Annotated in this window: 45 protein-coding genes (2 of these 45 cut by a window edge); 12 read left to right on the top strand and 33 right to left on the bottom strand. The window is 53.3% G+C overall.

What is annotated here, in order from left to right; all coding sequences use genetic code 11:
* The 21 genes from RG807_RS06700 to RG807_RS06600 form a co-directional block, all read right to left on the bottom strand.
* On the bottom strand, positions 1–6,045 hold the 5' portion of the coding sequence (locus tag RG807_RS06700; protein WP_309044195.1) for a putative Ig domain-containing protein. It extends 1,698 nt beyond the left edge of the window; the window shows 6,045 of its 7,743 coding nt (coding positions 1–6,045); it begins with the start codon at positions 6,043–6,045; its stop codon lies beyond the left edge, outside the window.
* An 83-nt stretch (positions 6,046–6,128) separates the two neighbouring features.
* Positions 6,129–6,839: a PEP-CTERM sorting domain-containing protein gene (locus tag RG807_RS06695; protein WP_309044194.1), complete on the bottom strand. Its 711-nt coding sequence runs from the start codon at positions 6,837–6,839 to the stop codon at positions 6,129–6,131.
* Positions 6,840–7,010: 171 nt separating this feature from the next.
* The gene (glmS, locus tag RG807_RS06690; protein WP_309044193.1) at positions 7,011–8,843 is read right to left on the bottom strand and encodes a glutamine--fructose-6-phosphate transaminase (isomerizing); all 1,833 of its coding nucleotides are present in this window, start codon (positions 8,841–8,843) and stop codon (positions 7,011–7,013) included.
* Positions 8,844–8,899: 56 nt separating this feature from the next.
* Complete coding sequence (glmU, locus tag RG807_RS06685) at positions 8,900–10,264, bottom strand: bifunctional UDP-N-acetylglucosamine diphosphorylase/glucosamine-1-phosphate N-acetyltransferase GlmU (RefSeq protein WP_309044192.1); 1,365 nt, start codon at positions 10,262–10,264, stop codon at positions 8,900–8,902.
* A 119-nt stretch (positions 10,265–10,383) separates the two neighbouring features.
* Positions 10,384–10,806 (bottom strand): F0F1 ATP synthase subunit epsilon, encoded by a 423-nt coding sequence (locus RG807_RS06680; RefSeq protein WP_298451569.1) that lies wholly within the window; start codon positions 10,804–10,806, stop codon positions 10,384–10,386.
* Positions 10,807–10,842: 36 nt separating this feature from the next.
* The gene (gene atpD, locus RG807_RS06675) at positions 10,843–12,237 is read right to left on the bottom strand and encodes a F0F1 ATP synthase subunit beta (protein ID WP_309044191.1); all 1,395 of its coding nucleotides are present in this window, start codon (positions 12,235–12,237) and stop codon (positions 10,843–10,845) included.
* Between the two features lie 53 nt (positions 12,238–12,290).
* Positions 12,291–13,151 carry a F0F1 ATP synthase subunit gamma gene (gene atpG / locus RG807_RS06670; RefSeq protein WP_200201636.1) on the bottom strand — a complete coding sequence of 287 codons (861 nt, stop codon included), beginning with the start codon at positions 13,149–13,151 and terminating at the stop codon, positions 12,291–12,293.
* Between the two features lie 67 nt (positions 13,152–13,218).
* Positions 13,219–14,763: a F0F1 ATP synthase subunit alpha gene (atpA, locus tag RG807_RS06665; protein ID WP_309044190.1), complete on the bottom strand. Its 1,545-nt coding sequence runs from the start codon at positions 14,761–14,763 to the stop codon at positions 13,219–13,221.
* 28 nt (positions 14,764–14,791) lie between these two features.
* A complete protein-coding gene (locus tag RG807_RS06660) occupies positions 14,792–15,328 on the bottom strand; it encodes a F0F1 ATP synthase subunit delta (RefSeq protein ID WP_298451557.1) in 537 nt (178 codons plus the stop codon).
* A gap of 11 nt (positions 15,329–15,339) precedes the next feature.
* Positions 15,340–15,810 carry a F0F1 ATP synthase subunit B gene (locus RG807_RS06655; RefSeq protein WP_200201633.1) on the bottom strand — a complete coding sequence of 157 codons (471 nt, stop codon included), beginning with the start codon at positions 15,808–15,810 and terminating at the stop codon, positions 15,340–15,342.
* A gap of 95 nt (positions 15,811–15,905) precedes the next feature.
* Positions 15,906–16,133, bottom strand: coding sequence for a F0F1 ATP synthase subunit C (gene atpE / locus RG807_RS06650; RefSeq protein ID WP_014873137.1), 228 nt, complete (start codon positions 16,131–16,133; stop codon positions 15,906–15,908).
* A 53-nt stretch (positions 16,134–16,186) separates the two neighbouring features.
* On the bottom strand, positions 16,187–17,038 hold the full coding sequence (gene atpB, locus RG807_RS06645) for a F0F1 ATP synthase subunit A (RefSeq protein ID WP_298451537.1): 852 nt from the start codon (positions 17,036–17,038) through the stop codon (positions 16,187–16,189).
* 15 nt (positions 17,039–17,053) lie between these two features.
* Complete coding sequence (locus tag RG807_RS06640; RefSeq protein WP_298451534.1) at positions 17,054–17,446, bottom strand: ATP synthase subunit I; 393 nt, start codon at positions 17,444–17,446, stop codon at positions 17,054–17,056.
* Between the two features lie 202 nt (positions 17,447–17,648).
* Entirely contained in the window at positions 17,649–18,524 is an 876-nt protein-coding gene (locus tag RG807_RS06635; protein WP_309044188.1) for a ParB/RepB/Spo0J family partition protein, read from the bottom strand.
* A 66-nt stretch (positions 18,525–18,590) separates the two neighbouring features.
* On the bottom strand, positions 18,591–19,385 hold the full coding sequence (locus RG807_RS06630; protein WP_309044187.1) for a ParA family protein: 795 nt from the start codon (positions 19,383–19,385) through the stop codon (positions 18,591–18,593).
* Between the two features lie 71 nt (positions 19,386–19,456).
* Positions 19,457–20,092, bottom strand: a complete 636-nt coding sequence (gene rsmG / locus RG807_RS06625) for a 16S rRNA (guanine(527)-N(7))-methyltransferase RsmG (protein ID WP_309044186.1) — start codon at positions 20,090–20,092, stop codon at positions 19,457–19,459.
* Positions 20,093–20,100: 8 nt separating this feature from the next.
* Positions 20,101–21,987, bottom strand: coding sequence for a tRNA uridine-5-carboxymethylaminomethyl(34) synthesis enzyme MnmG (gene mnmG / locus RG807_RS06620; RefSeq protein ID WP_309044185.1), 1,887 nt, complete (start codon positions 21,985–21,987; stop codon positions 20,101–20,103).
* Between the two features lie 356 nt (positions 21,988–22,343).
* Entirely contained in the window at positions 22,344–23,624 is a 1,281-nt protein-coding gene (locus tag RG807_RS06615) for an MFS transporter (RefSeq protein ID WP_309044184.1), read from the bottom strand.
* A gap of 37 nt (positions 23,625–23,661) precedes the next feature.
* Positions 23,662–26,775 (bottom strand): efflux RND transporter permease subunit, encoded by a 3,114-nt coding sequence (locus RG807_RS06610; RefSeq protein ID WP_309044183.1) that lies wholly within the window; start codon positions 26,773–26,775, stop codon positions 23,662–23,664.
* Between the two features lie 3 nt (positions 26,776–26,778).
* Positions 26,779–27,873 (bottom strand): efflux RND transporter periplasmic adaptor subunit, encoded by a 1,095-nt coding sequence (locus RG807_RS06605; protein WP_309044182.1) that lies wholly within the window; start codon positions 27,871–27,873, stop codon positions 26,779–26,781.
* A 37-nt stretch (positions 27,874–27,910) separates the two neighbouring features.
* Positions 27,911–28,405 carry a DUF3833 domain-containing protein gene (locus tag RG807_RS06600; protein ID WP_309044235.1) on the bottom strand — a complete coding sequence of 165 codons (495 nt, stop codon included), beginning with the start codon at positions 28,403–28,405 and terminating at the stop codon, positions 27,911–27,913.
* A gap of 344 nt (positions 28,406–28,749) precedes the next feature.
* Here RG807_RS06600 and RG807_RS06595 point away from each other — a divergent pair, with 344 nt between their 5' ends.
* Positions 28,750–30,570, top strand: coding sequence for an acyl-CoA dehydrogenase C-terminal domain-containing protein (locus RG807_RS06595; protein WP_309044181.1), 1,821 nt, complete (start codon positions 28,750–28,752; stop codon positions 30,568–30,570).
* A 138-nt stretch (positions 30,571–30,708) separates the two neighbouring features.
* On the opposite strand, the gene RG807_RS06590 is transcribed toward RG807_RS06595, so the two are convergent.
* Together RG807_RS06590 and RG807_RS06585 are read right to left on the bottom strand one after the other, a co-directional pair.
* Positions 30,709–31,464, bottom strand: a complete 756-nt coding sequence (locus RG807_RS06590) for a substrate-binding periplasmic protein (protein WP_309044180.1) — start codon at positions 31,462–31,464, stop codon at positions 30,709–30,711.
* Positions 31,465–31,666: 202 nt separating this feature from the next.
* A complete protein-coding gene (locus RG807_RS06585; protein WP_309044179.1) occupies positions 31,667–33,775 on the bottom strand; it encodes a TonB-dependent receptor domain-containing protein in 2,109 nt (702 codons plus the stop codon).
* A gap of 164 nt (positions 33,776–33,939) precedes the next feature.
* Between RG807_RS06585 and RG807_RS06580 the strand changes: the two genes are divergently transcribed.
* The gene (locus RG807_RS06580) at positions 33,940–34,398 is read left to right on the top strand and encodes a YchJ family protein (RefSeq protein ID WP_309044178.1); all 459 of its coding nucleotides are present in this window, start codon (positions 33,940–33,942) and stop codon (positions 34,396–34,398) included.
* 46 nt (positions 34,399–34,444) lie between these two features.
* Here RG807_RS06580 and RG807_RS06575 read toward each other — a convergent pair whose 3' ends face one another.
* Positions 34,445–35,911, bottom strand: coding sequence for an aldehyde dehydrogenase family protein (locus tag RG807_RS06575; RefSeq protein WP_309044177.1), 1,467 nt, complete (start codon positions 35,909–35,911; stop codon positions 34,445–34,447).
* 397 nt (positions 35,912–36,308) lie between these two features.
* On the opposite strand from RG807_RS06575, the gene RG807_RS06570 reads away from it, so the two are divergent.
* A complete protein-coding gene (locus tag RG807_RS06570; RefSeq protein WP_309044176.1) occupies positions 36,309–36,482 on the top strand; it encodes a hypothetical protein in 174 nt (57 codons plus the stop codon).
* A gap of 24 nt (positions 36,483–36,506) precedes the next feature.
* On the opposite strand, the gene RG807_RS06565 is transcribed toward RG807_RS06570, so the two are convergent.
* Complete coding sequence (locus RG807_RS06565; RefSeq protein ID WP_309044175.1) at positions 36,507–37,418, bottom strand: LysR family transcriptional regulator; 912 nt, start codon at positions 37,416–37,418, stop codon at positions 36,507–36,509.
* Positions 37,419–37,529: 111 nt separating this feature from the next.
* On the opposite strand from RG807_RS06565, the gene RG807_RS06560 reads away from it, so the two are divergent.
* Entirely contained in the window at positions 37,530–38,351 is an 822-nt protein-coding gene (locus RG807_RS06560) for a DODA-type extradiol aromatic ring-opening family dioxygenase (RefSeq protein ID WP_309044174.1), read from the top strand.
* A 32-nt stretch (positions 38,352–38,383) separates the two neighbouring features.
* Positions 38,384–38,905, top strand: coding sequence for a cytochrome b (locus RG807_RS06555; RefSeq protein ID WP_309044173.1), 522 nt, complete (start codon positions 38,384–38,386; stop codon positions 38,903–38,905).
* An 18-nt stretch (positions 38,906–38,923) separates the two neighbouring features.
* Here RG807_RS06555 and mnmE read toward each other — a convergent pair whose 3' ends face one another.
* The 5 genes from mnmE to rpmH form a co-directional block, all read right to left on the bottom strand.
* The gene (mnmE, locus tag RG807_RS06550) at positions 38,924–40,312 is read right to left on the bottom strand and encodes a tRNA uridine-5-carboxymethylaminomethyl(34) synthesis GTPase MnmE (protein ID WP_309044172.1); all 1,389 of its coding nucleotides are present in this window, start codon (positions 40,310–40,312) and stop codon (positions 38,924–38,926) included.
* Positions 40,313–40,404: 92 nt separating this feature from the next.
* Complete coding sequence (yidC, locus tag RG807_RS06545) at positions 40,405–42,126, bottom strand: membrane protein insertase YidC (RefSeq protein WP_309044171.1); 1,722 nt, start codon at positions 42,124–42,126, stop codon at positions 40,405–40,407.
* 4 nt (positions 42,127–42,130) lie between these two features.
* A complete protein-coding gene (gene yidD / locus RG807_RS06540) occupies positions 42,131–42,424 on the bottom strand; it encodes a membrane protein insertion efficiency factor YidD (RefSeq protein ID WP_309044170.1) in 294 nt (97 codons plus the stop codon).
* Positions 42,424–42,831, bottom strand: a complete 408-nt coding sequence (gene rnpA, locus RG807_RS06535) for a ribonuclease P protein component (RefSeq protein WP_298451486.1) — start codon at positions 42,829–42,831, stop codon at positions 42,424–42,426. The genes yidD and rnpA overlap by 1 nt, the downstream gene beginning before the upstream one ends.
* A 15-nt stretch (positions 42,832–42,846) precedes the next feature.
* Positions 42,847–42,981 (bottom strand): 50S ribosomal protein L34, encoded by a 135-nt coding sequence (gene rpmH / locus RG807_RS06530; RefSeq protein ID WP_008172542.1) that lies wholly within the window; start codon positions 42,979–42,981, stop codon positions 42,847–42,849.
* Positions 42,982–43,661: 680 nt separating this feature from the next.
* On the opposite strand from rpmH, the gene dnaA reads away from it, so the two are divergent.
* The 5 genes from dnaA (at position 43,662) to gyrB (ending at position 51,340) form a co-directional block, all read left to right on the top strand.
* On the top strand, positions 43,662–45,128 hold the full coding sequence (gene dnaA / locus RG807_RS06525) for a chromosomal replication initiator protein DnaA (RefSeq protein WP_309044169.1): 1,467 nt from the start codon (positions 43,662–43,664) through the stop codon (positions 45,126–45,128).
* Positions 45,129–45,200: 72 nt separating this feature from the next.
* Positions 45,201–46,304 carry a DNA polymerase III subunit beta gene (gene dnaN / locus RG807_RS06520; protein WP_298451481.1) on the top strand — a complete coding sequence of 368 codons (1,104 nt, stop codon included), beginning with the start codon at positions 45,201–45,203 and terminating at the stop codon, positions 46,302–46,304.
* 8 nt (positions 46,305–46,312) lie between these two features.
* Positions 46,313–47,584 carry an ABC1 kinase family protein gene (locus tag RG807_RS06515; RefSeq protein WP_309044168.1) on the top strand — a complete coding sequence of 424 codons (1,272 nt, stop codon included), beginning with the start codon at positions 46,313–46,315 and terminating at the stop codon, positions 47,582–47,584.
* 128 nt (positions 47,585–47,712) lie between these two features.
* On the top strand, positions 47,713–48,846 hold the full coding sequence (gene recF, locus RG807_RS06510; RefSeq protein ID WP_309044167.1) for a DNA replication/repair protein RecF: 1,134 nt from the start codon (positions 47,713–47,715) through the stop codon (positions 48,844–48,846).
* Between the two features lie 79 nt (positions 48,847–48,925).
* Positions 48,926–51,340, top strand: coding sequence for a DNA topoisomerase (ATP-hydrolyzing) subunit B (gene gyrB, locus RG807_RS06505; protein ID WP_298451473.1), 2,415 nt, complete (start codon positions 48,926–48,928; stop codon positions 51,338–51,340).
* 117 nt (positions 51,341–51,457) lie between these two features.
* Here the strand turns inward: gyrB and RG807_RS06500 are convergent, their stop codons facing one another.
* The 3 genes from RG807_RS06500 to RG807_RS06490 all read right to left on the bottom strand — a co-directional run bounded on the left by RG807_RS06500 (position 51,458) and on the right by RG807_RS06490 (position 55,411).
* A complete protein-coding gene (locus tag RG807_RS06500) occupies positions 51,458–52,195 on the bottom strand; it encodes a VC0807 family protein (protein WP_309044166.1) in 738 nt (245 codons plus the stop codon).
* A 107-nt stretch (positions 52,196–52,302) separates the two neighbouring features.
* Positions 52,303–53,580: a 4-aminobutyrate--2-oxoglutarate transaminase gene (gene gabT, locus RG807_RS06495; protein ID WP_309044165.1), complete on the bottom strand. Its 1,278-nt coding sequence runs from the start codon at positions 53,578–53,580 to the stop codon at positions 52,303–52,305.
* 97 nt (positions 53,581–53,677) lie between these two features.
* On the bottom strand, positions 53,678–55,411 hold the full coding sequence (locus RG807_RS06490; protein WP_309044234.1) for an ABC transporter transmembrane domain-containing protein: 1,734 nt from the start codon (positions 55,409–55,411) through the stop codon (positions 53,678–53,680).
* A 108-nt stretch (positions 55,412–55,519) separates the two neighbouring features.
* Between RG807_RS06490 and RG807_RS06485 the strand changes: the two genes are divergently transcribed.
* Positions 55,520–57,325, top strand: a complete 1,806-nt coding sequence (locus RG807_RS06485) for an ABCB family ABC transporter ATP-binding protein/permease (protein ID WP_309044164.1) — start codon at positions 55,520–55,522, stop codon at positions 57,323–57,325.
* An 84-nt stretch (positions 57,326–57,409) separates the two neighbouring features.
* Positions 57,410–57,671, top strand: partial view of a phage tail sheath family protein gene (locus tag RG807_RS06480; protein ID WP_309044163.1) — the 5' end (the start) only. Its footprint extends 968 nt past the window's final position; only the first 262 of its 1,230 coding nucleotides appear in the window; its start codon is at positions 57,410–57,412; its stop codon lies beyond the right edge, outside the window.

The following is a 57,671-nucleotide window of genomic DNA, read 5'->3' as shown; positions in this document are numbered from 1 at the left end:
GCGTCCCATGTTGTCGTAAACGTACTGGGTCGTACCTTCCGTTGAAGTAGCCGTCAGCCGGTTGCCTACTGCATCGTAGGTGTAACTTTCCTCATCTCCACTGGCATAGCGGATTCTGACCAGGCGACTGCGTGAATCGTAGGAATAGCTGGTGGTGTCACCGTTAAAGTCAGTATGACTTACGCGGTTGCCTCCGATGTCATAGACAGAGGTTTCCGTTTGAGCCATTGGCAGCGTCCGGCTCAGTTCGCGCCCCTCACTGTCGTAGGTCCAGCGGGTTGTCCGGCCTTCAGCATCCGTCTGGGTGAGCTTATTACCGGCCGCATCGTAGGTGTACGCGGTTTCTCCACCCGTGGCATCGGTTACCTTGGTAAGGCGGCCAAGCGCATCATACTGATATTCCGTTTTGCGGCCCCTCTGGTCTGTCTCCGATAGCAGCCGGCCCATAGCGTCGTAGTTGGAAAGCAACTCCGTGCCATCATGGAAGCGCGTGCTGATACGTTGATCCAGAGTGTTATAGGTATACGTTGTGGTGTGGCCACGGGCATCCGTTTCGCTCGCCAGGTTGCCATCGGCATCGTAGCTGAAGCTGTGTCGGTTACCGAGAGCATTGATTACCGCGGTCCTGCGCCCGGCTGCGTCGTACTCGTACTGAGTAACCTTGCCCAGGCCGTCAGTTTCCCGGATTACCCGTCCGACGGCGTCATAGTCGGTACTGGTATGGCTACCATCCGGATAGACTGTGCGGACAACCCGGTTCAGAGCATCGTAAGCATAGGTGGTGGTCCGGCCCAAGGCGTCGGTTTGCGACACCAGGTTTCCTTCCCCGTCATAGGCTTTGGTTTCAATGGAGCCGTCAGGGTGTAACGTCTCGACCAATCGGCCATAGGCGTCGTACCGGTATTCGGTCCGGTTTCCACGGCCATCAACCGTCGCCGTTTCATTTCCGGCCAGGTCGTACTCGGTAGCGGTCGTACTACCATCTGGGTAAACCGTCTCAGTTACCTGACCATTGGCGTTGTATACGTAAGAAGTTACATCATCAACGGTAGCGCCACCGACAGTCCGGGAGCGTGTTTCGGTCAGCACGTTGCCGTTAGCGTCGTAGTTATAACGCGTGGTGTTGCCCAGCGGATCTGTTTCCGTCAGCTTGTTGCCATCACTGTCGTAGGTGTAATTGGTGGCGTTGCCGCTCAGATCAGTACTGCGGGTCACGAGCCCCTTGGCATTAATATTATTGCCGGCAATATTGCCTTCAGGATCGGTCACACTCAGCAGGTTGCCTACGGTGTCGTAGGTATTCCGGAACAGGTTCCCACGAGCATCCTGAATGGTCAGTTCCTGGCCACGGCTGTTATACGTAAACGCGACCGTATTCCCCAGTTCATCCGTGGCGCTAAGCTGATTATTGCGCGCATCAAAATTCGCTTGGGTGGTGTTACCCATGGGATCCACCTGGCTGATCTGGTTACCTTGAGCATCGTATGCGTAGTTCCAGGTGTTCCCGGCGGCATCCACCTGGGTAGTAACGTTACCGTGCTCGTCGTAGTAGTAGAAGGTGGTGTAGCCATTGCGGTCGGTGACGCTGGACTGCCGGCCTTCTACATCATGGTTGAACTCGGTGCGATTGCCTTCGTTGTCTTCCTGGGCAATCAGGCGGCCGCTTTCATCAAAGATGTTGCGAACCATGCGCCGGCCCATGGGGTCAATAATGTCCAGCAGGCCATGGCTGCGATTGTAGGTGTATTGGGTCGCGTTACCCATGGCATCGGCACTGGCGACGAGGTTGTTTTCGCCGTCATAGCTATAGACCAGCCGCTCTCCACCTGGCTTCACAATAGCGGTAATACGACCCTCACTATCCCGTTCGAAAACGACGGACTTTCCGCTTGAATGGAAGATTCCATTTTGGGTGTAGGTCAGCGTATTGCCGTTGGGGTCCGTCACCTTCTCGATGCCGAACGTCTGGTCGAGGGTATACTTGTAGCCGGTCTCTGTGGTCAGTTCATACCGGCTCGGATCCACAGGATTCGAGTAGTAGCCATTTTCCACCAGGCTGTCGCCCATGAAGTAGGCATTGTTGTCGTTCAAAGCCCGAAGGGTCGACCGGGTGTCACCAACCGGCGTGAACTTGAGAGTCACATCCCGAATAACGGTTAAGGTATTGCAGGAAGGCGACGCTGAGGTCTCGAATTTCTCCACATCACCGCCAGGCAGCGTGATGGTAATCACTGGCGCACCCAGGGGCTCGATACAGAAATCGGTTAGCATTCCCATGGGGCCACTTCGGTACTCGTTCAGTGCCCAGTAGCGACCTGGGACCCTGGATTCTTCTACTTTTATGTCCTGATAGCCCACGCTCCAGCCGTGGCCGAAATCCAGTGCTTCATTGCGTCTGCGACTATCATAAGTCCGGGTCACCTGAATGGGGATGCCTGCCAGCGGAACCTCCAGATCCTGCAAGGTTATGCTGAAGTTACCAACCTTAAGGTCGCCCTCAACCTGAAGAGACATCATGTCAGAAGCTGAGAGGTTATTAACATCGATCGCAATGATGGCCAGGTCGTACTGGCCATTGGTCAGCATCGTGGGATCAAAAGTCGCAACGGCAGCCGAATTCTGGTTGGCATCGCCCTTGGCAATCACCTGCCACTGGTCGGTACCGGATGGCGCAACAAGCACTTCATAACCGGCAAGGTTGTCGTCAGTGATGGTGGCAATGATTTCTGTGGGTGCAGTGACAACGGTGCCGTCAGTTGGCCCCTCCAGTGTTACCACAGGACTGGCCGTATCGCCGGGATCGCGCACAGTCACTGTTGCGGTGGTTGTTACTGAGGTTTCAGTGTCACTCACCGTGGCGGTAATAATCTTTACGCCCGTGCCGACGGCGGTCCACATTGCTTCTCCGCTGCCATTGACAGGCAGAGGGGTACCATCAACATTCAAGTTTATTGTGCGCTCACCTTTACCGCCGGTGACTATCGTCAGAATGGATACGATATCGCCTTCATCTACCGTTTGAGGGGAGGCGGTCAGCTCAACCTGCAACGGCTGTATGGCTTCAACAACTTCAATAGCGACATTCTGGTAGGAGCGCTCCTTCCCGTCGTCGGCAAAAAATCTTACGTTCTGAATTCCAACCTGCGCAGACGCGGGCGACCAAGCTACCAAACCGGACGTATCTACTGTCATCCCGGCCGGCATGCTGACAGTCCCAAACGTGACGGCATCACCATCAGCATCCGTGGCCATCAACTGATAGCTGTAAGTTTCGCCAACCACGACCGATGTCGGTGCTGCACTGGTGATGACAGGCGCAACATTGGGCCGCTCTGTGACAACAACCGTAAAGCTCTGGCTGGCACTGCCACCCTTGCCGTCGCTAACAAGCACCCTGACCGAATGATTGCCAAGCTGAGAGGGGGAAGGCACCCATGAAACGACACCAGAATCTGCCGCTATGGCCATACCAGCAGGCGCCTGAGGCAGGCTGTAGGTCAGAGCATCGCCATCATCATCGCTGGCAATCACCTGATAGGCATAGGCGCTACCAAGCTCCACACTTGGTGCAGGAGCAGACGTAATCACAGGGGCCGTGTTCTTTTCCGTCACAACCAGATCAAATGCCTGCGAAACCCACGCACCTCTGTCGTCTTCTACAACAACAGTAACCGGGTGGGAGCCAACCTGAGCCGTTGATGGAGCCCAGCTTACCGTGCCGCTTTCTGAAACCGACATGCCAGCTGGTGCTTTACTCAAACGATAAACAAACGCATCACCGTCCGGATCGGAAGCGATTACGGAGTATTGATAGAGCTCTCCCGCAAATACAGTCGTCACGGGCACTGAATCGATAATGGGCGGGTTCCCGCTAACAACAACCTCAACCTGGAAGGTCTGCGTATCTGACTGGCCAGCGGCGTCTTCCACCTTGACTTCAACTGCGCTTACGCCAATTTGACCCGATGTCGGTGTCCAGCTTAACTGGCCGCTATTCGCATCAACTGTCATGCCAGACGGACCACTAATCAGCGCATAGCTGAGCGAATCACCGGCATCAGGATCATGAGCCTCAATCAGGTAGTTGTATTCAACCCCGGTGGCTGCATTAGCGATCGGTGTCGAGATGATTGTTGGAGCACGATTAACGGCAGTAACTTCAATGCTGAACGACTGTTCGTCCGACAGTCCTGAAGGATCTTCCACAGTTACAGACACAGGATTCTGGCCGGCCTGACTGTCTGCCGGTGTCCAGCTTATAACGCCCGTCGCCGAATCAATGAGCATTCCTGCAGGGGCGGTACCAAGAACATAAATCAGCGTATCGGTCGGATCCGGATCAGCTGCTTTTACGGCGTACTCATAGGCTTGGCCAACACGGGCAAAGCCCACGGGCGAAGACGTGATCCTGGGTGCTTCATTGACTTTTGCTACCTGGATAGTCCACAGCTGCGTCGCCCTCAGGCCCAGGGGGTCTTCTACGCCGATGACGATTTGTTGATTGCCCACATCATCGCGGCCAGGGGTCCATTCCACGAGACCTGTATTGCTATCAATCTGCACACCCACAGGCGCAGAATCGAGGTGATAACTCAGTGCATCTCCATCCGGATCCGAGGCGAGGATCTGATAGATATAGCCTACGCCCTGTGTAGCGCTTTCAGACGGGGTACTGGAAATGACAGGAGCATGGTTCACTGGCTCGGGACGATCACGCATGTGCCGCGGAACTGCCGATACCACGCCAGACTCACAGACAGCGGCGCCAGCAGCATCCATTTCGGCAATGCGGTAATAGTAGGTGTTGTTGTTCTGCACACCAGTATCAAGATAGGTTGAATAGCGGTTAGTGGTCGTCACCAGTTCTTCGAAAGGACCATCGGCAGCATCCGAACGCTGAACGGCGTAATGATGGGCGCCGGTATCCGACCACATGACCTGAACACGACCGGTCTTCGCCCGAGTGCGAACATCGCTGACGCACTCCCGGACGGTGACGCGATCACTGCCCGACACACCTGAAAGCCTCGGTGCGTAAGTTTCAAAATCGTAGGCACCCAGCACATGCCCGGTCACCGTCATATTGAACAGGCGGGATTCCCCTGACGGAACATCCTCACAACCTTCAGCTGAAGCGCATTCGTAAGAAACCGCAATGCCGGATGTATCACCACGAGCCTGCAGCTCAAGATTAACGCGAGAGGTCACGGTACCGACTGAACTGAGAATGGCATCAACCATGGCCGCATGGCTCTGAACGCCATTGACAAGCACACCACCCGTTGCGGTGACAATATCAGTTGCCTGGTTGCTCGAATCGATTCCCTGTCCCGAACCACGGGTGTTCACCGCGGCGACAGAAACGCCGTTCACCTCAAGAGCGGATATGACCTCCTCCGCGCTGACGGTAGATGTGTGGGAATGGACATCCCCAAACCACACTATGATCTTCGCTGCACCATCACGCCATCCGGTGTCAGCGCCTGTTGAATAAGCTCGGTCGGTAGAGCCCTCACCATCAGTGGCGGCGCCAGATGTTGCCACCTGGTGGAGTGCAAAGAAATTCGCTTCTGCAGCGTCTCCGCCACCCCGGGCGTACCACTGATTGATCGCTGCCTGAACATCGTCTTTGTTTTCAGTAACCGGCTGGAGAAGCTGATAGGCACGGTCGGCCGCATTAGCAGCAGACCCGAACTCTCGAGGATCACCCAGATAACGCCCAACCCCAAAGGCAACGTCTACCCCTTCGAATCGTTGGTCCCCTCCTGCAATCGCATCCAGAATTGCCCGTGCGTTATCCTTAACGGCTTTAACGGCCCCCCCCATACTGCCCGTGTTGTCGGCCAGGAAAACCACATCCACACGGTTAGCGGCAGGCCCGGATTCGCTTAGTGTGATAGAGCGCTGCACCGTAACACTTTGTCCCTGCGCGATAGAGACGTTTATGGCATCAGGTGATAGCAATGCGGCCCGTAGCAAGCCCATAGGAGCTGCCAGCAACATTGCAAATACAACAAACGATCGGAAAGAAGTCAGGGTGAGCATTATTAACGTCCTTGTCATCAGGCGAATGCCAGCCAGGCGCAAAGGCGTCACCCGGCGGATTGCATTATCTTCTTGGTGTCATCTCAGGCAGGTGTGTAACGCAAACGTCGTGTCGATACGGCTATCAGGCCCAGCGCCATCAATACCAGGGAACCAGGCTCAGGAACTGTAACTGGCACGTCCGCCCCGAAGATCTCCAGGGAACTCCAGAAGTACACCGATGCAGCGTCGTCGAAGCCTGGGCCAGTCTGGGGGTCTACATGTTCAAGATAAAAGCCGGAGGTTGCCAGCATGTCGCTCAGCGTCAGTGTGATGAGTGCCGTTTCACCTTGTGCAAGGTCAAAGTTCCAGCCTAGAGCAAGAGACACATCATCCGGGCGGTCAGATGGGAGGTGGTTAGTATTGTCCAAAGCGCCCGCAATCACGTTGTCATAGATAGTGCCAAACGCATAACCCGGCTCGTCAATCTGCCAGCTCTGACCACTAGCAACGGCCCCGTGAGCTAAGCCATATTCGTTAAGGTAGGTATTCAGGTGGGCATCAAAATCCAGATCCAGGAACCCGATCCATGAGTGATTTCCCGCGCCAGACAGCTCAAAGGACAAAGAACCCAGACCGGTCGAAGGGTCCAGGAAGCCATCTCCCGGCATCGCATTACCCAAGTATGCCTCGGAGACTACGCCATCAATATTGAATGCCCAATCTGTGAAATTGATCACAGCAGCATGAGCGGATAACGCAGGTACTAGAAGGCTGGCAGAAAGCACAGTCCTGGCAAGCAGATTTGAAAACATAGTCTGTTAACATTCCTTGTTCGTAGAAAAGTTAAATCCTGTTAACTCTACGCACATATTATTACATAATTTTACATAAGGGAATAAGAGCCGCTCTTTTACACACCGCCTTCTTCGAAACTCCACCAGAGGCCAAGCTTTAGTCGCCGAAGAAGGCCGTGTGCTGCAGATTTATTCCACCGTCACGCTCTTTGCGAGGTTTCTGGGCTGGTCCACATCTGTGCCTTTAAGCACGGCAACGTGATATGACAACAACTGTAACGGCACGGTATATACAATCGGTGCGGTGATTTCGTGTACTTCCGGAAGTTGAATCACGTGGATGTTATCTTCCGGCTTTATGTTCGCCGCACGATCTGCAAACACGAATAGTTCACCGCCTCTGGCGCGAACTTCTTCGAGATTCGATTTCAGCTTCTCGGCCATGTCATTATTGGGGGCGACGGTGACTACCGGCATCTCGCTGTCTACCAATGCCAACGGGCCATGCTTCAACTCGCCTGCGGGATAGGCTTCTGCGTGGATGTAGGAAATTTCTTTTAGTTTCAGAGCACCTTCCATGGCTACGGGGTACTGAGATCCACGGCCCAGGAACAGGGAGTGGTTTTTATCCATGAAACGCATGGATATGTCAGCAATTTCAGCTTCCAGTGCCAACACGTCATTTACCTGGCCGGGTACCAGATGAAGGGCTTTCACGATGTCTGCTTCACGCTCTTCGCTTAAGCCGTTTTTACGTGCCAGCGCGAGTGTAAAAATTAGCAGCGCTGTTAGCTGTGTCGTAAAGGCTTTAGTGGAAGCAACGCCAATTTCGGGGCCCGCCTGGGTCATGATGACCAGATCAGATTCTCTTACCAGCGTGCTGCCCGGCACATTACAAATAGCCAGTGCCGCGCGGAAGCCGGCTTTTTTGGCTTGGCGCAGTGCTGCCAAGGTGTCAGCTGTTTCACCAGATTGGGAAATACACAAAAACAACGTGTCTTTCTGGATCACATGTTTGCGGTAACGGAATTCGGAGGCAACCTCCACTGAACAGGGTATGCCTGCCAAATCTTCAATCCAGTAACGCGCTACCATCCCCGCGTGATAACTGGTGCCACAGGCAATGATCTGTACGTGACGAACGTCTTGCAGCAGGTTTCCCGCTTCGGTACCAAGCGCTTGTTCCAGAACATGGCTGCCGGTTACGCGGCCTTCAATAGTGGCCTTGATAACTCTGGGCTGCTCATGAATTTCCTTGAGCATGTAGTGGCGGTATTCGCCTTTGTCTGCTGAGTCAGCGGCATGTTCGAACCGATTGACCGCACGCTCAACAGGTTTACCGTCGCGATTGTGAATCTCGATGCGATCCTTGCGAATATCCGCAAGGTCGCCTTCTTCCAGAAACATGAAGCGGTCAGTAACAGGCAGCAGTGCAAGCTGATCAGACGCAATGAAGTTTTCACCGATACCTACGCCAATAACCAGCGGGCTACCTTCGCGGCAAACCACCATGTGCTCCGGCTCGTCGGCGTGCACCACGGCCAGCGCATAAGCTCCACGCAGCCGTGTAACCGAGACTTTCACCGCATCGTACAGTTTGCCCAGCTCGCGATAGTTTTTCTCTATCAAGTGCACAACAACTTCGGTGTCGGTCTCAGAGGTAAATTTGTAGCCGTCGGCTCTCAACTCCTCACGCAGTTCCTGATAGTTCTCGATGATACCGTTGTGCACGATTGCAAGGCGGTCACCAGACATGTGCGGGTGAGCATTGAGCTGTGACGGCACGCCGTGGGTTGCCCAGCGAGTGTGAGCGATGCCCAGATAGCCGGTGAGCGGGCTGGCGTCAATGGCGGCCGCAAGCGAGGCGACCTTGCCCACTTCCCGGGCGCGCTGAACGGCACTCTTGCCATCCAGAACGGCCATGCCGGCAGAATCGTATCCCCGGTATTCCAAGCGGCGCAGGCCCTCAAGAAGAATGCCCTGAACGTCCCTTTCCGAAACTGCACCTACAATGCCACACATGCTGTTTGTCCTGTTCGTGATAAAAAATCGTGATAAAAATTAGAACGAAAATCCGGTCAGTGTTTTTCCGGCTTTTGCCAACCGGAGATGTTGCGCTGGCGACCGCGTGCCACGGCCAGTTGCTGCTCAGGCACATCCTTGGTGATCGTAGAGCCTGCCCCTACGGTGGCACCCTCCGCAACGGTAACCGGTGCCACAAGCGAACTGTTTGAGCCCACAAACACGCCGTCACCCAACACGGTTTTATATTTGTTCACGCCATCATAGTTACAGGTAATAGTGCCTGCGCCCACGTTTACGTTAACGCCCAGCGTAGCATCACCCACGTAACTCAGGTGGTTAATTTTGCTGCCTTCACCCACGATGGTGTTTTTTGTTTCAACAAAATTCCCTACCTTGGTGCTGGCCGCCAATTGCGTGCCCGGACGCAGGCGAGCAAATGGTCCAACCTTGGCATTTGGGCCCACACTGCTTTGCTCAATGACGCTGTGAGCATATATATGGACGCCATCGGCAATGCTGCTATCGGTGATTACACACCCGGGACCAATGGATACATGGCTGCCCAAGGTAACCTTCCCGTTGAAGACTACGTTCACATCAATCAGAACGTCGTTACCAATGGTGAGTTCACCGCGCACATCCACTCGCGACGGGTCAGCCAGGGTGGCGCCTTCCGTCATCAAACGTTCGGCTTCCCGGCTTTGGTACCAACGCTCGAGCTCGGCCAGTTGCAGACGATTGTTCACACCCTGAACTTCGAACGGATTGCCCGGCTGAGCCACGTTCACCTTCATGCCAGCTTGAACGGCCATGGCGATAATGTCGGTCAGATAGTATTCGCCCTGGGCATTGCTGCTTGAGAGCTGGGGAAGCCAGGATTTCAAGTGGCGCGCACTGACCGCAAGAATGCCCGTGTTAACCTCATTAACCGCCAACTGTTCCGCGCTGGCGTCTTTCTGTTCAACGATGGCGGTAACCTGCCCCCCTTGATCGCGCAAAATACGGCCATAACCCTGGGGGTTATCCAGGGTCACGGTTAACAACCCGAGGGTGGTCTCGTCCAGATCCTGTACTAATCCCTGCAGGGTTTGTGCAGTGGTCAGGGGTACGTCGCCATAAAGCACCAGAACCCTGGCGTCGTCGGGTAGCTCAGGCAGTGTTTGGGCAACCGCGTGGCCAGTTCCCAACTGCTGCTCCTGCATCACCCAGCTAACGCTGTATGCGGTGGAAGCCGCTTTTACCTGATCAGCACCATGGCCGACCACACCATGAACTTTTTCGGCGCCCAATGTCTGGGCAGTCTCGATCACGTGATGGAGCATCGACCGCCCTGCCACCTTGTGCAGTACCTTCGGCAACGATGATTTCATCCGTGATCCCTGGCCAGCAGCCAGGATTACAACGTGCAACGGTGACATGGGGCAACAACTCCCTTACGTGGTCTGGGTTCTATATCAATGGTAGTTCACACAACAAAAAAGCCGCACCTCGGAATGGAAGGATGCGGCTTCTTCGATGCAAGCTCTCGCAATCTGTTCTATCGAACGTTTTTGCGCAGCTTTTGCAGGGTGCGTAGCTGAGCAGACGCTTCGGCCAGCTCTGCAGCCGCACGATAGTACTCAAACTCACCCGTCTTGTTCGCCAATGCGGCTTCAGCGTCTTTTTGAGCCTGCACGGCGGCAGCCTCATCAACGTCTTTCGCACGCACCGCTGTATCGGCCATCAGGGTCACAAGGTTTGGCTGCACTTCCAGGTATCCCCCGGAAACGTAGAGGATTTCCTCTTCGCCACCTTGTTTGATGATCCGGACTGCCCCCGGCTTAAGCGCGGACAGCAGCGGAGCATGGCCAAACTGAATGCCCAACTCACCCTCGGTGCCGGTAGCGATAAGCATCTCTACCAGACCGGAGTAAATTTTCTTCTCAGCGCTTACGACGTCACAATGTACAGTCATAGCCATATCTCTAAGCCTCTTGGGTCAGAAATTGAAAGAGGATTACTTAGCTTCTTTCGCTTTCATGGCCTTCGCTTTTTCGATGGCTTCGTCCATGCCGCCAACCATATAGAATGCCTGCTCAGGCATATCATCATAGTCGCCATTAAGGATGCCTTCAAAGCTGCTGATGGTCTCTTTCAGAGACACGTACTTGCCCGGTGAGCCGGTAAATACTTCCGCAACGTGGAACGGCTGAGACAGGAAACGCTCAATCTTACGAGCACGGGAAACGATCTGCTTGTCTTCTTCAGACAGTTCGTCCATGCCCAGAATGGCGATGATGTCTTTCAGTTCCTTGTAGCGCTGCAGTACGTTCTGTACACCACGGGCAACCGCGTAATGCTGCTCACCAATGATCAGCGGATCCAGCTGACGTGAGGTGGAGTCCAGCGGATCGATCGCAGGGTAGATACCCTTGGAAGCGATATCACGGCTCAATACCACGGTAGCATCAAGGTGCGAGAAGGTGGTGGCTGGTGACGGGTCAGTCAAGTCATCCGCCGGTACGTATACCGCCTGAATGGACGTGATAGAGCCAGTCTTGGTGGAGGTAATACGCTCCTGCAGCTCACCCATTTCCTGGGCCAGAGTCGGCTGATAACCTACCGCTGAAGGCATGCGACCCAGCAGTGCAGATACTTCAGTACCGGCCAGGGTGTAACGGTAGATGTTGTCGATAAACAACAGTACGTCACGACCTTCGTCACGGAACTTCTCAGCCATGGTGAGACCGGTCAGGGCAACACGCAGACGGTTTCCTGGGGGCTCGTTCATCTGGCCGTAGACCATTGCTACTTTATCAAGAACGTTAGAGTCCTTCATTTCGTAGTAGAAGTCGTTACCTTCACGAGTCCGCTCACCAACACCTGCGAATACGGAGAGACCAGAGTGCTCTTTCGCGATGTTGTTGATCAGTTCCATCATGTTAACGGTCTTGCCTACACCGGCGCCGCCGAACAGTCCAACTTTACCACCCTTGGCGAACGGGCAGATCAGGTCGATAACCTTGATGCCTGTTTCCAGCAGGTCGGCAGAAGCTGATTGGTCTGCATAGCTGGGTGCTTTGCGGTGGATAGCCCAACGCTCTTCTTCACCGATAGGGCCGGCTTCGTCGATAGGACGACCCAAAACGTCCATGATGCGACCCAGAGTCTGGGTGCCCACGGGAACGGAAATCGGCTTGTGTGTGTTTTCTGCTTTCAGGCCACGCTTCAGGCCTTCAGTGCTGCCCATCGCGATGGTGCGAACAACGCCGTCGCCCAGCTGCTGCTGAACTTCCAGTGTAGTTTCGCCACCTTCAAGCAGCAGTGCGTCGTAAATGCCTGGAACGGCGTCACGTGGGAATTCCACGTCGATAACCGCGCCAATGATCTGAACGATGTGTCCGCTACTCATGCTCGGTTCCTCGTTATCTTCATAGTCAATAATACCAGTAGGATTGTGGCGAATCAGACCGATGCCGCGCCGCTCACAATTTCCGAAATCTCTTGCGTAATGGCTGCCTGACGAGCTTTGTTGTATACCAACTGCAGGTCTTTAATAATGTCACCGGCGTTATCGGTAGCACTCTTCATGGCAATCATTCGGGAGGCCTGTTCGCAAGCCAGGTTCTCTACCACGCCCTGATACACCTGGGACTCAATATAGCGTGGCAGTAGCCCGTCGAGAATCGGACGTGCATCCGGCTCGTAAATGTAATCCCACTGGGTACCGATATCTTCTTCGATGCCTTCCGGCAGCGGCAGTAGCTGCTCTGATTTCGGCAGTTGCGTCATGGTGTTGACGAATTCGTTGCTCACCAGATACAGGCGGTCAATCTTGCCCTCACTGAAAGCATCCAGCATCACCTTGACGTTACCGATCAGAACTTCCGCGCTGGGATCGTCACCGATGTGTGTCAGTGCCGCGACCACGTTGCCACCGTAGCTGCGGAAAAATGAAGCGCCCTTCTGCCCGATAGCGCAGAGGTCAATCGCCACATTTTTGTCTTTCCATTCACGCATTTCGCGAACCAGCAGTTTGAACGCATTGGAGTTCAAACCACCGCACAATCCGCGATCGGAGGAGATAACGATGTAGCCTACACGTTTCACCTCACGCTCTATCATGAACGGATGACGGTAATCCTTGTTGGACTTGGCAATGTGTCCAATTACCTGGCGCATCTTCTCCGCATAAGGGCGGGTGGCCCGCATGCGTTCCTGAGCTTTGCGCATTTTACTCGCCGCTACCATTTCCATGGCGCTAGTGATTTTCTGCGTGCTCTTGATGCTGCCGATCTGGTTACGTATTTCTTTTCCGATGGCCATAGATCACTGCCCTTTCAAGTTAGACACTCATTTGGACCTACAGGCCCGCCGCAGCGGGCCGGCGGTGTTACCAGGTTTGAGTGGTCTTGAATTTCTCCAGCGCAGCTTTAAGACCTGCGGCAACGTCATCGTTGTAGTTGCCTTCGGCACCGATCTTCTCAAGCAGTTCTTTTTGCTCTGAACGCAACCAATCCAACAACTGGGCTTCAAACTGAACAACTTTGGTGACGTCTACGTCATCAAGGAAGCCTTCGTTAGCTGCGAAAAGAACACTACCCATTTCAGCCACAGTCATGGGGCTGTACTGGTTCTGCTTCATCAGTTCGGTAACACGCTGACCGTGCTCGAGCTGCTTACGTGTTGCGTCATCCAGATCCGAAGCAAACTGTGCAAACGCTGCCAGCTCGCGATACTGAGCCAGAGCCAGACGGATGTTACCGCCCAGTTTCTTCATGATCTTGGTTTGAGCTGCACCACCTACCCGAGATACCGAAATACCGGCGTTCATCGCCGGACGAATACCGGAGTTGAACAGGTTGGTCTCAAGGAAGATCTGGCCGTCGGTAATGGAGATTACGTTGGTCGGTACGAAAGCCGAAACGTCACCTGCCTGGGTTTCGATGATTGGCAGTGCGGTCAAAGAACCGGTCTTGCCTTTCACTTCACCGTTGGTGAACTTTTCAACGTAGTCTGCGTTTACGCGGGAAGCGCGCTCCAGAAGACGGGAGTGCAGATAGAAAACGTCACCGGGATAGGCTTCACGACCTGGCGGACGACGCAGCAGAAGGGAGATCTGACGGTAAGCAACAGCCTGCTTGGACAGGTCATCGTATACGATCAGGGCATCTTCACCGCGGTCACGGAAGTATTCACCCATGGTGGTACCGGAATACGGTGCCAGGAACTGCATGGCGGCCGGATCGGCGGCGCCTGCGGCTACTACGATGGTGTGATCCATCGCACCGTGCTCTTCCAGCTTGCGCACAACCGCAGCAATCGATGACTGCTTCTGGCCGACGGCAACATAGATACACTTGATGCCGGAGTTCTTCTGGTTGATGATCGCGTCGATGGCGACTGCTGTCTTACCAATCTGACGGTCACCAATGATCAGCTCACGCTGACCACGGCCAACAGGAACCATGGTATCGATCGCTTTCATACCGGTCTGGATCGGCTGATCAACAGACTGACGCTCGATAACACCTGGCGCTACCTTCTCAACCGGATCGGTCAGGCTGGTACCCAGCTCACCCTTTCCGTCGATCGGATTGCCCAGACCGTCAACAACACGACCCAGCAGTTCCGGGCCAACCGGAACTTCAAGAATACGACCGGTGCAACGAACTTTCTGACCTTCGGCCAGACCTTCGTAGTCGCCCAGTACTACGGCGCCGACAGAGTCACGTTCAAGGTTCAGCGCCATGCCGAATGTGCCGTTGGCAAATTCGATCATTTCACCGGACATTACGTCGGCCAGGCCGTGAATCAGCACAATACCGTCTGCAACAGACAGAATGGTGCCTTCGTTTTTTGCTTCAGAAGAGATATCGAGCTTTTCGATTCTCTTTTTAATGATGTCACTGATCTCGGATGGATTCAGTTGCTGCATGCCTTTGTCCTCAAACCTTTTACTGAAATCAGGAGCCCAGAGCTTTAGCCATTTTGGCCAGCTTGCCACGGACTGAAGCGTCAATAACCAGATCGCCGGTATTTACCACCACACCGCCGATCAAAGAACGATCAACAGCGGTTTCCAGGGCGACTTTACGCTCCAGTTTCCTGGACAATGCTTCTGCCAGCTTTTGCTGCTCTTCCGGAGTCATTTCAAACGCAGTACTTACCTTCATATTTACCGTGCGCTCAAGTTCTGCGCGGTAGAAGGTGAACAGGGTTGAAATTTCCGGCAGCAACGCCAGGCGCTTGTTTTCAGCAAGAATCAACAGGAAGTTTCTGAGCGCTTCGGGCATCTGTTCTTCAGCAGTATCGAAAAACAGCTCTGCCTTGCGTTGCTCAGACAGGCCAGGATTGGCCAGAATTTTCTTCACAGCGCCGTCAGCTGCCAGCAAACCAACAAGAGCAAGAGCCTGATCCCAGGATCCTACGGCATCTTGCTCTTTTGCGGCATCAAAAACGGCTTTGGCGTAGGGCCGGGCTAACGTAGTCAGTTCTGCCATGGGACCCTCGCTTAGAGTTGTGCTGCCAGCTTGTCCAGCATCTCGCTGTGAGCTTTGGCATCGACAGAGGTTTCCAGAATCTTCTCGGCACCGGCAATGGCAAGCAATGCCACTTCTGTTCTGAGTGCGTCGCGAGCCTGAACACGCTCCTGTTGAATTTCCGCTCGGGCTTGCTCAATGAGCTTTTCGCCTTCTTTGCGGGCATCGTCTTTGGACGCTTCCACAATCTGAGCGGCACGCTTGTTGGCCTGATCAATTAGAACGGAAGCTTCTTCTTTGGCTTGCTGCATTTGCTGGGCGGCTTTTTCCTGAGCTAGCTCAAGATCCAGTGAAGCCCGGTCAGCAGCGGAAAGACCATCAGCAATCTTCTTCTGGCGCGCTTGCATGGCAGCCGTAATCGGCGGCCAAACATACTTCACGCAGAACCAGACGAAAATAGCGAAGGCAATCGATTGCCCTATCAACGTAAGGTTTATATTCACGGCAATATACCTCTTGCTATTCGTTGCGTGCTGGAGACCAAAAAACCGGGCGCCAGGCTCTGATTACCAGAGCAGCGCCCGCATTATTGGGCTAATTAGCCAGCAACAACGAAGATCAGGTACATCGCGATACCAACACCGATCATTGGAACGGCGTCCAGCAGACCAGCCATGATGAAGGTTTTAACCTGCAGCTGGTTAGCCATTTCTGGCTGACGGGCTGTAGCTTCAAGCAGTTTTCCGCCCAGAATACCAAAGCCGATACCGGTGGCCAGTGCGCCCATACCGATGATGATCGCTGCTGCAATAAATACCATTTCCATTGAGAACTCCTCAGTTTTTCAGATAGTTAAGGGTTTGCTTTTTAACGGGTAAATCAGTGATCTTCGTGCGCCGCTGCAAGATAAACAATTGTCAGCATGGTGAAAATAAATGCCTGCAACGGAATTACCAGAATATGGAAAATCGCCCAAGGCAGGTTCAGTGTCCACTGCGCCCAGAAAGGCAGCAATGCGATCAGGATAAACACCACTTCGCCAGCGTACATGTTACCGAACAAACGCAGTGCCAGACTGATAGGCTTCACTATCAGAACCAGAACTTCCAACACCAGGTTAACAGGGATCAGCGCCCAGTGATTGAAGGGTTGCATACCCAGCTCTTTGGCGAAACCGGTAATGCCTTTTACTTTCAGGCTATAAAAGATGATCAGCAGGAAAACGCCAATGGAAATACCAAAGGTGGCGTTGGGATCAGTAGTTGGAACAATCTTGAAGTACTCAAGACCCATGGCTGAAGCTAGCATTGGCACGTAATCCACCGGGATGAACTTGAGCATGTTCATCAACAGAATCCACACGAAAATAGTCAGCGCCAGTGGCGCAATCAGCGGATTGCGGGCATGAAAGCCGTCTTTTACCAGGTTCTCGATGAATTCAACGGTGACTTCCACCAGATTCTGCAATGCACCGGGTACGCCGGTAGTAACGCGCGTTGCCACATAGCGGAAAAGCCCAAGGAACAGGAGCCCCATTGCGATGGACCAGCCCAAGGTGTCCACGTGGACGGCCATGAAGCCCATATCGGAGGCTTCCTGAGCGGTACGGGCGAAGGTCCAGGCGGACTCGCTCATCACGCTGCCATCAAATCTCTCATAGCCCGCTTCAAGCTTGCCATAGGTGAGATTCTGGAGGTGGTGCTTAATATACTCTACTGGGGTATCAGCCATTCTGCTCTCGTCCCATCATCGCCGTGTTGTTGGTCGTACCAGCCAGCGCAACGCGCCACCTGCCATAACCATCACAGCAAAAGTGAATAACAGAGCCGGTACGTATACCGGCTCCATTAAAGTGAAAACGGCCGCGAAAAAAATTGCGGTAAGGGCGATTTTGGTGGTTTCCGCCCGAAAAAAATTTCCCACCATCAGGTGTGCGTTACGAGCACCCTGGTATCGATAAACCCGATATGCAAACCAGGTATTTGGCACTAAAAATATAAGACCGCCTACAAAAGCGGAATAAGCTGCCAAGGGGCTATGCAATAACCACAACACGCTAAAAAGGCTCAACCAGCTAAACTCAATGGCCAGCCAACGAGCTAAAGGAACTTGGGTGATTCGAGATTGCCGAGATTTCATATCACCACCATTCCAATCGCGCGAAATTATATGTTTTAAGCACTAGTTGTTCAACCAGACTCTGAACGAAATCTGACTAAATTTTCAACACATAGGGCTTAAGAAGGGGCATTTACCACACAATTTGTGGCTTCGGTGCGTCACGGTAACGACATCTGGTGTTTGTAGGTCTTTGGGCCTACAAGCTGTTTTTTATCCACGATTAGCGGATATGGCCAAGAATACCGTCCAACTCATCGAGCGAGCTGTATTCTATGACCAGTTTGCCTTTGCCACGCTGGCCATGGGCAATAGATACTTTTGCTCCCAGGCGCTCTGCAAGATCATCCTGCAGGGCACGAATATTGGGATCAATGGCGCCCGGTTTTGAAGGTTTTCCAGCAACGGAATCTTGCTGCATCCGACGAACCAGAACTTCTGTCTGGCGCACTGACAGAGATTTAGCGACAACCTGTTTGGCCACCTGCATCTGCTGTTCCGGCGTGAGTGTCAGCATAGCCCGACCGTGGCCCATTTCCAGATCGCCATGTTCCAGCATCAATCGCACATCTTCGGTTAACCCAATCAGGCGCAGAAGGTTAGTGATGGTGGAACGGGACTTGCCCACCGCTTCAGCCACCTGGGCCTGGGTCAGGCCAAATTCATCCTGTAAGCGCTGGAGTGCGAAAGCTTCTTCTATAGGATTGAGGTTTTCGCGCTGAATGTTCTCGATGAGCGCCATGGCGATGGCTGCCTCATCAGGAACATCCCGGATGATGGCGGGGATGCTGTCCAACTCGGCCATTTGGGTGGCCCGCCAGCGGCGCTCACCGGCAATCAACTCATAGCGGCCTTCCGCAATGGGGCGAATAACAACCGGTTGCATCACGCCTTGTTGGCGAATGGAATCCGCCAGCTCCTGCAGGGCAGCCGGATCCATGTCGCGACGTGGCTGAAAACGACCGCGCTGGATCAGATCGATAGGAACCTGTCGCAACTCGCCGTCGTGATCTTTCAGTTCCTGGTCCAGGTTAACTCTGGAACCGGCCAGCAGGGCTCCCAGCCCGCGCTCGCCCAATCCTCGTTTCTTCGCCGCCATGGTGTCAGTCATTCTTCCCGTTAAATAGTCGTTGTGCTTCTTTGTTAAAAGAGACGAGCCGCTATGTTACACCGCAACCGGAGTCGATGTCTTTTTCACCCCGTGGCGACGCACCATTTCACCGGCCAGCGCAAGGTAGGCAATCGCACCCTTGGAGGTTTTGTCATACTTTAATGCGGGCATGCCATAGCTGGGCGCTTCCGCTAGACGCACGTTACGGGGAATTACCGCACGGTACACCTTGTCTCCGAAATACTCGGTAAGCTGGCCAGAGACATCCAGCGTGAGGCTGTTCCGGGGGTCATACATGGTTCTGAGGATGCCTTCGATTTCCAGATTCGGGTTCACCGTTTCCTTGATCTGCTCTACGGTATTCATCAATGCCGCAAGGCCTTCCAGAGCGTAATACTCACACTGCATGGGGATAAGCACTGAGTCCGCTGCAGACAATGCGTTTACCGTTAACAGGCTCAGTGAGGGTGGGCAATCGATCAGAATGTAATCGTAGTTGTCTCGAATGCCGTTGATCGCAAGCCTGAGCCGATGCTCCCGGCCAATCTCGTTCATCAGCTCAACTTCAGCGGCGGTCAGATCGCCGTTGGACGGCATGATGTCAAAACCGGAGGCTTCTGCCGGAATAATCACTTCGGCGGCGGTCGCGCGCTTGGTAAGCAAGTCGTAGCCTGAGAGTTCCAGTGAGCTCTTGTCGACACCACTGCCCATGGTGGCGTTGCCTTGGGGATCCATATCCACCAGCAAAACCCGGCGCCTGGTGGCGGCCAATGAGGCTGCAAGATTGACGCAGGTAGTGGTTTTGCCCACACCACCTTTTTGATTGGTCACTGCAATCACGCGCGCCATGTCTCGCCTCCTTGTTAATGAATACCGCTGCCGAATACCGTTGCGAGTACTGGGGTTATTCTTTAATGGAACTACTCTGCCCGACCCAGCACCAACAGGTGCCTCTCACCACCAGCACCGGGAACACCCAGGGAATGTCTGGATGATACCTGCCAACCCGCAGGAAGGGCAGCCACCTCATCATCCGGATACTGTCCTTTCATGGCAAGGAAGCTGCCATTATTCGCCAACAGCTCGCCACACCAGTTCACCAGATTATCCAATGCGGTAAATGCCCGGCTGCTGATCTGGCTAAATGGCTGCTCTGGCTGGCAATCTTCAGCTCGGCCATGGATAACATCCACGTTTTTGAGGCCCAGCTCCAGCACACACTGATTCAGAAAACGGGTTTTCTTGCCGTTGCTATCCAGCAGGGTGAAGCGCGTTTCCGGCAGCACAATGGCCAGAGGAATGCCCGGCAAGCCGCCGCCAGCACCCACATCGAGAAGATGTTCCGTGGTTACCCAAGGCAGAATACTGAGGCTGTCGAGCAACTGGCGGGAAACCATCTCCCCCTCGTTGCGCACCGCCGTGAGGTTGTATGCCTTGTTCCACTTGTTGAGCAGAGCAAGAAATTCCAACAATCGTTGTTGCTTGTCGTCATCGAGGGAAAGCTGCATTTGCGCCAGCCCTTCCCGGAGTTGGCGCTGCCAGAGTGTTTGAGTCATGGCAGGGTTCAGGCGCTCTGCTTGCGCAAAAGCTCGCGCTTTTTCAGATTTACCAATATCTGCGAGATCGCAGCCGGCGTTACACCCTGTATCCGCGAGGCTTGTGCAACCGTTTCCGGGCGAACTTCTTTCAGCTTCTGCTTGATCTCATTCGACAACCCGCCGATTACATCGTAATCCAGATCAATAGGCAGCGCCGTGTTCTCATTCCGGCGCAAACGCTCAATTTCGTCGGTCTGGCGCGAAATATAGCCTTCGTACTTGATCTCGATTTCCACCTGTTCCGCCACAACCGGGTCTTCTGCTTGCGCAGCCCCGATTTCAGCCACATGGCTGTACACAATTTCCGGGCGACGCAGCAACTCCGCCAGGGTGTGATCCCGGGTCATGGGCTGTTTAAGGAAAAGGTTGGCGCGATCGCCCGCTTCAGTTGCCGGGTGTATACGGGTGTTCTCGAGGCGTTTGCGCTCTGTCGCAATGGCTTCAAACTTGGTATTGAATTTTTGCCAACGCTCGTCATTTACCAATCCCAGCTTGCGGCCGGTTTCGGTGAGGCGTAAATCGGCGTTGTCTTCGCGCAGGATGAGGCGGTATTCCGCTCGGCTGGTGAACATGCGGTATGGCTCTTTGGTACCCATGGTGATCAGATCATCCACCAGCACCCCGAGATAGGCTTCATCGCGGCGCGGATACCACTCGCTCTTTTCCTGCGCGCGCAGGGCTGCGTTAATGCCCGCCAGCAAACCCTGGGCACCCGCTTCTTCATATCCAGTAGTACCGTTGATCTGGCCGGCGAAATAGAGACCCTGGATGAACTTGGTTTCCAGAGTGTGGCGCAAGTCCTGGGGGTTCAGATAATCATACTCAATGGCATAGCCAGGCCGCGTGATATGGGCATTTTCAAAGCCTGGAATGGAACGCACTGCCGCCAGCTGGATATCAAACGGCAAGCTGGTGGATATGCCATTTGGATACAACTCATTGGTGGTCAGGCCTTCTGGCTCTACAAATATTTGATGCGAGTCTTTGTCGGCAAAACGGTTGACCTTGTCTTCAATCGACGGGCAATAGCGTGGCCCGACGCCTTCAATGTTACCGGCAAACATGGGCGAGCGATCAAAGCCGCTGCGGATAATATCGTGGGTCTGCTCGGTGGTGCGGGTGACGTAGCAACACACCTGCTCTGGATGCTGATCCCGGCTGCCAATAAATGACATCACCGGCGCAGGGTTGTCGCCCCACTGCTCCTGCATCACGGAGAAATCGACACTGCGGGCATCAATACGCGGCGGTGTGCCGGTTTTCAGGCGGCCCACGTTAAATGGCAGCTCTCGCAACCGTTGAGCCAACGCGTTGGCTGGCGCATCGCCGGCACGTCCGCCAGAATGCTGCTGCATGCCAATGTGGATAACACCGCCGAGGAAGGTACCTGTTGTCAGTACGACAGTTTTAGCGTTAAACCGGATACCCGTCTGGGTCACCACGCCAGTTACCTGGTCGTTTTCCACAATCAGGTCATCTGCAGCCTGCTGAAACAGGGTGAGATTTGGCTCGCTTTCGAGAGTATGGCGAATGGCAGCCTTGTACAGAACACGGTCTGCCTGGGCTCGGGTAGCTCGCACTGCCGGGCCTTTTCGGCTGTTTAGCACCCGGAACTGTATGCCTGCCAGATCAGTTGCCTGAGCCATGGCGCCGCCAAGGGCATCAATTTCCTTAACCAGATGGCTTTTGCCAATGCCTCCAATAGCCGGGTTGCACGACATCTGCCCAAGGGTTTCAATGTTGTGGGTCAGCAGCAGGGTTTGCGAGCCCATACGTGCGGCCGCAAGCGCGGCTTCAGTGCCGGCATGGCCACCACCAATGACAATAACATCGAAACGGGTCGGAAAATCCACAGCTCACCTCGGAAATCGGGGGATAAAAACAGGGCCGGGAGTATAACGTTTCGCCCGGAAAAATGCAGTCAGAATGTGCAAATTTTAACCAGAAACACCTGCACATGGCAGCCACTGGGTCGCTGTCACCGGATAAAACACCTGCTTAACGCTTCGTGTGATGCAGCGAAAAACCTAAATCATCGGGTTTTCATAGGCTTGGGCAGCTCTCCTCAAAAAGTTTTCAATAAAGTTATCCACAAATTCATCGCTTATAAAGCGCCCCTCATTGACAAATAAGCCGTTGTTTTAAATGATATTATAAAATTATATTCAAGGCTTATTCGCAGCTTATCCAACTATTTATCCACAGAACTCTATCCTGCTCGCCGCCTCAAACGCCACACGGCTATGAGCACAAGCCCATTGACCAGTGAGATCAACAGAAAAAAGCCCGGAATACCCACTTCGAGAAGCCCGAGTACAACAATGCCTGTGAGTGCGCTTACAACCATGAACAGCGCATTTATTACATTCAGTGCTGCAATGATTCGCGCCCGTTTATTTTCAGGGGTTTCATGCTGGATAAACGCGTAGAGGGGCACAATAAACAAACCACCGCACACGCCGATACCTACCAGATCAGCTAATACCCGGATGTAAGCTGGATCCGTGACCAGTGTCCACCAGGTGGAGGGCTCCGGGCTTGCCGGTACCGCGAAAAACAGATCTACCCCAAAAAGGGTCAACCCAAGGGCGCCCCAAGGAATAGGGGTCAAAGTGATTCGATGCCGTGTAAGGCGCTCACACATCATCGAGCCGATTGAGATGCCCACGATAAACATGGACAGAAGAAGAGTGACCACGGTTTCGTCACCCTGAAGGTTACTCAAGGCGAAGTTTGGAAACTGGGTGAGATAGGCTGCACCAAGAAACCAGAACCAGGAAATGGCGAGAATCGCCCCAAGCACCGGCTTGCGCTCGGCGGCCACACCCATCAGGTGCCAGGTTTCCAACACCGGGCGGAAGCGCACCGCCTGCGCATTAAGGGTTACCCCAGTGTCTGGCACCTGTCTTGCGGCGATATAGCCTAAAACTGCCATCACCAAAACGCTCGCAGCCGTGAGCTTTACCGCGCCCTCAAGCCCCATCAACAAGCCGGCGGCTATGGTGCCGAGCAAAATGGCAACAAACGTGCCCATGCTCACCAAGCCATTGCCACCTACCAGCTCATCTTCCCCAAGCACCTGGGGCAGAATGGCGTACTTCACCGGCCCAAAAAAGGTAGATTGGGTGCCCATCAAGAACAGCAGCACCAGCAGTCCTTCGTACCAACCTAGCCAGAGCGCTAAGGTAGCCAGTGCCATAATGCCTATTTCGGCGAGTTTTACTTTGCGGATAATCGCCGCTTTCTCGTAGCGGTCGGCCATCTGCCCGGCAATGCCGGAAAACAGGAAGAACGGCAGGATGAACAAAAACGCAGCCAGATTGATTACCGTGTTCACCGACATCCCCATCAAACCCGTGGTCTGATAGGCAATCAGCAACAAGAGCGCGTTTTTATAGAGGTTGTCGTTGAACGCTCCGGAAAACTGGGTGAGATAAAACGGCAAAAATCGCCGCTGTCCCAGTAAACGGAACTGGCTGGGTATGGCCATAAAACCTTCCGGATTGCAGGGTCACACCAGCCCGTTATTAATCTGACGAACTGGCTTGGGATAAAGAGGCCTGGCGCTCCAGCTCATGTTCAATCGCATTGGCGGATTTGGCAAAGCCTGCCAGCAGATTGTATAGCACCGGGATGATAAACAACGTAAGCGTGGTCGCAAAAATCAGCCCTCCCAATATCACCATACCAATCGCCGCCCTGCTCTCAGCGCCCGCGCCTGTTGCAATAACCAGAGGCACCGCCCCAAAGACCGTGGAGATGGTGGTCATCAGTACGGGCCGAAAGCGCAGGGACGCACCCGCCAGAATTGCGTCTTTTACCACGTAGCCTTCGTCTCGCAGCTGGTTGGCAAACTCCACAATCAATATGCCGTTCTTCGACATGAGTCCCAGCAGCATGATGATCCCAATCTGGCTGTATATGTTCAGGCTGATGCCGCTCCACCACAATGCCAGCAGTGCACCGGTCACGGCCAATGGCACCGGAAGCATGATGATCAGCGGGTGAATCCAGCTTTCAAACTGGGCTGCCAGCACCAGAAACACGATGATGAAGGCCAGGCCGAAGGTGACATAAATCGCGGAGGAGGATTCCTGAAACTCCCGGCTCAAGCCCTGGTAACTCAACCGGGCTTCTGACGGCAAGGTGTCTACTGCAAGCGTGTTCAGGTAGGTCAGTGCGGAGCCAAGATCATAGCCATCTGCCAGAGATCCGCTGATAACCACGGCCGGCAGGCGATCTATGCGGCGAAGATCGGGGTTTGCCCCTTTCTCTGTAATTGAAACCAGTGCCTGCAGTGGAATCAGGTCGCCACCTTCTCTCGGACGCAAGAATATCTGGCCCAGATCCGATGGTGTCGCGCGGCTGGCATCATCGGCCTGCATGATGACATCGTACTCGCGACCCCGTTCCAGATAGGTTGTTACCTTCCGTGATGCCAGCATGGTTTGCAGTGTAAGGCCCACATCTTCAATAGTTATGTCCAAATCTGCCGCTCGCTCGCGATCAATGGCAACACTGAGCTCCGGCCGGGTGAGCTCAAAGTCAGTTTGCAGGTTCAGCAGGTTGGGATTGTCTTTGGCCCGCTCTACCAGCTCATCACTCCAGGCCTGCACGGATTCATAGTCCGGCCCGGCAACTACAAACTCTACTGGCTGGCTGAAACCACGCTGCCCCAATCCTGGTGGATTGATCGCCACCATGCGAATACCGGAAATATCAGCAAACTTTTTCCGTATATCGTTGGTCACCTGCTGTTGCTTGATCTCCCGCTCATCCCAGGGGGCCAAACCCATAATAATGAATGCGCTGTCTTCCCGCTCGCGGAAGCCGACAATGGACAACATGCGGCTGGCAGGCCCATCTTCCAGGAAAGGCATGAGCTTTTCTTCTGCCTGTTTTACATAGTGATCGGTGTACTGAACGGTGGCGCCCCGAGGCGCACTGGCGGGCATAATAATCGTGCCTCTGTCCTCGGTAGGTGCCAGTTCCTGAGGCAGTTTCGGGTATATCACTACCGCCACAACCAGCCCCACCAAACCAATGCCCAGCACCAGGCCAGCTTGATTGAGTGAAAACCTCAGCAGCCGTTCGTATCCACTGGTGAGTCCGTTCAGAACTTTCTCGATAACCGCCCAAAAACCACGCCCCTCGCCACTTGTCGGGCTGGGCTTGAGCCACTTGGAGCAAAGCATGGGCGCGAGAGTCAGCGCCACCAGGCTGGACACAACCACCGCCGCCGCCAGTGTGAAACCAAACTCCGCAAACAACCGGCCTATGTTGCCGCCCATAAACGAAATGGGCACGAACACAGCCACCAGTGTGAGGGTGGTGGCAATCACCGCAAAGGCTACCTGCCTGGCACCACGATAGGCGGCCAGCAGCGGCGGCTCGCCCTTATCAATTCGGCGCTGGATGTTTTCCAGCATCACTATGGCATCGTCCACCACCAGGCCAATGGCGAGTATGACCGCCAGCAAGGTGAGTACGTTGATGGAAAAACCCAGGAAGCCGAGCCCAATAAAGGCACCGATTACCGCTACCGGTATGGTCACTGCGGGGATCAGCGTGGCGCGCCAGGAGCGCAGGAACAGGAAGATCACCAAGATGACCAATGACACTGCAATTGCCAGGGTGATCATTACCTCGCGAATGGAGGCACGGATAAATATGGATTCATCGTAGCTTTCAGTGATGCTGATTTCCGGTGGCAGGGTTTCCCGTATTTTATCCAGCTCACCCCGGACAGCATCAGATACAGCCACTGTGTTGGCCTTGGACTGCCGGATAATGCCCATTCCAATGGCGGTTTGGCCGTTGGCGCGCAAGCGCCCGATATCGGACTCCACACCCATCACCACATTCGCAACTTCTCCCAGGCGCAGCAGCTGATTGCCATCCCGGCGAATCACCAGCTCACGGAATTCTTCAACCGTTTCCAGCCTGCCTTCTGCCCGCACGGTAAAGTTACGAGTGGAGGAATCCACAGAACCCGCGGGTAGCTCTACGTTGTTAGCGCGCAACGCCCGCTCAACTTCGGCCACGGTTATATCCCGAGCCGCCAGGCGTTCCCGGTCAAGCCACACGCGAATGGCATAGCGGCGTTCACCACCAATTCGCACATCGGCGACGCCATCCACCACCGCCAATCTATCTGCCAGAACCCGGTCGGCATAGTCGCTCATCTGGGCTGAATCCCAGTGATCGCTGCGCAGGGTTACCCACATCATGGGGCGGGCATCGGAATCCGCTTTGCGCACCACGGGCGGATCGGCTTCATCCGGTAACTGGTTGTTCACCCTCGAAATAGCATCGCGAACATCGTTGGCTGCAATGTCCACATCCCGACTGGAGGAAAACTCGATAGTGGTATAAGACCCACCCTGACGGGTGGATGACTGGATAGAACGAATCCCTTCTATCCCGCTGATGGCACCTTCGATGATCTGAGTGATCTGGGTATCAACCACCTCAGCGGCCGCACCCGTATAGCTGGTAGAAACAGACACCACGGGTGGGTCAATGTCGGGATATTCGCGCACCGGCAGGCCGAACAAGGCAGCCAGACCAAACACGACAATCAGCAGGCTGAGAACCGTAGCAAACACCGGACGTTTGATGGAAATATCTGAAAGAATCACGGCTTACGACTCCACAGAAAGGGTAAACCGGTTTTCGGGAATCGCGTTTATATCATCGATCACCCGGATACGTTCACCACTACTAAGCCGATCTTGCCCTGTCACCACCACCGAATCGTCTGCTGTTAGCCCTTTCGCAATTTCCACACGCCCGGGCATACGTGAGCCCAGCGTTACTGGCACGCGCCGGGCAACACCGTCATCTGCCACAAACACATATTGTTCGGCACCACGAACCATAACTGCCTGCTCCGGGATAACCAGAGCCTGGCGCTCACGCAATGTCAGGCTAACGGACATAAACTGGCCTGGGCGCAACTGCCCCTCCGTGTTATCAATCAGGGCGCGAACCGGTAACGAGCGACTGAGCTCATCAATGCGGGAACCCAATTCAACCAGTTCGCCAATGAATACCTGATCAGGGTAAGCCGGGGAGCCACCCTGTACCTTCTGGCCCGGACTGATCTGGCCAAGAAAGCGCTCGGGGATGGAGAAATTCAGCTCCATGGGGGATGTGGCATCCAACGTTGTTATAGTGGTGCCCGCGGTTATATAGGCGCCGATACTAATATCACTCAAGCCTGCCACGCCGGAGAACGGGGCGTCAATACGGTGGTTTTCAAGCCTGACCTGCGCCGCGGTACGCTGAGCTTCAGACACCTCTACGGCGGTTCTCAGCTCATCCACGAAGGACTGGGAAATACTGTTGTTGTCTCGCAGACTTTTGGCTCTTTCGTATTTACGCCGAGCGTCTGCCAACTGGGCTTCAATAACACCCAGATCTGCCCTCGCCTGTCGATCATCAAGCCGCAGCAGCAGGTCGCCCTGTTTTATCCGGCGGCCAGACTTCAAATTGATCGCTACCACACGGCCGCTAGTTTCAGTGGTCAGGTTCACCTCATTGACTGCATTCAAGCTACCAACTGCCCTGATTTCATCCCGCACCGTATCCGTTGCAGGCAACACGATGTTCACTGCACTCGCAGGCCGCTCACGAGCAACCTGCGCCTCAGCCGATTCATCCAGGCTGCGATAAACGAAAGCAGCACCCAGTGCTAATACGACCAGTAGAAAACCGATCAGCCATTGTTTCAACATAAAGTCTCTCAGCAGACAGACCGGCTTCCGCCGGGTTCTATTTTTTCTGTATCACAAGCACAAGTTCACCGACATCAACCCCCCATTTGCTCATGGTGGTCTGGTTGATCAAGGTGTCGGGCGTTATCAGATACATCCAGTCGTCCATTCGTACATCCAGGGTTCCATCGCCATAAGCTATCCGTAGCACATAGTTCATGTGAATCGTGTTACCACTCCAGCGCATGGTTCCCGGATCCGCCACATCGCCAGCCTCCGCATGATAACTGTCAGCAGCATCCGATGGCGTTAACGTCCAGACCCTTGTTTGCACTTCGCCATCATCAAAGCGAAATTCTTCATCCAGCGTGCCCACGCCAGCGTCATTCCAGGATGCCGAGATATCCGCATCAAATGTGCGAATCACCTCACCGGACATGTCCTTGACCACGCCACGGGCGCTAAGTTCACCACTGAAGAACGCTTCCGGAACCAGCTTGGGCCCGCGTTCTGCATAATCTGTCAGTGCAGGGCCAGAACAGCCCCCCAGCAACGCCAAAACCGCGGTCAACACGAGTATAGAGTGCCGCCCCCCTTTGGGTATCGCAGAACACAGATTTTGCACGTTTTTTACACTATTCATATAGCTCTCCAGAAAGCTTTTTTACTCAGAATTACGACCGGGTTAAACGCGTTCATACCTGATACTTGAATACGCCCCAGGAGAGTTCTTCGATCAGCGGATGGCCTTTGCAAAACCCTCGAACTGTCTCTACTGACACCGTCATGAGCGCTTTTCGTCAATGGATTCCACAGCACTATGCCGTAAAACTGCAGGCAACTGAGCGCTGCACAAACCCCGCTCGAAGATTTTCAGACCCGTACAGAGGATTGATTATGCCGGTTTACAAGGCGCCCTTGCGTGACATGAAGTTTCTGCTGAATGAAGTATTTGATTACCCAAAGCACTACGCCACATTGGCCAGCGGAGAGAATGCAACTCCGGATATCGTAGACGCTATTCTCACTGAGTGCGCGCGCTTCAGCGAAGAACAGCTAAGCCCCCTATACCAGCCGGGCGATGAAGAAGGCTGCACACTGAAAGATGGCGAGGTAGCCACTCCGAAGGGCTACAAAGAAGCTTACGATCAATATGTGATGGGTGGCTGGCAGGGGCTTTCTGCCCCGGAAGAATACGGCGGCCAAGGCCTGCCGGCGTCCATGGGCCTGTTGAAGCAGGAAATGATGGGCACCGCAAACTGGTCGTTCTCCATGTACCCGGGCTTGTCGATGGGTGCCATGAATACCATATTTTTGCACGGCTCTGACGATCAGAAAGACACCTACCTGCTGCCTATGACAGAGGGCCGCTGGGCCGGCACCATGTGCCTGACCGAGCCCCAATGCGGTACGGATCTGGGCCAGGTAAAAACCAAAGCCGAGCCACAGGCTGATGGTAGCTACAGGGTTACCGGCACCAAGATCTTTATTTCCTCCGGCGACCACGATCTTACCGAGAACATTATCCACATTGTTCTGGCCCGTCTGCCGGGCGCCCCCAAAGGCACCCGCGGCATCAGCTTGTTCATTGTGCCCAAGTTCATGCCCACCGCCGAAGGTGCTGTAGGTGAGCGCAACGCCGTAGTGTGTGGCAGCCTCGAGAAAAAAATGGGCATCAAGGCCTCTGCGACCTGCGTTATGAACTTTGATGGCGCAACCGGCTACCTGATTGGCCCCGAGAACGAAGGCCTGGAGTGCATGTTCACCTTTATGAACACGGCTCGTATCGGTACCGCTATTCAAGGTGTCGGGCCCGCTGAACTGTCTTACCAGTGGGCACTGGACTACGCCAAGGAGCGCCGCTCCATGCGTGCGCTTTCCGGTAAAAAAGACCCGGACTATGTAGCCGACAGCCTGATACACCACGCCGATGTGCGGCGCATGCTGCTCACCCAGAAAGCCATTGCCGAAGGTGGCCGCGCCATGTTGTATGACGCCGCTCGCCTGGCAGACCATATGGTTGAAGGCCATTCCGCGGGAGATGCAGAGAAAGCCGCCAAATACGATGACAAACTGGGCTTTTTGACCCCGATTCTGAAAGGCTTCCTGACCGAACTGGGCAACGAAGCCGCTAACCTGGGAATGCAGGTGTTTGGTGGCCACGGTTACATTCGTGAACATGGCATGGAGCAGATTGCCCGGGATACGCGGATTGCCACCTTGTATGAAGGCACCACCGGTATTCAGGCACTGGATCTTCTGGGTCGTAAGGTACTGCTCACCACCAAAGGCGGCGCAGTTCGTGAGTTTACCGCCCGGATTGCGAACTTTGCCCGTAAGCATTTGACCGACAGCCGTGTGCGTCCATTTGCGGTAGCGCTGCTCAAACTTACTGCTCAGTGGAACCTGCTCACCGTGCGGATCATGCTGGCAGCGCGCAAAGATCGCGATGTAGTTAGCTCGGCTTCTTACGATTTTCTTATGTACAGCGGCTATGTGACCATGGCTTATATGTGGCTACGCCAGGCTGTGGCTGCCGCAGACCGTCTGGACAACGGGGGTGACGATTCTGAGGCTTTCTACAATGCCAAGTTAGCCACCGCTGAGTTCTATTTCGAACGATTGCTTCCCAGGTCTCAAACCCATGCCACAAGCATGTTGAGCCCAAGTCGTAACCTGATGCAGATCGATCCGGAGAACATGGCATTTACCGGCTAAACCCGCATAAAGAGCCACAACTGGCTACCCCCGGGGCACCACAGTAACCTGTAGTCTTCTTGAACCCGGGAGTAGGAGAGGCAGAAAAAAGGGGGAACCAATTCCCCCTTCAAACAACGAGACAATCACAGATCAGGCTTAAAGGCCGTATTTGGTCTCAATAGCCTCGTACATGCCGTTGCTCCTGATCTTGTTGAGACCTTCCTGAAGTTTTCGCATGACCTCTTCAGATGTGCCCAGATTCATAGCCAGATACAATTCAGTTTCGTTAAACGAAAATACCGGCTGAAGCCCTTCCACATCTTGCTGAGAAGCAAAGTACGGCCCTGCCAAGCGGTCGGCAATCCACAAATCTACCTGGCCAAGTTCAAGACGCTTCGGGTTAATATCATCGCTCTCCATAGCAGATACTTCATATCCACGATCAAGCAAATACGTGGTCATGACATCATTGCGATACCCGGCGTATAGCATGCCTTTAGTGTCTTCCAGCTTATCAATCTTCAGGTTGGTTCCACTGGCAGCAAAGATTGTCCAAAGGTTTTTAGTCAGCGGGCCTACCCACTTGAACTTGTTCTCACGTTCTTCAGTGAACGTTGTACAGAAAATCCCATGGTTCGATTTGTCCAGTGCCCGGTTGTAACCATAATCCCAATTACGTAATTTGATCACGTAGTCCAAATCTGTGTTTTTCAGTATGGCCTTAACCATTTCAGTACAAATGCCATCGATTTCATTTGCATTGTGCTCAAAAGCCCGGCCCGAAGAGCTCATGTTATAGGGAGGGAAGTTCTCCGTGTACAGATACAACTTGTCCGATGCATAAGCCAACTCCGACGCAATGCTTCCTATGACCGCAATCACCAGCGCTACGTAACGAATACGTTTAAACACAGATACTCTCCTTTTTATCCTGGATAATATTACAAAGAACTAAAACACAGATGGAACCCGACTATTCGGAAGCTTACCGCAATGTTCAGCACTATTTTAGAAGGAATGTGTGTGTTTTCGTAAAACAACAAAGTGCTATCGGCGATGCTGCCGATAGCAAAATTGATAACCATTAATTTTTAGAGTCCACTGGGCAAGGGGATCAGAACGAGTAGGTGGCAGACAACCAGAGACGCCGGCCTTCTTCGGAATTGGCGTAGAGGTTTCCATAGCTGGCGCCGTTATCGTAAGCCCGATACTCAATAAAATCCTCATCCAACAGGTTATAGATGGTAGCGCTGAAGCCAAGGTTGTCAGACGCCTGATACTCTCCACCCAGATGCACCAGGGTAACGGCTTTGAAGTCGCCCAGATCCGCGTAGGAAGCAGCCCCGCGAATTCTGTCCCGGGCTCGGTAGCGCTCGCTTTCATACTGTGCCTTCACAAAGGCCGACCAGCGCACTGACGGTGCCCAACGCAAGGACAGGTTTGCCATGTGTTCGGGTGTATCGGTCAGTGGCTCGCCCTTGTTCTCTCCGGACTTCTGTTCACTGTCGGTATAGGTGTAATTGGCACTCAAGCGCCAATCCCGGGCGAAGGGTACCGAACCGTTCAGCTCCACACCCTGGGTTATGGCTTCATCGATGTTCATGTCCTGACCAAACACATCCGCCAAAGGCCAGTTGCCTCTGTCGACGCAGCCCGCCCGATTGGGATCCTGTGCGTAACTGCAGTTCAGCAGGTCCGGGCCTTCAGCGATCTTGTCGGTGAACTCGTTGTAGAACACAGTTGCACCCACCCGATAGCCCGCCGGCTTTTCGTAGATCACAGCCAGTTCCGTGGATGTTGATTTTTCGGGTTTCAAATCCGGGTTCCCGAATAATGGAATAGTGCCCTGTCCGGTAAAACCGATGACACCCGGAGCCAACTGTTCAAGGCCCGGTGTTTTGTAACCGCGGCTTACGCCACCCTTAACGGTTAATTCAGGTGCAGAGTTCCAGACAAGATAGGCTCTTGGGCTGAACTGGCCACCAAAAGAGTCATGGTGGTCGTACCGGCCACCCAGCGTCAGGGCGAGATCATCGGCCAGAAACCATTCGTCTTCTACAAACAAGGCTTGGTTTTTTTGCTTGAATTCTTCACTTGCCACGCCATCAATCATCCGGGCATCAAGCCACTGGCCGCCGACTGTCATAACGTGATTGGCCAAAGGCATTACCAACTTGCTGTCGATCACACGGTTCTCTGACTTCAGCTCCCGTTCTGAGCCGGGCGTTTTTCCCGGCACCCCATTGGGAATGACCCGGCCACCGGTCTCCGTGACATTTCTCATGATGCTTGTTTCCAGGGTGCCAATGTCGAAACGCCCGGTGTGGCCAACCGCGAATTGATCGCGATCAAATTCCAGCTCCGGGCCATAACCCTGCGTCCCCAAGGTACCCAGCTGACCCTCAGCGTTGTCGTAGTCCTGCCGGCTGCTTTCAATATCCACCCATAGATCGTTGGATTCATCGGGCGTCACGGTGAATCGGCCGCCAACCGTATATTGTTCAGACTCCACCGGGCTGGGTCCACGGGTACTGACTTCGATCGGATCGCCATTGAGATCCAGAAATTCCAACGTAGATTCATCCCGCTCAAACCAACGGCCGCGCAGCTGCATGCCTATAAGGTTATCTACAAGAGGGCCCGTGGTGTAGGCGCTATAGGCCCGGCTGTTGCCGAAGTCGCTATCCTGATTGAGGGTCGTTTCTGCTGTGAGAGAGGTTATCCATTCCGGGCTGACTTTACGGGTAATGATGTTTATAACGCCCCCCATGGCATCTGAGCCATAGAGAGTGGACATGGGCCCACGCACTACTTCTATACGTTCGATGGCGGCCGGCGGCGGTAGAAAACTGGTTGCCGATTGACCAAAACCATTTGGGGTAACGTTACCCGCGGTGTTCTGTCGTCGCCCATCAATCAGGATCAAAGTATATTCTGCCGGCATTCCTCGCATACGGATGTCAAAACCGCCGGTCTTGCCTGCCGAACCACTGACATCCAAGCCTTCCACATCATCAAGAATATCCGTGAGGCTGAACGCCTGTTTGCTGCGGATCTCTTCACCGGAAATAACAGTAATACTGGCAGGCGCAGCAGACTGGCTCTGTTCAAAGCCGGAGGCGGTTACCACCAGTTCACTCAGCTCCGTGGGTTGCGCTTGTGCAGCGGCACTGAAAACAAGCGCGCTGCTGGCCGCGCCCATAGCTATCCGATAAAACAACATACCATCCGTCCTTTTGGTTCATGTCTGAAAGATGCGAATGATATTACTTCTCGTTTACATATAGCAATAGATACCATTAGGTTGTTTTAAACGAAATAAAATCAGCTCCGGATCAGGCTGGTATACTGGTTCGCATAAGCTTCACGCACAAAAGTTATCACCTTATGCCTGATCATACCGCTATCCTATATTGTCCCTGTGGCAGCCAGCGCACCTATGCGGATTGCTGCCAGCCTTACCACGAGGGTGCCACTGCCCTCACTCCTGAGGCGCTTATGCGCTCGCGTTTCACCGGCTTTGTATTGAAACTTGATGACTATCTTCGCGCCAGCTGGCACAACAGCACCCGACCAACGGAGATGGATTTGGATGAGTCGCCAGATTGGGTATCTTTACGAATTCTTAGTAGTGGTGAAACGGGCAACACAGGCCAGGTGCACTTTCAGGCGATTTACAGGCTGGGAACTGGCTGGGGCTACTTGCAGGAAAATTCCGAGTTTGTTCGGGAAGATGGGCGCTGGTATTACCTTAAGGGCCAACCACAGGAAGGTGTTTTGAAACCCGGACGCAATGAACCCTGCCCATGTGGAAGCGGCAAAAAGTTCAAAGCGTGTTGTATCTAGGGATAAAGCACCCTTAACAGCCGGGTCTGTCAATGCACGAGCTTGATCAGAACGGATATTGTCTCGGAGTTTTCTGCACACTCACCCACTGAACTGTGGAAAACTCTTCGATGGCCCAGTTGCCGTTGAAACGGCCCAGACCCGAGTTTTTCTCACCGCCAAAGGGCATGTGTGCTTCATCGTTAACCGGCATATCGTTCACGTGAGCCATACCGGCTCTGATCTTGCGCGCAAATTCCAAGCCTCTGTAAAGATCGCCGGAAAACACGGCACTGGAGAGACCAAATTCCGTGCCATTAGCGAGCTCCAGAGCATGCTGTTCGTCCCGTGCTTTCTGAATGCCCACAAGCGGGCCAAAGATTTCATCGCAGCTGATCTCCATATCCGGCGTTACGTCACCAAAAACATGTGGTGGCATCATCTGCCCTTCAATATCGCCTTCAAGGAGCACTTTTGCGCCCTGCTCTTTGGCCTTGGCAATTTTCTGCTGCAAACCCTCCAGTTGGGATTTATTGATGATGGGGCCAATGGCGGTTTCCATCGCAGAAGGGTCGCCGACGCTCAACTTGCCAACATGGGCAACAAAGCCCTCTACAAATCGATCGTAAACCGCCGAGTTGACGATAATCCGGTTGATAGCCATGCAAATCTGGCCCTGGTGCAAAAACTTTCCAAATACAGCCGCTTTCACAGCTTGCTCTATGTCCGCATCATCAAGCACCACAAACGGGCTGTTACCCCCGAGTTCCAAGGCGACTTTTTTCAGATAGCGACCACCGGTGGCAATCTTGCCGATGTTCTTGCCTACTGGCGTTGATCCGGTAAATGAAATTAGAGAAGGTATGGGGTGGGCCACGAAATCGTCACCGATGGCCGATCCCGGGCCAATCACCACACTCAGCAAACCCGCTGGCAGACCCGCTTCTTCAAAGATGCGGCCCAGTAGCAAGCCACCTGTGATCGGCGTATCACTCGCCGGTTTGATCACCACCGCATTACCCAAGGCAAGAGCAGGTGCAACAGAGCGTTGCGAGAGATGCAAAGGGAAATTCCAGGGGCTGATAACACCCACAACACCTAAAGGCCGGCGATAGACAAAATTCTCTTTTCCCGCAATATCGCTGCCCATGGTGGCACCCTGAGCCCTGGCGGGCATACTGGCCGCTTCCAGAGTGATTCCCCGGGCACTGCCCCATTCGATGTTAGCTTTTAATCGTGTGCTGCCAGACTCACGAATCAACCAGTCGATGATTTCTTCTTTGCGTTCATCAAAGATTGACACTGCGCGAAGTAATAATGCTGAACGCTCCGCCGGTGGTGTTTCTGCCCAAGCCAGCTGAGCTTCTGTTGCTTTACGGTAAGTGGCGTCCAGGTCGGCGGAGGTTGCTGCTTGAATCGAGAGCAATGTCTCGCCAGAGTACGGATTTATGACGGGGCGGGAATTGTCACCGCTGCCTTCTCGCCATTCCCCTGCCAACAGCTGTAAATGGAGATCTTTGTAGCACTCAGACATAAGATCGACCTCGCTATGTATTCCGATTATTTGATTCCAGTGTATCTATTTGGTGGAAGTATGCGACCGAGCTGATGGTAACTATAGTTGGCCGGGCGTTCACTTCCCGATACAGAATCTAACAAACCAAATAAAAACAATAGGTTATAAATATACTGGAGCACCTACGGAGTGCAAAAAATTGCGAAAAAGTGCAAATATTTGTGTTTTTTTCAGAACCGGCTCCTGATCACCCAATTCCATACTGGGACAAGTGGGAAACTGCGAACTCTGCATATGCTTCAATTGTAATATCCGGCCATTGAGGCTGCCTCATAGCCCCTTCATATCAGCCTAGCCCGTTTTCTAAACGGATTAGTTCTCGTTTGAACAGATTGACGCACTGGAGGTTATCGTTATGAGAACTACAAAACGGCCTCCGGTTACCGTGGGTCAAATGCTGGTCACGGAGTTCTGGCTGAACATTCAGCGCGCGGTTGAGTTGCGGGATTTTTGTCATCGAGCCTACGAGCACGAAGTCAGGAACGTTAGGCGTGTGAAGCTTCACACTTTTCCGCTAAAGCAGGCCTAAAGAACTGCTAATCAGTAGCAAGAGTTATTGCAATCCCTCAGCATTTCCCTCAAACGCGTCTACCAAGTAATCAATCATCGCCCTCACTTTTAGTGGCATTCGTCGCCCTGGTGCAAACAGAACGTGCATACCGCCGGGTTCCAGCAACGGCTGGTCCAGTTCCAATGCAACCAAGTCGCCACTGGCCAGGGCTTCCGCGGCGATAAAGCGCGGCTGGTAGATCACACCCAGGCCCTGCACGGCTGCGGTCAGCAAGGCATCACCGTTGTCGGCCCGCAGGTTGCCGGAGACCGGCACCTGTACTCCACCGTCCCTACCGAAGGCCCAGTTGCCATTACTCTGAAGCGGCGAGAGGGTGTAGCTCAGACAGTTGTGCCCGGATAAATCCGCGACCCGTTTCGGGGTGCCATGGCGGGCCAGATAATCCGGCGCGGCACAGACCACCATCGGGCAATCCCCCAAGCGCCGGGTGCGCAGCTCACTGTCGGCCAGATGACCGACCCGAATAATCAGATCCCAGCGGTCTTTCAGCAGGTCCTGGCGCTGATCGCTAAACCCCAACTCCACCTCGACCAACGGATAACGACGGGTAAAACCGGGAATCAACGGCGCAATGAAGCGCAGCCCGAATGACAGGGGCACGTTCACCCGCAGCAGGCCGGTGGCTTCGTGACGTTGGGCCGAGACGTCAGATTCGACCTCTTCCAGCTGCTGCAGAATGCGATGGCAGGCTTCCAGATATTCCCGACCGGTGTCGGTGAGGGTCAGTTGCCGGGTGGTGCGGTGCAACAACTTTACGCCGAGGCGCGCCTCCAGATTATCGACGTGCTTGGTGGCCATGGCTGGCGACATCTTTAGTTTGCGGCCAGCCGCAGACAGACTTCCCTGGGTTGCTGCCTGAACAAACACCCGCATACTCGTGAAGCGGTCCAGCATGGATCTCACACTCCTAGTTAAAGCTCCTAGTCATAAATCGAATATTCTCACACTTATGTGCGTTGATTATAGTGTGAACATCAGTAACAAGTGTTTTCGGGAGGCGTTTCGATGACCACACCTGCAACCAATGTGGCGACTCAGCCGGTCTACTTTATTCCTCACGGCGCCGGCCCCTGTTTTTTTATGGACTGGAATCCGTCAGATACCTGGGAAGCCATGGTGACCTTTCTGAAAGCCATAGAACATGAACTGCCGGAACGCCCAAAAGCCATACTGCTGATCTCTGCCCATTGGCTGGCTCCGGAATTTTCCGTGACCGCCGGTCCGGCCCCAGAGTTGATTTACGACTATTACGGCTTTCCCGAGCACACCTACGAACTCAAGTATCCAGCGCCGGGCGATCCGGAATTGGCGAAACAGGTTACCGGTTTGCTGCAGAAGGCCGGGCTGGCTGCCCGGGAGGATCCAGTGAGGGGCTTCGACCACGGCATGTTCATCCCGCTGAAAGTGATGTTCCCGAAGGCGGACATCCCGGTAGTGCAACTTTCGCTGGCGATGGATCTCGGCCCCAAGATCCACCTGGCCGCAGGCAAGGCGCTTGCCTCGTTGCGCGATGAAGGCGTGCTGATTGTCGGCAGTGGTATGAGCTTCCATAACATGCGTGGCTACGGCGACGCCCGTTACACCGCCCCGTCAGCGCGCTTCGATTCTTGGTTGACCGAGGCGGTTGAAAACTCTGGCGACGAGCGTGTACGCAGGTTGGAGAATTGGTCGGGTGCACCGCACGCCCATGACTGCCACCCACGCGGGCACGAGGAACATCTGATCCCGCTGATGGTGACCGCCGGCGCGGCCGGTGACAACGCTGGAAAACGGGTCTATACACAACAGGTAATGAAAACACAGTTGTCCGGTTTCCGTTTCGGCTGAGCCGGCCTCAACGTTTCAAGAAGGCGAGAACAGTGATTAACGATTCCCGACAAAGCTACGGCGCGGTCAGCAAATTCTTGCACTGGGGCATGGCACTGCTGGTGGGCTGGCAGCTGTTGAAACTCGGTGACCGCATTGCCGAGGGCGAACACTGGGTGGGCCAGACCTTGGTACCCTTTCATGTTTCCATCGGCTCGCTGCTATTAGTGCTTATTGTGATACGCCTGCTCTGGGTGGCCAGCCAACTCGGGCACCGCCCGGAGCAGGACCCGGCCCTGGCCAAGCTGGTCAAGGCCGGCCATGGTTTGCTGTACCTGGCGCTGTTGCTGATGCCGATCACCGGTATGCTGTACATGGTGGGTAATGGCTACGGGGTATCGGCTTTCGGTCTTGAAATTTTCGCCAAGGGCGATGAAATTCCCTGGGCCGCCACCCTCGGCCAGCTGCACTCACCCCTGGCCTGGACGCTGACTGTATTGATCTTGGGTCACATCGGCATGGCTCTGATACATCACTTTGTAAAGCGCGATGACAGCCTCAAGCGCATGCTCTGAAAGCTTGATTCGAGCGTTTTACTTCCCAATACAAAAGGAACCAAAAATCTTACCTAGCAACTCATCCGGTGTTATCTGCCCAGTGATTTCACCCAGTGAATCCTGGGCTGCCCGAAGATCCTCTGCCAGCAATTCACCAGCACCATAGCCTTCCAGCTGCGCTTGACCTTGGACCAGAAAGTCCTTGGCGCGTTCCAGCGCATCAAGGTGGCGGCGTCGGGCAAGGAAACCTCCTTCTGTGGTACTGGCGAAGCCCATACATTGCTTGAGGTGATCCCTAAGTACGTCCAAGCCTTCAGTTGACTTGGCTGCCAGGCGAATCACCGGTTTATCGCCGTTGGTTACCTCCGAAATACCTATGTTTTCGCCACTCAGATCCACCTTGTTCCGGATTACTGTTACCGGTGCAGCAGCGGGTAGCTGATCGATAAAATCCGGCCAGATTTCGTGGGGTGTGGTTTTATCCGTAGTGGTGGCATCCACCATGAGCAGAATACGGTCTGCCTGGCGTATCTCCTCCCAGGCACGGGCAATACCGATTTGTTCCACTTCATCCGGGCTGTCTCGCAGGCCAGCCGTGTCGATAATATGCAGAGGCATGCCATCAATGTGAATATGTTCCCTGAGCACGTCTCTAGTGGTGCCTTCAATGGCGGTCACAATAGCTGCTTCCCGACCGGCAAGAGCATTCAGCAGGCTGGATTTTCCGGCATTGGGACGTCCTGCAATGACCACCTTCATCCCGTCACGAAGAATCGTACCCTGTTGGGCTTCACCCAGAATACCCTCGAGTTGTTCCAGCAACGTCTGCAGATCGCTGCCCACTTTGCCATCAGCCAAAAAGTCGATTTCCTCTTCCGGAAAATCGATGGCGGCTTCTACATATATTCTGAGGTGGGTAACCGCCTCAACCAGAGTTTCGATACGCCGGGAAAAAACACCTTGCATGGACCTCACTGCGCAGCGCGCAGCTTGCTCGGAACTGCTTTCAATGAGATCCGCAATGGCTTCGGCCTGGGCCAGATCAAGCTTGTCGTTAAGAAACGCTCGCTCAGAGAATTCACCAGGGCGTGCCAGCCTGGCTCCGTGACGGCAAACTTCCCGCAGTAACAAATCCAGAATTATGGTGCCACCATGCCCCTGCAATTCAAAAACATCTTCACCAGTGAACGAATTCGGGTTCGGGAAAAATAGCCCGATACCCTCATCAATAAGGTCACTGTTCTGATCCAGAAATCCCCCGTAGTGGGCGTATCTGGGCTTTGGGGTGTAACCCAGCATTTTCGTAGCAATAGGCTTGGCCAGAGGGCCGGATACTCGAACGATTCCTACGCCAGCCTGGCCGGGTGCGGTGGCTATGGCTGCAATGGTGTCGGGAGTATGGGGGGTGCTAGCGCTCTGGTTCATGAATCATGCCTCTTACACAACATTTTGTGCATTCCTGAAACAGTAAAGGCCCCGTCACGGAGCCTTTACTGAACAATCAAACGGTCAAAGCGTCAGTGCTTTTTAGTGGCCATTTCCGCTTCAATCTTGCGGGTAATGTACCATTGCTGGCTGATCGACAGAATGTTGTTTACCAACCAGTAGAGTACCAGACCCGCCGGGAACCACAGGAAGAAGATGGTAAATACGACTGGCATCAACTTCATGATCTTCGCCTGCATAGGATCTGGAGGCGTTGGGTTCAGGCTCATCTGCAACATCATGCTGGCGCCCATCAGGATTGGCAGAATGAAGTAAGGGTCCATTACTGAGAGATCGTGAATCCACAGCATGAATGGCGCATGGCGCAGCTGTACGCTTTCGAACAGTACCCAGTACAGGGAGATAAACACCGGCATCTGAACCAGAATTGGCAGGCAACCACCCAACGGGTTGATCTTTTCCTTCTTGTACAGCGCCATCATTTCCTGTGACATGCGCTGGCGATCATCGCCGTACAGTTCTTTCAGGCGGGTAAGCTGGGGTGCAACTGCCCGCATACGCCCCATTGAACGATAGCTGGTTGCTGATAGTTTGAAAAACACAGCTTTAACCAGAACGGTCAGCAAGATAATGGATACACCCCAGTTACCCACCCAGCTGTGGAACCATTCCATGATGATGAACAGAGGCAAGGAGATGAAGAACAACCAACCGAAGTCGACAGTACGATCGAGGCTGGGCGCAACGGCTTCAAGACGATCGATAATCTTCGGCCCTACATATGCACTGGCGCCAATTTCTGTTGTTTCACCAGGTGCGACTGTTGTCGCCGGGTATACGAAACCCATTACATGCAGTGAGCCACGGCGAGTAGTCTGGAATTGTGCAGGTTGATCGCGCTCAGGTACCCATGCAGCAAGGAAGTAATGCTGCAGAAAAGCCATCCAGCCGTTGGTAACTGTCTCATTTATACGTTTGTCTTCCAGGTCACCAAAATCATACTTTTCATAGGGATCTTCAGGTGAACTGGTAACCAATCCTAGAAATGCCTTAATGCCCATGCTGGGGCCAGACGTGGGATCTGGTGACTGGTCACGAACGATCTTGCCAGTAAAGTTACCCTGCCAGTTTTCACTGGAACGGTTATCAATCAAATAACGAACGCCAATTTCATAGCTGTCACGGGCAAACTGGTAACGCTTGGTGATCTGAACACCGTTATCCATGGTGTGAACTAGGTTCACAATCAGTTCGTTTTCACCTTCTGCCAGTTCATAGCTGGTTGCATCTGTGCTGTAGACAGGGGCTTGACCATTTTTGGCACTATCTGGTCCATTCTGGCCAATCAGTCCGCTTTCGAGCACATAAAACCGATTTTCAGTGTTATTCAGAAGCGTGAGAGGCTCGCTACCTTCGAGAGATTTGTTATAGGCAAGTAGGGAGCTTTTGACGAGATTCCCGCTAACACGGTCAACAACCAGATCCAGTACATCGGTGCGGATCGTGATGTATTGATCACTTACGTTGACACCTGAAGTAGCAGCACTTGATACGGATTGGCCAGTTTCCGGTGTCGTAAATTCTTCATTTGCACCATTTGTGGCTGAGGTTCCCGGAGACGTTTCACCTGGAAGTACCATCGCATCCGCAGAACTGTTATCTGCCTGAATACGCCCAGATTCAGCAACTTGTTCAGTAGGAACTGGCTGGTGATAATCTTCGTTCCAGGCAAGTACCATCAGATAACTGACAATAGCCAGGCCGGCAAATAATACGACGCGTTGAATATCCATAGAGTTACTGTCTGGTCTGGGTTGTTATTGGGGAATGGTCAGCCTGAGGGCAACAGGAAATTGTTTCTTCTGACTCTGCGTTTACCGTACCGGGTACCGGATCATAACCGCCTTCGGCCCAAGGATGGCATTTCAACAGGCGTTTCATGGAAAGATATAAACCTTTCAGCGACCCGTGATGAGAAATGGCTTCCACAGCGTATTGTGAGCAGGTTGGGTAGTGGCGGCAATGACTGGCCATTAGCGGGCTGATGGCATATTGGTAGAAGCGGATGGGAAAAAGAAGCAACGTTCGCATTAACCTGTTCCCTTACCGGCAGAAGAACCTTCTGCTGGCCGAGATGGCGGTAGCTGATGATATTTCTTCGTTAGCCGATGCCAGAGACCATCCAGAGAAGCTCGGACTGCTTGATTGTCCATAGCTGCAAGCCCTTGACGTCCAAGAACGATAATATCCATTCCGGGAAGTTCAGGCTGGTTACGGAAGGTTTCCCGTACCTGACGTTTGATCCGATTTCGCTGAACTGACAGTTTCAGGTTCTTCTTTGCGAACACAAGACCGACCCTGGCATGTCCGAGATTATTCGGAGTAGCCAGGATCAGAAAATTCCTGTGCGGAACCTTCAGCTGTACGTCGTTGAAGACTTTGCCGTAATCAGCTGGCCGTAACAGGCGATGCGATTTCGGAAAATTCAAAGCCTTCATAAGGCGAACGACAGATTACGCAGACAGACGTGCACGGCCTTTGGCACGACGACGGGAAATTACCTTGCGGCCGTTGGCAGTTGCCATACGGGCACGGAATCCGTGAACGCGCTTACGCTTCAGTACGCTTGGTTGAAACGTTCTTTTCATGGTGACTATCTCACAATTCGTGTGTTGGACATTCAGGAAATGGCTTAAAAAATTAATAGCCAAAACAGGAGCGGCATTCTATGCAAATTCTGCGGTGGGTTCAATGTTTATTGGTAGGGGCTTATGCCGATGCTGGATTGTACGTTCGGGAAGATTACAAAACAAACCAGCTGTGCGGAGTTGGTGGGCAGAATAATAGTAGTTATAGGTCTTTTTAATATTCTTTAAAGAATTCTATTATTACTGTTATTACAGACGCTTTTTTCTGTGGGTAACTGAAATTAAATCAATAAATTCAGTGGATTGAAGTATTGATAAAGCTCCGTACAAGTGGGGTTAAGCCCTGTGGACCAGAGCATAATGGATTGTGGATAAGTAGGAGCGTCTGAAGAGGTATGAGTTATCCACCGGATGGCAAGGTGATTACACACAGAGCTGAGGTGCGGTTGTGCACACAGGGCTGTGTGTAACTATTCTAACAGGTATTTTCTGTACACAAGGGTGTATATAAGTTTGTAAAATACTGATAAATAAGTGATTAAATTTCCACAGGGTGTTTATGGAGAGCCATTAGCACTTTCGCTAGAAGGTCTGGCGGGGTAGAATCCGTGGTCATCTTTCGGGATCGGGCAGTTGTTGTCAGGTCCCAGAAATTTATGGGTTATCGGGAGCTGGCTGTCGTGCCGAACAGACTGTGGCATCAATGTCTTGAAGTACTCCGGGATGAGTTTCCCGCGCAACAGTTTAATACCTGGCTCAGGCCCCTTCAGTCTGATCACCGGGAAGGACAACTGATGTTGTTTGCCCCTAACCGTTTCGTGATGGACTGGGTCCATGAGAAGTATCTTCGTCGTATAGAGGAAGTGCTAAAGGATTTAAACGGGGGCCAGGCTCCAAGAGTAGGAATGAAAGTAGGCTCTGCTCCCCGGGAAAGTGAGCCGGTCGTGCGCTCGGAACTGGTTAAACAGGATTCCAGCAAGCGGATTCAGGAAGAGTCCGGTGGCAGAGTGACTGAAGAAGAAAAAGGTGTAGCAGTTACCTCAGGTGGTAATCGGCAATCACAGCTTAATGAATACACATCTAACGGTGGGCGCAGGCCGGTTCAAGTAGAAGGCGATATCAAACACCAGAGCTTTCTGAACGAAGGCTTTACGTTTGACACCTTTGTAGAGGGCAAGTCAAACCAACTCGCGCGGGCGGCCTCCATGCAGGTTGCCGAGAACCCCGGTGGTGCATATAACCCATTGTTCCTGTATGGCGGTGTGGGTCTGGGTAAGACTCACCTGATGCACGCGATCGGGAACGACATCGTGCGTCGTAACCCTAATGCGAAGGTCGCTTACTTGCGGTCTGAACGATTTGTTGCCGATATGGTTAAGGCGCTGCAACTGAACGCTATCAACGAATTCAAGCGGTATTACCGGTCAGTTGATGCGTTGCTGATTGATGATATCCAGTTTTTTGCCCGTAAAGAGCGTTCACAAGAAGAGTTCTTCCATACCTTTAATGCGTTATTGGAAGGTGGCCAGCAGGTCATCGTAACCTGTGACCGGTTTCCAAAAGAAATTGTGGATATGGAAGAGCGGCTCAAGTCTCGGTTTGGTTGGGGGCTTACGGTGATGGTTGAGCCGCCCGAGCTGGAAACGCGGGTTGCGATACTGATGAAGAAAGCGGAGCAAACCAATGTTAAATTGAGTAGCGAAGCGGCTTTTTTTATCGCCCAAAAAATACGATCGAACGTACGAGAGCTCGAAGGGGCGCTTCGTTTGGTGATAGCGAATGCTCACTTCACGGGGTCGGAGATTACGCCACCGTTTATTCGGGAAAGCCTGAAAGATCTGCTTGCCCTTCACGAGAAGCAAGTGAGCATAGATAACATTCAGCGCACTGTGGCAGAGTACTATAAAATTAAAGTTGCGGACCTGCATTCCAAGCGGCGTACCCGTGTGATAACACGGCCTAGACAGGTAGCTATGTCGCTATCCAAAGAGCTGACGAATCACAGCCTGCCGGAAATTGGTGATGCGTTTGGTGGTCGAGATCACACCACCGTTTTGCATGCGTGCAAGAAAATCCTTGAACTTCAGGAAACAGATCCCGGGATCCGCGAGGACTATCAAAATTTTATGAGATTGCTGACCACCTGACTTCTTAGCAGAAGATGTGTTAAGCCTTAAGCAAATTACATTCATCCTTCCAACAATAGAAAGCTGAGTGACATGAAACTGACGATCAGCCGTGAATCCCTGCTCATACCTTTGCAAAGCATTGCCGGTGTTGTTGAAAAAAAGCAGACCATGCCGGTGCTGTCCAACGTGCTGCTGGTAGCCGAAGACAATACCCTGGTTCTGACCGGGACAAACATGGAAGTCGAGTTGGTCGGGCGGGTGACACCTGTCCATGTTGACCAGCCCGGGCGCATCACTGTACCTGCCCGTAAACTTTCAGATATCTGTCGGTCTCTTGGAGACGAAGCCCCAATTGAACTTGTGCTTGAAGGCGATCGTTTGCACGTGCGATGCGGGGCGAGTCATTTTACGTTGTCTACCCTGCCTGCCGAGCATTTTCCCAATGTGGAAGATGAGCCTGAGAGTTTCCGGTTGGAATTGCCACAGAAAGAACTCAGGCGCATGTTCGACGCAACGGCCTTCGCCATGGCTCAGCAGGATGTGCGTTACTATCTAAACGGTTTGCTATTGGAAGTGGATAATGACCACGTGCGCACGGTCGCCACCGATGGCCACCGTTTGGCTATGGCCCACGTGCAGTTGAATACCGGTTGTGCCGAGCCCCGTCAGGTGATTGTGCCCCGTAAGGGCGTGCTTGAGCTGTCGCGGTTGCTGGATGATGTAGAAACTCCCGTCACTCTGGTGATTGGTGATAACCATCTGCGAGCGACCGTTGGGTCATACACGTTTACCTCCAAGCTGATTGAAGGCAAGTTTCCGGACTATAATCGGGTGATTCCCCGTGGTGGTGACAAGATTGTGTTGGCAGATCGCGCTACGCTTAAAAACACCCTTCAGCGCGCCGGAATTTTGTCACATGAGAATATCCGCGGTGTACGTTTGAACCTGGCCACTAACGAATTGCAGGTGTTTGCGAATAACCCGGATCAGGAACAGGCCGAAGACGCGCTGCCAGTGGATTATCAGGGCGAATCACTACAGATTGGTTTTAATGTAGGCTATCTGATAGATGTAATGAACGCGCTGGATGATGAGCAGGTGAAAATCACTCTATCGAACCCCAACAGCAGCGCATTGATCGAATCGCAAACGGATAACCGCTGCCTTTATGTGGTTATGCCGATGAGGCTATAGGAGAAGTGATGGGCACCGTAACGAACGGAATCAAAGGCGCATTCAGAATTGGACAAACACTTTCTGTACTAGGCCGAACCGGTGTCAATTGGGTCAGGGGGGATCGCCCTCCTGCCCCGCGTATGTTGCGCCAGACCTTTGAGTCACTAGGCGCAACCTACATTAAGCTTGGGCAGTTCATTGCCAGTTCGCCGACCTTCTTCCCGAAGGAATATGTGGAGGAATTTCAGTACTGCCTGGATCGCACCCCCAATTTGCCGTATGGCATTATTAAGGGAATTATCAGTAAAGAGCTGGATCGTCCGATTGATCAGGTGTTCTCCGAGATTGATCCGGTAGCCCTGGCTTCTGCCTCCATCGCGCAGGTGCATGCCGCGCGCCTCGTAACGGGCGAAGACGTAGTCATCAAAGTTCAAAAGCCAGGTGTTGAAAATATCCTGCTGACCGACCTGAACTTTCTGTACCTCTCGGCACGCATTCTTGAAACTCTCGCACCTAAACTCTCCTGGACATCTCTCTCAGGTATCGTTGAAGAAATTCAACGCACCATGATGGAGGAGTGTGACTTCATTAAAGAGGCTAATAACCTCAAAGTTTTTCGGAAGTTCCTCCACGATACCCATAATGAAGATGCAACAGTTCCTGCAGTCTATGAGCATGCAAGTACTCGCCGGATACTGACGATGGAGCGGTTCCACGGTGTACCCTTAACCGACCTGGAGAGTATCCGCGGTTATGCAAAAGATCCGGAGCGGACGCTGATCACCGCAATGAATACCTGGTTTTCCAGCCTTACGAAGTGCGAATTTTTTCATGCAGACGTACACGCGGGCAACTTAATGGTACTTAGAGATGGGCGCGTAGGGTTTATCGATTTTGGTATCGTTGGCCGTATTCGCCCAGACACTTGGGAGGCGGTTAGCGATTTCATATCGTCTGTGATGGTCGGGAATTTTGATGGTATGGCTGATGCCATGATTCGCATAGGTATTACCAGTCATACGGTGAAAGCAGACGATTTGGCAGCGGATTTGCGCAAGCTTTACCAGCAAATGGATAAGATGGTTCCAGATCATGTGCCTTATCAGGCGGACCAAGCAGAAGACGATGTGAACAATATCCTTATGGATATGGTGAAGGTGGGCGAAAGCCATGGTCTGCATTTCCCGCGGGAGTTCGCCCTGTTATTGAAGCAATTCCTGTATTTTGATCGTTACGTACATATCCTTGCGCCGGAGATGGATGTCTTTATGGATGACCGCCTGAACATGCTTCACTGAAGGCAGTAGTCGCCTTCGCCAGCCTTGTTTTGTACACTAAGGGCAGCACCCCACGTAATCCGTGAGTTGTTGCCTTTTTTCGTGGATACCTTCCATTCCTCTTGCTGCCGCGACGAGCTTTGCTTCCTATGGCGCTGGTAAAACTGCATACCGAGTTTTTTCGTAACCTCTCCCCTGCTGAACCTGTTTCATTCTCACCGTCATTCAACTTTCTTTACGGCGCTAATGGTAGCGGTAAAACCAGCGTGTTAGAGGCAATTGGTTATCTCGGCTTGGGTCGTTCCTTTCGTGTCAGTCGGCATCAAGCGGTTGTTCAGCACGGGCAACAGCGCTTCACTGTTTTTGGTGGTTTGGACCATGGGCTTGAGAAGCCGCGTAATGATCTGGCAGAAGGATCTCTTGCCCATCGTTTAGGTATCTCCCGGGATGTCGCTCAGAAGGAAACCACATTACGGGTCGATGGGGAAAGCGTACGCAGCCTTTCCTCACTTGCGATGCACTTGCCCGTTTCAGTCATAGATCCTGGTGTGTTTGATATTGTTGCGGGTGGGCCGGGAAAGCGTCGGCAATTTCTGGATTGGGCAGTGTTCCACGTGGAACCTTCTTTTGCATCAAGCTGGCAACAGTGCCAGAGAGTCACATCACAGCGGAATCAAACGCTGAGAAATGGTAGACTAGACGAATCCATGTTGCGTATCTGGGATACCCAGTACGTGGCACTGAGCGAACGAATTAGCGAGGCCCGAAAGACGGCCTTTGACCAATTCAAACGTGCCTTCGACTGTCTGGTTCACGAAGTTGATGTAAGTTGGACAGACGGGCTGAAACTTGAATTCTATCCTGGATGGGACACGAGTCAGTCACTGGCGGATGTATTGGTCCGCCACAGGGAGCAGGAAGCCCGCATGGGGCACACCCTCTATGGGCCAAACCGTGCTGACATCCGCATCAAGTATCAGGGACGACCGGTAGCGGAAACCTTTTCCCGCGGCCAGCAGAAGACCCTCGTTATTCTGATGAAGATTGCCCAGAGTATGGTGTTAAATGACCTTGGAAAGCAGGTTAGCTTTCTGGTCGACGATATTAACGCCGAGTTGGATGAGAGCCATAGAACCATGCTGGCTCGAAAGTTACAGCAGTTACGTTGCCAGGTATTTATTACCGCCATTGAACATCCTGATCCGGAGATACTGTGGCAGAATAATCAGATACCTGATTACCGAATGTTCCACGTGGAACATGGCAAATTGAAGGAAGAATAAAACCGGCCTACCAACCTTATAGCTGCGCCAAAAGGCGGTTTGAGGATTGCGCCGGCCCTTACGCTTCAGGAGTTACCTAATGAGTGAATCGAGCTACAATTCGGCCAGTATCAAAGTCCTGAAGGGATTGGATGCGGTGCGAAAAAGGCCAGGAATGTACATTGGCGATACCGATGATGGCACTGGCCTGCATCACATGGTGTTTGAACTGGTGGATAACTCCATCGATGAAGCTCTGGCCGGACACTGTACTGAGATAGGGATCATTATTCACCCGGACGAGTCTGTAAGCGTTCAGGATAATGGCCGAGGTATTCCTGTGGATATCCACGAGGAAGAAGGCGTATCCGCTGCCGAAGTTATCATGACGGTGCTGCATGCCGGGGGTAAGTTTGATGACAACTCCTACAAGGTATCCGGTGGTCTTCACGGTGTAGGCGTTTCGGTTGTAAACGCTTTGTCCTCTACCCTTACCCTGACTATCCGTCGCGATGGCAAGGTGTACGAACAGGTTTATACACACGGTGTGCCCAATGCGCCGTTGGCACCTGTTGGTGATACGGAAGCGTCTGGCACCCGAGTGCATTTCATTCCGTCCCCGGAAACTTTTTCTACTATTGAGTTCCACTACGAAATCCTGGCAAAACGCATCAGGGAACTGGCGTTTTTGAACAGTGGCGTTCGTATCCGCCTGACGGATGAGCGTAGTGGCAAAGAAGAAATCTTTGAATATGAAGGCGGGTTGAGAGCGTTTGTTGAGCACCTCAATACCAATAAAACGCCCATTAACCGGGTTTTCCATTTTACCCGGGAGCGTGAAGACGGCATCGTGGTTGAAGTTGCTATGCAGTGGAATGATGCATTCCAGGAAAATATCTACTGCTTCACCAATAACATTCCCCAGCGGGATGGTGGTACCCACCTGGCCGGCTTTCGTGCAGCACTCACCCGCTCCCTGAACAACTACATTGAACAGGAAGGCCTGGGTAAGAAAGCCAAGGTAAGCACCTCTGGCGACGACGCGCGTGAAGGCCTCACGGCTATCATCAGTGTGAAAGTTCCTGATCCCAAGTTCTCTTCACAAACCAAAGACAAGCTGGTGTCTTCGGAAGTTAAAACCGCCGTCGAGCAGGAACTCTATCAAAGTTTTGCTGAATACCTGCAAGAGCAGCCTAACGAAGCCAAACTGATCGTTAACAAGATGATTGAAGCGGCGCGTGCCCGTGAAGCGGCCCGGAAGGCACGGGATATGACTCGACGCAAAGGCGCTCTGGATATCGCCGGCCTACCCGGCAAGCTGGCAGACTGCCAGGAGAAAGACCCCGCGCTCTCTGAACTGTTCATAGTGGAGGGTGACTCGGCCGGCGGAAGCGCCAAACAGGGCCGAGACCGCAAAACCCAGGCGATTCTGCCGCTGAAAGGTAAGATCCTGAACGTGGAGAAAGCACGCTTCGACAAGATGCTATCTTCCGCTGAAGTGGGCACGCTGATTACGGCTCTTGGTTGTGGCATTGGTCGGGAAGAGTTCAACCCGGACAAGCTTCGCTATCACTCCATCATTATCATGACGGACGCCGATGTGGATGGTTCCCACATCCGCACGTTGCTACTAACGTTCCTGTTCCGCCAAATGCGAGAGATTATCGAACGTGGTCACGTGTTTATTGCCATGCCTCCCCTGTACAAGGTGAAGCGTGGCAAGCAGGAGCAGTACCTGAAGGATGAGAAGGCTATGGAAGCCTATCTCACCCAGACATCTCTGGAAGGTGCACAGCTCTTCGTGAACCCCGAAGCGCCATCCATCAAGGATTCCGCGCTTGAAACTATGGTGAAGGATTATCAGGCCGTGATGGCTATGATTGAGCGGCTGTCCCGCGCTTATCCTGCCAAGGTGTTGGAGCAGATGCTGCATAACGACACTCTGAAATCAGAGCAACTGAAAGATGAACAAGCAGTTGCTGCCTGGGCAAGTCGTCTTGGTGAAGGCCTGGATATAGATACCCGTACCGGTACCAAATTCACCTTCTCAGTCAGCAAGGATTCCGAGCGCGGTCTGTTCCTGCCTAAGGTGACGATTCATGTTCACGGGATTCCTACTGAATATGTATTTAGCCATGATTTCTTTGACTCACCGTCTTATGGTGCAATTGCGCGCCTTGGCGAGACTCTGAACGGACTTATCGAGGACGGTGCGTACGTTCAGCGTGGCGAGCGCAAGCAGGCGGTGTTGTCGTTTGAAGGCGCGCTGGACTGGTTGATGAAGGAAGCGCAGCGAGGCCTGAGCATTCAGCGCTACAAGGGTTTGGGGGAGATGAACCCGGATCAGCTGTGGGAAACCACCATGGATCCAGATAGCCGCCGCATGATGAAAGTGAAGATTGATGATGCTGTCGCAGCAGATCAGATCTTTACAACATTGATGGGTGATGATGTAGAGCCCCGTCGAGATTTCATCCAGGCTCACGCTTTGGAAGTGCACAACCTCGACATCTGATCAGGCTTAATCAGGTAATAAAAAAGCGGCCAGAGTAGTATTGCTCTGGCCGCTTTTTTTGTACCTTGAATCCGGGTATCTCGTTGGATTACATCGTGATTGTCGGCAATCTATAGACTAGTGTCTGGATTTTTCTTTCTCCGCCAAATGAGGCGCCATCACGTCTTCAAGGGTGTAGCCTGTAAGACGGCGGATGGTTCTCCAAAGGTAATAGAAGATGAGCATCATCATTACCATAGAGGGAATGGCGATCATCGGGTAGCTCACCAGAGTCATCCTGCCAAGCTCCTCATTGAATGCCTGGGTACCAGAGGGGCTTACGACAATCCAGCGGGCCAGAACATAGTTCATAATGGAGGAAAACAGGAAGGTTCCGGCAAAAAAGTAACTGGCTTTCAACAAGCGCCCTTCAAACTCCGCTACGCGATTGTTCTCCTCCAGGGACTCTTGAATTTTGTCCACATCAAGAACGTTGGGGTTATAAAGAAGAGTACGAACCAAGGGGTATTTGGTGCGGGTAGAGGCAAGTACCGCGAGGCCGATGATTGCGGGAATAGCTGCTTCCTTAATGGCAAGCCAGCCGGCGTCCAGTTCAAGCAAGCCGATACCGCCTGTGAGCCCTACACTTATCAGGCCCAGCAAGGCGATAAAGTTTTTCTTCCTGTAGCGGATCAGCTCAAAAAGGCCCCACCCCAATGGAAAGGCCAAGCCAAGAATCAGGGCATTAACACTGCCTAGATGCTCGTCGCCACTGAACTTCATCAGGATAACGGATGGGATAATAATGCTGACCAGAAGATCAACCCAAGGTCTCGGTTTGTGGTCGGGCATTGATGTGGTATTTGGTGCGGTCATGGCTCTGCCTGGTTGGTGAAACAGCTCAGGTCAGTATACGACGAACGCCATAAAAAAGCCGAACCCGGAGGTTCGGCTTAGGTCACATATGATTCAACTAAAACGTATCAGGCGCCGACTTCTTTCAGGCACTCTTCAACGATTGCCAAGCCTTCTTCAAGGATGCTGTCCTCGATGGTTACCGGCATAAGGAAGCGCAAGGTATTACCGTACATGCCACAGCTCAGAAGGATCAGGCCCTTCTCTTTGGCCTTTTTGGTGATCTCCGCAGCCAGATCTGGCCTTGGTGTGCGGCTTTCCTTACTTTCAACCATCTCGAATGCCGCCATGGGGCCTAAGCCGCGAACGTTATCTACATGGGTAAACTTTTCCTGCCATTGGCTAAAGCGCTGATTTAGCTTCTCGCCCAGGCTGATGCTTTTACCGAGAATATTTTCTTCCTTGAATACCTCGAATACCGCAAGGGCAGCCGCACAAGCAGTTGGGCTACCGGTATAGGTGCCACCCAACGAGTTGGGCCCCGACGAGTCCATGACTTTATCGGTACCAACAATTGCCGAAATTGGCATACCATCAGCCATACTCTTGGCCATGGTAATAATGTCGGCTTCAACACCGCTGTGCTCCAGAGCAAACATCTTGCCGGTACGGCCAAAGCCACTCTGAACTTCGTCCACAATCAGTAGAATGCCGTTGTCGTCACAAATCTTCCGGAGTGCTTTCAGGAAGCTGGTGGGTGCTGCATAAAAACCACCCTCACCCAATACCGGCTCAAGCACGATCGCAGCTGTCTGGTCTGCCGGAGAGTCGGCCTTCATGGTCATCTGCAGACCACGCAGCGCTTCCTCCTCAGTCACACCGTGATACGGCACAGGATAAGGTGCGCGGAATACGCTGCCTGGCATGGGGCCAAAGTCTGTCTGGTAAGGTGCGGCCTTGCCATTCATTGCCATGGTCATGAAGGTACGGCCGTGGTAACCACCGTTGAAGCAGATTACGTTGGTGCGGCCGGTGGCTGCACGGGCAATTTTAAGGGCGTTCTCCAGTGCTTCAGCACCGGAGTTGGCCAGCATTACTTTAGCGTGGCCTTTTACCGGCGTGACTTCGCTCAGCTTTTGCGCCAGGCGCACATAGCCCTCATAGGGCATAACGGTTTGGCAGGTGTGCATCAGCTTATCGAGCTGGGCTTTTATCGCCGCCACTACTTTCGGGTGCCGATGGCCGATGTTTAGAACACCAATGCCACCCGCAAAATCGATCATGCGTTTTCCGTCAGCGTCCCACAGTTCTGCGTTGGTTGCGTGATCGGCAAATTGCTCGTTTGGGCTCGCCACGCCCGCTGCAACATAGCGTTCTTTGAGTGCCTGAAGTTCTTTGTTGCTCACTTTGCCATTCTCCCTGTGTCTCTGATTAAAACAGTCTCGTTAACCAGTGTAGGGAGTAGAACGGAATGACACAAACTGACCACATTGAAAAGAGTGATCATACTGACTGCTCCCGGAATTGCAGATCTGCCAAACGGCGATAGAGTTCGTTCTCCTGCATCAACTCATCATGTGTGCCAACGGCTAACAGGCGACCCTGATCCAGAACCGCTATTCGGTCCGCATTACGCACAGTAGCCAGTCTGTGGGCGATCACAAGAGTGGTTCTACCGGAAGTCAGGGCAGGCATAGCCTGTTGGATTAAGCTCTCGCTTTCAGCATCCAGCGCGCTAGTGGCTTCATCCAATAGCAGTATGGGTGCGTCGGCCAGTAGCGCACGGGCAATGGCAAGCCGCTGCTTTTGGCCGCCTGAAAGCCCGAGACCAGCATCACCAAGCTGTGTTTTGTAGCCGTCTGGCAGTGTCTCGATGAACTCATGGGCATGGGCAATACGTGCTGCTTTTTCAACATCTGCATGCTTGGCATGGGGCCGTGCGTAGCGAATGTTGTCCGCCACTGTGCCATGGAACAGTGCGGGGTTCTGCGGCACCAGAGAAAAGCATGCCCGAAGTGCTTCAAGGGACACAGTTGCGCTGTCTGTGTCATCAATGTGAATCGTACCGCTGCCGGGCTGATAGAAGTGCAGCAACAGATCAAACAGCGTGGATTTACCAGCACCAGAAGGGCCAACCAGCGCCAGAGTCTCCCCTGCCCGAACCTGCAGGCTAATATCGCTCAGTGCAGGGTGTTCGCTGCGACCGGGATAACTGAAGTTAAGTCCGTCAATGGTGATTTCGCCGGTAATTTTCCTCGGAAATTCATTTACTTGTTCAGTAGGCCGATCAAAAGCCGGCTTTGTTTGCAGAAGCTCAAAAAGCCTGGCCGCGGAGCCTGCAGCCCGTTGCAGTTCACCGATGACCTCGCTGATCGCCCCAGCGGCTACGCCTACCAACAAACTGTAAAACAGAAATGCAGCCAGCTCCCCCGGGGAAATGCGGCCGTGGATAACATCAAGACCGCCAATCCAGATCACTATGCCTACGGCCCCCATCACCAGGGAAATGGCCAAGGTGGTTAGCCAGGCGCGCTGGGTGATACGGGCTCGGGCTATCTCAAAAGCCCGTTCGGAAACCTCGGAAAAGAACCGCCGGTCGTGGGGCTGATGATTGAAGGCTTGAACCGTTTTAATTTGCGTGAGGTTTTCCCCCACGTAGCTACCCACATCGGCCACCCTGTCCTGGCTGAGCCGGGATAGCTGCCGAACCCGGCGACCGAAAAACAGGATGGGGGCAATAACCAGAGGGAAACCCAGCAAAATAATCCCGGCGAGCTTGGCGTTGGTGATGAACAGCAGAGCCAAACCACCTATCAGCATCAGCGCATTACGCAAGGCAATAGAGACAGTTGAGCCGATCACCGATTGCAGAACGGTGGTGTCGGCAGTAAATCGAGACTGTATTTCCAGAGCACGGTTCTGCTCGAAGAACCCCGGGTGCAGGTCAATAAGATGATTGAACACTTGCTTGCGGATATCGGCGACCACGCGCTCGCCTATCCACGACACCAGATAAAAACGCGCGAAGGAACCAAAAGCCAGCCCCAACACCAGTATGAAGAACAGGCCAACCGCCTGGGCCAGGTTTTCGGGTGATTGGGTAGCCAGGCCTTGATCCACAAGAATCCTGAGGCCCTGCCCCAAGCCAAGGGTGATGCCTGCGGTGATGACCAGTGCCACCAAGGCGCCCGCGACCGCTTTGCGGTAGGGAAGAATAAAGCCGATAACCAGTTTCAGGGCCTGCCGATGACGAGTGTTAATGATGTGACTCCTGAAGTTGAGGTGCAGTAATATTCACAAGCCCTATCATACGCTTGTCCTCTCCGTAAAAATGAAGGAAGTCTCTTGCGCGCTTATGCTGACAGTGATTACCCCGCTAACCACAAGCCTGACTGGAAAGTGATCGCCGGGCTCTGGCCCTACCTTGCCGAATTCCGCGGGCGAGTAGCCTTGTCTGTTGCCTTCCTGATACTGGCAAAACTGGCGACGGTCGCAACGCCTGTGGCCTTGAAATACATTGTGGATTATCTGGACCAGGGCCGCGAGGCTGAGCTGTTGCTTTGGATTCCCGTGGTGCTGGTGGTTGCCTACGGAACCTTGAGGTTTAGCAGCACCCTGTTCGGCGAATTGCGGGACGCTGTGTTCGCTCGGGTTGCAGAGCGCGCCATGCGGCGGGTGTCGCTGCGGGTGTTCCGCCACCTGCACGACCGGGAACTGGCTTTCCATCTCGATCGAAAAACCGGGGGGCTGGCCCGCGACATAGAGCGAGGCACCACCGGTATCAGCTTCCTGCTACGTTTTACCCTGTTCAACATTTTCCCCACCCTGCTGGAAATCCTGATGGTGGCGGGCATTCTATTTGTCGCGTTTAACGCCAGCTATGTGTTTGCCATCCTCATTGCTGTGGTGGTGTATGTGGTTTTCTCCATCAGAGTGACCGAGTGGCGAACCAAGTTCGTGCGCGAGGCAAACGCTCGGGATAACCAGTCCAACTCCCGCGCCATCGACAGCCTGCTGAACTACGAAACCGTTAAATACTTTAATAACGAAACATTCGAAGCCGAGCTATACGACGAGAATCTGGAAGGCTGGGAGAAGGCACGGCTGAAAAACCGCCTTTCTCTGGCTGCCCTCAACTCTGGCCAGGCCCTGATAATTGGTTTGGCCATGATAACCATGATGGTAATGGCCGTGAGAGAAGTAGCCAGTGGTGCTATAACCCTGGGCGACTTCACCATGATCAACGCCTATCTGCTTCAACTGTTTATTCCATTGAACGCTCTGGGCTTTGTGTATCGGGAAATTCGCCAGTCTCTGGTGAATGTGGAACGCCTGTTTGGTTTGCTTGGTGAAACACCCGCGATTAAAGACGCTCCCGGGGCTTCGGCGCTCGTAGTGGACGAAGGCGAGGTAGGCTTTCATCACGTCCATTTTGCTTACCGTTCAGATCGCCCGATTTTGCAGGATGTGGACTTCACCATTCCTGCCGGTCACACCTTGGCCGTTGTAGGCGCCAGCGGTGCCGGTAAATCCACCCTCGCCCGCTTGTTGTTCCGTTTTTTTGATGTGGATAAAGGCAGCATCACCATTGATGGTCAGGATATTCGTGAGGTTAGCCAAGACAGCCTGCGCTCAGCAATCGGAGTGGTTCCGCAAGACACCGTTCTGTTCAATGACACCCTGTACAGTAACCTCGCATACGGCAGGCCGGAGGCTACGGAAGCGGAGGTACATCATGCTGCAAAGCAGGCGCGCCTGGACGACTTCATTCGCAGCCTGCCGGAAGGCTACGACACCAAAGTGGGCGAGCGCGGCTTGAAACTCTCCGGCGGGGAAAAGCAGCGCGTTGCTATTGCCCGTGTACTTCTGAAAAACCCACCGTTGTTGATTCTCGACGAAGCTACCTCGTCGCTGGACTCCATCTCCGAACAGGCAATCCTGGATGCCCTGAACGAAGTCAGCCGTCAGCGCACCACGCTGGTCATCGCACACCGTTTATCCACGGTGCGAGATGCCGATACGATTCTTGTAATGGATCATGGCCGAATAGTGGAGAGCGGTGGTCACAGTGAGTTGCTGGCACTGAATGGCTACTACGCCAGATTGTGGCTGCAGCAACAGCACAGTGATGAAGACGAGGAGAGTGTTTAAGTTAACCTGGCCGGTATGTAGAGCTCAGAATTGTGGTCTATGGTGAGTTTAAGCTGTTCGATGGATTGTTTGCAGGGAACGACTATGCCAACACGTCTGAGATACCCCGGCGTTTATGTTGAGGAAACATCCTCGGGAGTGAAAACCATAGCGGGTGTGCCGACATCAATAACACTCTTTATCGGTATGGCCCGCCAAGGTGATCTGAGCAGCCCGACTATTATTCGAGGGTTTGGCGAGTTTGAGCAGACCTTCGGCGTTGATGTTTCTCATGGCGAGATGGCGCTGCAGGTTAAGCAGTTTTTCCTAAATGGGGGTGGCGAGGCGGTCGTCGTGCGCATTGAAG

It is taken from the genome of Marinobacter sediminicola, from assembly GCF_031157525.1.
GTDB classification, from domain to species: domain Bacteria; phylum Pseudomonadota; class Gammaproteobacteria; order Pseudomonadales; family Oleiphilaceae; genus Marinobacter; species Marinobacter sediminicola.
Note: the sequence above shows the minus strand (reverse complement) of the source record. Positions and strands in the feature narration are given on the sequence as shown.

Coding starts and splice junctions, on each gene's coding strand:
- RG807_RS06695 (WP_309044194.1), bottom strand. CDS start 6,839: ATGTTTTCAAATCTGCTTGCCAGGACTGTGCTTTCTGCCAGCCTTCTA.
- glmS (WP_309044193.1), bottom strand. CDS start 8,843: ATGTGTGGCATTGTAGGTGCAGTTTCGGAAAGGGACGTTCAGGGCATT.
- glmU (WP_309044192.1), bottom strand. CDS start 10,264: ATGTCACCGTTGCACGTTGTAATCCTGGCTGCTGGCCAGGGATCACGG.
- RG807_RS06680 (WP_298451569.1), bottom strand. CDS start 10,806: ATGGCTATGACTGTACATTGTGACGTCGTAAGCGCTGAGAAGAAAATT.
- atpD (WP_309044191.1), bottom strand. CDS start 12,237: ATGAGTAGCGGACACATCGTTCAGATCATTGGCGCGGTTATCGACGTG.
- atpG (WP_200201636.1), bottom strand. CDS start 13,151: ATGGCCATCGGAAAAGAAATACGTAACCAGATCGGCAGCATCAAGAGC.
- atpA (WP_309044190.1), bottom strand. CDS start 14,763: ATGCAGCAACTGAATCCATCCGAGATCAGTGACATCATTAAAAAGAGA.
- RG807_RS06660 (WP_298451557.1), bottom strand. CDS start 15,328: ATGGCAGAACTGACTACGTTAGCCCGGCCCTACGCCAAAGCCGTTTTT.
- atpE (WP_014873137.1), bottom strand. CDS start 16,133: ATGGAAATGGTATTTATTGCAGCAGCGATCATCATCGGTATGGGCGCA.
- atpB (WP_298451537.1), bottom strand. CDS start 17,038: ATGGCTGATACCCCAGTAGAGTATATTAAGCACCACCTCCAGAATCTC.
- RG807_RS06640 (WP_298451534.1), bottom strand. CDS start 17,446: ATGAAATCTCGGCAATCTCGAATCACCCAAGTTCCTTTAGCTCGTTGG.
- RG807_RS06635 (WP_309044188.1), bottom strand. CDS start 18,524: ATGGCGGCGAAGAAACGAGGATTGGGCGAGCGCGGGCTGGGAGCCCTG.
- RG807_RS06630 (WP_309044187.1), bottom strand. CDS start 19,385: ATGGCGCGCGTGATTGCAGTGACCAATCAAAAAGGTGGTGTGGGCAAA.
- rsmG (WP_309044186.1), bottom strand. CDS start 20,092: ATGACTCAAACACTCTGGCAGCGCCAACTCCGGGAAGGGCTGGCGCAA.
- RG807_RS06615 (WP_309044184.1), bottom strand. CDS start 23,624: ATGGCCATACCCAGCCAGTTCCGTTTACTGGGACAGCGGCGATTTTTG.
- RG807_RS06605 (WP_309044182.1), bottom strand. CDS start 27,873: ATGTTGAAACAATGGCTGATCGGTTTTCTACTGGTCGTATTAGCACTG.
- RG807_RS06595 (WP_309044181.1), top strand. CDS start 28,750: ATGCCGGTTTACAAGGCGCCCTTGCGTGACATGAAGTTTCTGCTGAAT.
- RG807_RS06585 (WP_309044179.1), bottom strand. CDS start 33,775: ATGTTGTTTTATCGGATAGCTATGGGCGCGGCCAGCAGCGCGCTTGTT.
- RG807_RS06580 (WP_309044178.1), top strand. CDS start 33,940: ATGCCTGATCATACCGCTATCCTATATTGTCCCTGTGGCAGCCAGCGC.
- RG807_RS06575 (WP_309044177.1), bottom strand. CDS start 35,911: ATGTCTGAGTGCTACAAAGATCTCCATTTACAGCTGTTGGCAGGGGAA.
- RG807_RS06570 (WP_309044176.1), top strand. CDS start 36,309: ATGAGAACTACAAAACGGCCTCCGGTTACCGTGGGTCAAATGCTGGTC.
- RG807_RS06565 (WP_309044175.1), bottom strand. CDS start 37,418: ATGCTGGACCGCTTCACGAGTATGCGGGTGTTTGTTCAGGCAGCAACC.
- RG807_RS06560 (WP_309044174.1), top strand. CDS start 37,530: ATGACCACACCTGCAACCAATGTGGCGACTCAGCCGGTCTACTTTATT.
- mnmE (WP_309044172.1), bottom strand. CDS start 40,312: ATGAACCAGAGCGCTAGCACCCCCCATACTCCCGACACCATTGCAGCC.
- yidC (WP_309044171.1), bottom strand. CDS start 42,126: ATGGATATTCAACGCGTCGTATTATTTGCCGGCCTGGCTATTGTCAGT.
- yidD (WP_309044170.1), bottom strand. CDS start 42,424: ATGCGAACGTTGCTTCTTTTTCCCATCCGCTTCTACCAATATGCCATC.
- rnpA (WP_298451486.1), bottom strand. CDS start 42,831: ATGAAGGCTTTGAATTTTCCGAAATCGCATCGCCTGTTACGGCCAGCT.
- rpmH (WP_008172542.1), bottom strand. CDS start 42,981: ATGAAAAGAACGTTTCAACCAAGCGTACTGAAGCGTAAGCGCGTTCAC.
- dnaN (WP_298451481.1), top strand. CDS start 45,201: ATGAAACTGACGATCAGCCGTGAATCCCTGCTCATACCTTTGCAAAGC.
- RG807_RS06515 (WP_309044168.1), top strand. CDS start 46,313: ATGGGCACCGTAACGAACGGAATCAAAGGCGCATTCAGAATTGGACAA.
- recF (WP_309044167.1), top strand. CDS start 47,713: ATGGCGCTGGTAAAACTGCATACCGAGTTTTTTCGTAACCTCTCCCCT.
- gyrB (WP_298451473.1), top strand. CDS start 48,926: ATGAGTGAATCGAGCTACAATTCGGCCAGTATCAAAGTCCTGAAGGGA.
- RG807_RS06500 (WP_309044166.1), bottom strand. CDS start 52,195: ATGACCGCACCAAATACCACATCAATGCCCGACCACAAACCGAGACCT.